This is a genomic window from Pseudanabaena sp. CCNP1317, from assembly GCF_034931345.1.
GTDB classification, from domain to species: domain Bacteria; phylum Cyanobacteriota; class Cyanobacteriia; order Pseudanabaenales; family Pseudanabaenaceae; genus Pseudanabaena; species Pseudanabaena galeata.
Genome location: NZ_JAYGIF010000102.1, coordinates 1 through 53,658 on the forward strand (window position 1 = coordinate 1; position 53,658 = coordinate 53,658).

Sequence of the window (53,658 nt, forward strand, 5' to 3'; positions counted from 1 at the left end):
CTTGGTGTCTATGGTGCGGTGGAACCACTCTGACCCATCCCGAACTCAGTTGTGAAACGCTGTCACGGTGAAGATACTTTAGGGGTAGCCCTACGGGAAAATAGCTCGATGCCAAGCTTAATCTTAAAAAGAAAGACAGGTAATTAATTTTACCTGTCTTTCTTTTAGTTTTAGTTTTACTCTTACTCTATTGCTTTCCAAGCTCAAACTTTTATACAGGGTTTACTACAGTACAAAGCACTGTAAGATAACAACTACACCTTGGAGCATTCAACTTTGCTCTATTTTTTGCTATGACGATCGCCATGACACTTAATGACGACCTAACTATCTTAGATATTGAATCAAATCCATTAAGTCCATTGGATTTGCCACCTGAAGATGAAATACCTCTTCCAGATCCTGATGAGATGTTAGTACTACTTAACTCAGTAACCGTTCTAGAAAGGATGCAAGCTGCAAGAGCTTTTTGTGAATTAGAAGATCAAAGGGCAATACCGCGTCTTATCGAATTGCTACAAGACGAATGTCCTCTAGTAAGAGTCAGCGCTGCCTATGCTCTCGGACGGAATAAGAGCGATGAAGCAATTAAGCCTTTAATTGATCAACTCAAACAAGATTGGAATGGATACGTTCGCAAAGGCATTGTTTGGGCTTTGGGAACTTGTCGCGCTACGCTAGGGTTAATGTCGCTTATTTCTGCTCTGAAGTATGATATTACGGCAGTACGTCTATGGGCAGCTAGTGCGCTTGGACAATTAGGCGATTTACAAGCAATTGAGCCTTTAACGGAAGCATTAACAAAAGATTCCATGTCTGCTGTGCGTGGGAATTGTGCATGGTCACTGGGTAAACTAATTGTGCAAATGCGTCGCGACTTTGATACTCAAAATGAAATTTATCATGATGCGGTTGATGCATTGATTTATGCATTAGATGATGATGACCTCAGTGTACAGACTGATGCTAGAAATGCATTGCGTAAACTGGGTGAACCGCGTGGCTTAAAGGTGCTAGATCGGATTGAAATGGATCAAGGTTATTGCGAATTTTAAATTGCAAATTTATTGGGAGCATTATAGTTATCTTGCTAAATTTGTGGGAAAAAGCTTTGACAATAGCGCGATCGCTGCTATAGTTAGTAACTGCATATATTAAATATGTTCTCGCGAATGTAGTTTAGTGGTAAAACCTCTGCCTTCCAAGCAGATGTTGCGGGTTCGATTCCCGCCATTCGCTTAAAATAAAAAAAGCTTCACATAGTGAAGCTTTTTTTATTTGATCAGATCGCGAATTACAATACTGGCTAGATTTAAGCCAAACAGAGCAGGTAAATAGGAAATCGTTCCGTAATACGATCGCTTAAAATTACTGCCATCGGTTAATTGTAGTGACTCCCGATTTACTAACTCTTCAGAGTAAACTGCGATAATGTTGGCATCGGCAAAACCCTTGCGACGTAAACCTTTGCGAATTTTGTAAGCAAATCTACAGCAATCAGTTTCAAAAATTGGTGCAATTCTTACCTTCTGGGGATCGACTCGACCACCAGCACCCATGCTGCTAGCCACTTTTACGCCATTGGTGGCGGCGGCACCAAGGAAATAAAGTTTGGGTTGCAGACTATCAATGCAATCTAGCACCCAGTCAAATTTAGTTGTTACTAGCTCCATCATTAAGTCTGGAGTCAGAAATTCTTTAATAACCGTTAATTGCATGTCTGGATTGATGTCATGCATTCTTGCTGCCATCACATCCGCCTTATGAATATCGATAGTGCTATTAAGCGCTACGATCTGACGGTTTTTATTGGAAGGATCAACGCGATCGCCATCGACAATAGTCATCTGTCCAATTCCAGCACGGCACAAGAACTCTGCGGCAAAACTCCCCACCCCGCCCATGCCAACGACTAAAACATTGGCACGTTTGAGCTTATTTAATCCGTCTGCACCAATTAGTAATTCTGTACGTTGTAACCAATCTGTCATGACAAAAATAAATGTGTAACTTTATCTAATAGAGTCGATACTTGGCGCTGCATCTACTCTTAATATGAGAAATAGAATACCTTTTGAGTCTTTAACTATGACTTTTCCTTCTCATGCGGCCCTAACCAAGGCTGAATTACTTGATCGTTATGCTAAAGGCGATCGCAACTTTGAGCAATCACATTTACAGGACACAGATATGCAAGGCGTATCATTGCATGGTATTGACCTCAGTGAATCAATCTTGACTCACATTAACTTTAGTGGTTCGGATTTGCGTGGGGCTGATCTTGGATGGGCAGATCTTAGTCGTGCTAATCTCGAAAAAGTAGATTTTCGGGGTGCAATTTTAACCAGAGCTGATTTAAGCTATGCTAACTTAAGAGGTGCAAACCTTCTGAAAGCTGATCTTAGCTTAGCTAAATTAGATCATACAAAATTGAGTGGAACTATCATGCCTGATGGTTCGGTTAATCAATAAAATCCGCACACTCTAAGTGATCAAAAAACTAACAACATCAGGGGATGTCAAAGTATCCCTCTGTTGTTGTCAATTGTTAACAAGGCATTTTTTACTTGAGTTTTTTCTTGATAAAGTCAACGAGTTGTTGGAATTGCTTCTGCTGAGATGCTATCTGTTGTTCTAACAGCTTTTGCTTAGTTTCTAATTCTTCGATGCGTTTAATGAGAGGGTCATCATTTCGTTCTTGCAAAAGTTCATCATTAGGTGTGCCTCGATCTAAGAGAGAGATAGGAGGACGCTTTTGTACTAAGACCATTGCTCGTTTGATCGCTGTGATCAACTCTTTCTGCTCAAAAGGTTTTTCAATAAATACTAGATATTTATCTTCAAATGGCTCTGCAATCTTACTGGTTACCTCTTCCTTTCGTCCAGACATCAAAACTAGGGGGATACGGCTAAGCTCGGCACTTTGCTGCAAAGTTTCATAAACCTCAAATCCACTCATCCGAGGCAGTAAAAAATCTAGCATGATCATCCAAGGCTTTTCTTTCTGGATCATCTCCAGCCCTTTGATGCCGTCGGCGGCCTCTAGCACCTCAAAGTTTGCTGGCGGGAGCATGTCACGCACCATGTTACGGATTACGCGACTATCATCAATTACTAGTATTTTGTGAGCTGCCACTGCTGATAACCCCTCAGTTATTTTGGTGAATAGAGATTTAGCTTGATTAGCTAGTTTTTTGGAAGATTACATCACTGTCACTGACAGAATAGTTGAAATTCTAAACGACAATGATAGCAAGCATATTTTAGTTTAATTAGACATTGTAATTAGCGATCTATTTTGGCTTGTATTAAATAGAAGCTTAGCAAGTAAATAAAAGCTTACTAGTTTTTTGTTAGATTTAGCTCTTAAACCCGCAATAATTTAGCATACAGCTACCCAAAAATTAGAGAATATCTCCTCATAATGGGATGGTAATTTTTAATAAAAAAAATCAGATTTGACGAAAGTCCAACATTGGTGAGCTTTCATCAAATCTTTAGTACAATGCTTTGCACTCAAACCCAAACCAAGAAAACTTTCAAAAGTGTTGCTTTGCAACACTTTTGAAAGTTTTCTTATGTTCGTTTTATTGGTAATTGCTGTAAAGCCCAGATTTTTTATGGTGCAGCTTTGCTGCACCATAAAAAATCTGGGCTTTATTTTGATGTGTGTCCTTTAATTTGGGTTTGCCAACAATAGCTGATGTTGATCCCTTGACTTGGTCTGTATAATCTCAAGTACAAAGATCGGGCATGGTTTAACTATGCATAGATTTTTTAGAATATTTAAGCGATCGCCCCATGCTAAAACTGCCAACTAAACCTAACCCAACCTTAATTAATCCAAGCCCCAAGAAGACTTCTGATGATAATGTACCAAATGGGCAAAAGTCAGTAATTGTTAAATTAGAAAATGTTCGCAAAACTTACACAAATGGTGCTGTCGGCTTACGCGACGTTAGTTTGGAACTCTATAAAGGTGACTTTAAATTTATTACAGGGCATTCGGGATCGGGAAAATCAACCTTACTGAAATTGTTGTATGGCGCTGAACAGGCTACAGATGGCGATGTAATTGTGAATGGGTTTAACCTAAATAATTTAAAAGGTAACAATCTTGCTATGTTACGCCGCAAGATTGGCATAGTCTTTCAGGATTACAAGCTTGTACCGCGCCGCACTGTCTCTGAAAATGTTGCTTTTGTCCTGATGGCTCAGGGGTATACCTACAAGGAAATCCAACGACGTGTGCAACCTGCGCTCAAAATGGTGGGGCTAATGCATAAGGCTGATTGTTTTCCTGAAGAGTTGTCTGGTGGGGAACAGCAACGGACAAGCATTGCAAGGGCGATCGTGAATACACCACCGTTAGTTCTGGCGGATGAACCAACGGGCAACCTTGATCCTGATAATGCTTGGCAAGTAATTAAAATCTTGAAAAAGCTGAACTCTTTTGGGGTGACGGTGCTTTTGACTACTCACGATGAGCAGTTGGTCAGAGCCGCTAACCATCCTGTCTTGAATTTGCAAAATGGTTACATCGTGTAATTATTGAGCGCAGGCTTTGCCTGCGCTCAATATAAATATTGAATACAAAAATGGTACAAAACGTCGTTCGCTTCTTTACTAAAATCGACTATCTGCTACGCGAGACTTTTTTAGGATTGCGGCGTGGCGGATGGATGAATTGGGCTGCTATTAGTACGGTGGCTGTGTTGTTGTTTTTGTTTGGCGCAAGCTTACAGATCTCTTGGCAACTGGAAAATGTATTAGGGCAACTAGGCAGTCAGTTAGAAATCTCGGTTTATTTGGATGAAAATGTGGTTGGTGAGTCGATGCAACCGCGCTTGCTGCTAGTGGATGGTGTTGCTGCTGCAAAGCTAATTCCTAAAGAAGATGCATGGGAAAATTTGATGAAGGATCTGGGTAAAAATGATCTTAATCAGGCAACACAACAACTTGGTGGCAATCCTTTAGTGGATGAGTTTAAGGTGCGGGCTGTGTCTAGCGATCGCGTGCCTGATATTGCCAAGCGGATCTCTGGCTTAAAGGGGGTCAATGAGGTTTGGTATACCAATGAAGTGGTGGAGCGCATCGGTCAACTCCGTCGCGCTTTGAGTAATAGCAGTGTGGCGATCGTGGCAATTTTTACGGTGATTGCGATCGCGGTTATTACGACGACGATTCGGCTAATTGTGTTGGCTCGACGGCGTGAAATTGAGGTAATGCAATTGGTGGGAGCTACGGCTGCATGGATTTATTTCCCATTCGTGCTGCAAGGCGTATTTTTTGGAGTTACGGGCGCTGGGACGGCTTATTTAATGTTGATGCTAAGTCTGAATCTTTTAGGTGATGCGATCATTAATCAACCTGAGTTAATTAAATCCCTAACTTTGGGTTTGACCACGGATTTGCGATCGCAACTGATTTTACCTGCAATATTAGTAGTCTTTGGTTCGGTGATAGGTGTATTAGGTAGTCTGCTAGCTGTACGTCGATTTTCTTTCAATTCATGAAGTTGGTTAGTCCTTCTGATTACTTATATCAATGTAAGTAAGTCTTACTTAGCACATAAAACCCAAAAGATGAGTGGCGGCGCTTCGCGCCGCCACTCATCTTTTGGATCAATTGCTGAGGCAATGCTTCTAGCGGACTCTACTATGCAATATGATATGATTCATCAAGTATGGGTATGTAGCTCAGTTGGATAGAGCATCAGATTCCGGTTCTGAGGGTCGGGGGTTCGAGTCCCTCCATACTCGTTGATAATCAAAGTAAATTTTGCTATGCACCGCAGGGCAAAATTTAAATGACAGCGTTTCACGCTGATGATAAAAATAAATCTTGCCGTGTAAAGCACAGCAAGATTTATTAGTAAACAAACTAAATTTTTAATCTATGGAACGTGGATTATTGTGGTTGCCGTTGCTGGTAGTGTTCTTTTGGCTGGCGTGGTCAGGATGGAATGAGTACCAAAAAATTGAGTCCTATAAACGTTGGGCTGAGCAATTTGAGCGTCATAAATATGACATCTATGCTGTATTGGGACAAAAAGGCGATCGCCTCACATGGGGACGACCAACCCGCAAAGATCCGCTAGATATTCAATCAGTTACTTTTCAAGACATTGCCCGTATTAGATTTCGGATTGACAGTAAGTTTTTTGATGCAAAAGATGCTGAATTTCCATTGAATGCTAAGAAAATTTCTCTGGAATTAGTGCTGAAAACGGGAGAAATGCCTAGCATTAGATTTACTGATATTGATATTGCAGCAGCTTGGTATCGCTTTTTGAGCGATCGCTTAGATGCTCTATAGCAACCCAAAAGATGAATGGCGGCGCGAAGCGCCGCCATTCATCTTTTGGGTTTTATATCATAAGCAAAACTTACATTGATCTAGCTCAACCTTAAGTTTTGTTAAGTCGATTTAAAGATTAATTTAACGATTTATGGTCGATCCAAGTATATTTACTTAGCTAAAGTTGATTCTTAACCTTGGTATAAACGTAACTTTAACTTCATCTCTTAGGCTTGAATCAAGTTGTGAGGGTTTACTTTGGAAGTTATTTTAGAAGTTACTTTAGAATTGGCAAAAGCGATCGCAGCTACATTGCTGTTACTTCTGCTAGGTGATTTCTTTTCAACATTTTTTTACCATGTTCCCGAACATGTTTTTGGTAAGTTTCACTCCATCGTGCATCATGGTAAAAACCGTAGCTTTCTACATTATGCAGTTTTGACCAAGAATCCTCTCGTGTTGCTAGATGGCATGTTAGGAGCAGTTCCTTACTTTATATTTACACCTTGGTTATGGCATTTATCAGCGATCGGTACGATTATTGGTCTGCTGTTGGGTGAGTTTCATGTGGTGTGGAGACATGTCTCAATCCTTGAATGGAAAACTCCAGAACCTTGGAAATCTTGGTGTGACTTGTTATTCATTACCACGCCTGAAAGACATTGGTTGCACCATCAAAATGCTTTTGCAGCCTATGGTGATATTTTCTCATTCTATGATTTTCCTGCTCAAAGGTGGTTAACTTTCTTGCGTTTTGTCCGCCGTAAATTTAAGCACTCAAATCAAATGTATGTGTAGACTCAATATTGTATCAAGCAGCTTAGTTTGATTGATGATTTTTGTAGAGTTAACTCATAAATTGCCACTATAAAAGATACTTCCTTCCTGAAAGATTAGACGTTGTGGCGCGAAGATCCACCTTAGTTAACGTGAGTTCGATATTGCCATTTGCGTCGTGCGAAGCACGACGCAAATGGCGAAAAATGGTAAGAATCGTTTAGCGATTCTTACCATTTTTCGCTTTTGTCGAACTGGCGTTAAGTTAGAAAGAGGGCTTGGAGACCAAGCCCCTACATATGTGTAAATGTAGGGGCTTGGTCTCCAAGCCCCAATCTCAGCGTTCCACTTTTGTCGAACTGACGTTTAGTTAAAACGTGAGTTCGATATTGCCATTTGTGGCGTGCGAAGCACGCCGCAAATGGCAAAAAATGGAAAGAATCGCTTAGAGATTCTTTCCATTTTTTGCTTTTGTCGAACTGACGTTAACCTACAGCAATTGCCGATCAAACGAAACACAATAAAAAATTTGAAAGCGTTGCTTTGCAACGCTTTCAAATTTTTTATTGGTTTGGGTTTGATCGCAAAGCGCTATAACTTGGTATTACGTGGGAAATACTTGCCCTAAAAGTTGCGATCGCTCTATGTATAGAGATATTTGAGAAACGATCGCCTTTAATAATTTCTCATCTAAATCTGAATAGGCAAGGGTAATTTCTTTGACATTATCTGATGTGATTGAAATATCTTGAACCTTACGATTTATTAACTGAAAAACGCCGCTTGTTCTTTTTTGCGAATCAAACATGGGAACAGCTAAAACTGAACGTGTGTGATATTCAATATCGTGATCAAAGGTCTTGTGATGTCGATATATGGCATCATCAGGGAGATCTCGCACATCAGATAAATTAAGCGTTTCACCTGTCATGGCAACATACCCGACGATACTATCTTGGTTGAGTGGCACGGCAAAGTTGACTAGTGAGCGATCGGGTTGAGAATCATTTTGAGAAACTTCAAAGCAGACTGTGTGGACTGGGGCAGAGCGATCAATTAAATAAATACTACCTGCATCACTTGCTGTCATTTTGCGAGTTGTTGCTAATACTGATTCTAAAAAAGTTCTTAGGTCATGGATGCTAGACAAAGATAAAGATACTGTCAACAGATCGTCAAGCAAGCACTTGTAATAACGCAATTGCTCTATTAATACCTGAGGATTCGAGGGGGAGATATCTTCAGATGGGTCTGGTTGCCAGCCTAAATCAGGAGTCATGGATGTCGCCAATATCTTTATAATGTCCCGCTCAGCACAAATAATACCAAATCTAAAAATGGCTCTGCCATTTTTAGATTTTAAAATCCTTACTGGTTTTGTTTTTAATTTATAAAAGTGTAACGACACTTTTATAAATTAAAAACAAATTCTTGAGATTTGAGTTTTAGCAGCACAAGCTATCCGAATAATACTAGCAAAATCACCTCAGAAAAACACTAAAAAAAGTAAATGGCAGTGCTAAGCGCTGCCATTTACTTTATTCTTCATCATCATCAAATTGCAGATCATCGATGGGATAAACATCTGGCCAAGCCGATGCACCATGCTCGTAAACATCAATGCCAATGCGGTCAGCTTCTTCACTGACTCGTAGTAGACCAACTGCTTTCAGTGGTACAAACATCAAAAATGAGAAGGCAACTGTAAAGAGAGCGATCGCCGCGATCCCACCAAGCTGTACGCCAAGCAAGTCAAAGCCGCCACCCAAGAATAATCCTGCTTTTTTGTTGATGGTCAGAGCGGGATGTCCTAACAAACCGACCGCGATCGTTCCCATCATTCCGCAAGAGCCATGTACTGCAAAAGCCCCCACAGGATCATCAATTTCAAACCACTCAATGATGTCCACGACGACGAGAACCATTACACCCGCGACTAAGCCAATCAGTGCCGCCGCCCAAGGCATAATATAGGCACAACCTGCGGTCACAGCTACTAAGCCTGCCAACGAGCCATTTAGTCCGCAGAATAAGTGCCATTGCTTAAATCGAAAGTAAATATAGAGCATGGCGGCTACTGCACCAGTCGAAGCTGCGAGGGTTGTATTTACCACAACTAAGCCCACTAGTCCTGTATTCTCTAAGGTCAGAGTTGAACCTGCATTGAATCCATACCAACCAAACCATAAAATCATTGTGCCAATTGTGGCATAACCAAGGTTATGGGCTGGAGGAATTTGTCCCCATACGCGATCGGGACGTGGACCGAGTAAGTATGCCCCAACTAGAGAAGTCCATCCGCCCACAGTATGGACAACGGCACTGCCTGCAAAATCATGGAAGTTGAGTTTGTTTAACCATCCGCCATTATTCCAAACCCAATGTACAACGATGGGATACAGCACAGCACCCATAATAAAGGCATAGATTAAATCGCCTTTAAATTCTGTCCGTTCCGCCATCGCTCCCGTGGTGATCGTACTTGCCGTTGCCGAGAAAGCGAACTGAAAAAAGAACAGCGTCAATGTGTTGATCGGGGCAGTGGAACCGCCCGAACCCATGGCATACTCGATCGCCCCATTATTTAAAGTAAAAGCATTACTTAAAAAGAAGCCATCTACTCCAAAAAATCCGTTACTAGTTGTGCCAAAGGCGATCGCAAAACCAGTAGTCCACCAAGCTAAAAGGGTAACAGCCGCATCAATAAAGTTCTCAGCAAGTGTATTTACTACCCCCGTCTGTCTGACTAGCCCAGCCTCTAGCATCGCAAATCCACATTGCATAAAAAACACTAAAAACCCCGTGATCAGCACCCAACTCGTATCAACAGATAGCTTTAGATCGCCTGTGCTTTTGGTTAAAGACTCTAGTGTGCCTGTCTCCACTGCATGGGCAATGGCGGGAGTAAATGCAGCAAATATTGCAGCCCCAATTGCGATCGCAAAAAAACGCGCAAAATAATTCTTTCTTTTTGTTGTGACTTTTGCCATGATTAGATCCATACACCGCTATTTGGATTGTTGAGCATTTATATCAACTCACAAGAGTATGACGACACTTTTGTGAGTTGCAAATCAAACCCAGCAAGGGTTTTAAAGGCATAAAATTGCTAAGCGATTTTATGCTTTGGTGTTAATCCGTCGCTTATCCCCTTGTTTACAATGCTTTGCGCTTAAACCCAAACCAAGATATTTTTTAAAAGTGATGCAAACCAACGCCTTTAAAAAATATCTTGTGATTCCGTTGGTTGATAATTGCTGTAAGTTGTCACAGATTATTTTGAGCAATAACAGGAAAGCTGTAAATTGCAAATTGGCGTAAGTTTAGCCCTGATTTCTTATACGTTTAAAGGATGATCTGTAAAAGTGTCGATTAGTACAGTCGGGCTGATGTAGGCAAAATATGGTCTGCGGTTTGGATAGGTACTTGTGATCACTGTCACAAGAGAGTTGTTACACGATCGCCTTCTTGTTGTGAGTTGAGTCACTACTTAATCCAGAAAAAAGGAGGATACTTTGGTCACTAGCGACGTATCTACATAATTTCTCCCCGCAAGAATGCCTCCTGCGGGTTTTTTATATCAAAAATTAGGAGTATAAAACCCAAGAATTGGTTGGCGGCGCTCCGCGCCGCCAACCAATTCTTGGGTTTTGATTCCAAGGATTAGCGGCGCGAAGCGCCGCTAATCCTTGGGTGAGCCTGTAGATATACTTTGCACTTCTTCTGATTTTGTTTGTAAACAATTCGTTACAATACTATTTAGAAAGCTACCACCTCTAAGAATTATGTATTTAACATGGCTAGACAGTAATTCATGGTTGATCGAGATTGCAGGTAAACGCATTTTGCTCGATCCTTGGTTGGTTGATGCGTTGATGTTTGGCAATGCTGCATGGTTTTTTAAGTCTGAGCGTCTTACTCCGAGAGAGATTCCCCAAAATATTGATTTGATTTTGCTGTCACAGGGGTTACCAGATCACGCCCATCCCCCTACTCTTAAGCAACTCGATCGCCAAATTCCTGTAGTTGGTTCGCCAAGTGCTGCCAAATTAGTCAACGAACTTGGCTATGCCCAAGTTACGGCTCTTGCCCATGGTGAAATATTTAGTATTCCTAACCTATTGGAAATCAGAGCCGTGCTAGGTTCACCCACTGGGCCAACCACTATGGAGAATGGATATATTCTCCGAGATCTTGTAGAAGGAACTTCTATTTATTACGAACCTCATGGCTACCATGCGGCGGCAATTCAAGAATTTGCGCCTGTAGATGTGGTGATTACGCCCATGATTGATTTGAAATTGCCGCTGGTTGGTACGGTAATCAAGGGGCAGCAAGGTGCTGTGCAGGTAGCAAAGTGGCTCAAGCCTCAAGTAATGTTGCCAACCGCCGCAGGTGGTGATTTGACCTATAGCGGGGTCTTGTTAAATATCTTGAAGGCGGAAGGATCGATGGATTCTCTGCGATCGCTATTCACGGAAAATAATATTTCTACGCAAGTGATTGAGCCTAAGCCTTGGGAACGTTTTGAGGTCAAGCTCCAAAAATTAGCCGTCACATAAAAAAGGGAGCGCTTAGCGCTCCCTTAAGAAAAGAAAGGAGCGCTTAGCGCTCCTTTTTTCTTAGAATTTGACTGAGGCAGTTTTCTTTTCTGGAAGTTGCGTGTATTCCGCGACGATTTTGCGGAATTCTTCACCGTCTAGGGTTTCCACGTCTAACAGAATATCCACTAGGCGATCGCACAGATCGCGATTTTCTTCGATCAAACGTTTTGCTGTGTCGTAACAAGTTTGAGCAATAAGACGGATTTGCCGATCAATGCGATCGCCTAATTTGACTGAGTAATCGCTTTGAGGCATAAAGTTACGCCCCAAAAATACTTCGCCGCTTTCGGATTCTAAAGCGCCCAATCCTAAATCTGACATCCCGAATTGAGTCACCATTAAGCGAGTTAGCCTTGCGACTTGTTGAAAATCTCCCGATGCGCCCGTAGTTATTTCGGCATCACCAAAGACCACTTCTTCAGCAGCACGACCACCAAGCATCATCGTAATTGTATCGAGAATCTGCGATCGCGACTCTAAGCCATATTCTTCATCGGGAACGCCCTTGGCAAAGCCGCCGATACCGCCAGAACGAGGCACAATCGTAATTTTGTCGAGCAAAGATGCATTTTTAAGCAAAGTCATTACTAGGGCATGACCTACTTCGTGATAGGCGACCAAACGTTTTTTGGAGCTATCGAGCATCGGCTTCATGCTTAGTCCGATGGTAATGCGATCAATTGCATCGGCAATTTCTAATTCACCGATCGCTTCTTTATAGCGTCGGGCTGCTAGGATGGCTGCTTCATTGAGCAAGTTTGCCAAATCGGCTCCTGCAAATCCGGGGGTTAAACGCGCCACCGATTCGAGAGAAACATTTTCCTCTAGTTTCTTATTGCGGGCATGGACTTTGAGGATTTCTTGACGACCTTTGTAGTCGGGATAGTCCACGGTGATTTGGCGATCAAAACGACCGGGACGTAGCAAAGCGCTATCCAATACATCTGGGCGATTGGTTGCGGCGACAACAATCACGCCTGAATTACCCTGAAACCCATCCATTTCCGTGAGCATTTGGTTGAGGGTTTGTTCGCGCTCATCGTTACCGCCACCGATACCAGCGCCCCGTTGCCGACCGACCGCATCAATTTCATCGATGAAAATGATACAAGGTGCATTATCTTTTGCCTTTTGGAATAAATCGCGGACGCGGGAAGCACCTACACCCACAAACATTTCCACAAATTCTGAGCCTGACAACGAGAAGAATGGAACCCCCGCCTCTCCTGCGATCGCCTTAGCTAATAGAGTTTTACCTGTGCCGGGAGGTCCAATCAGCAATACGCCCTTAGGGATTTTTGCCCCCACGGCTGTAAAGCGATCGGGCTGTTTAAGAAATGTAACAACTTCCTGTAGTTCTTCCTTCGCTGTATCAATGCCAGCCACATCTTCAAACATGATTCCCGTCTTTGCTTCGGGCGAGAATCTTGCTTTCGTTTTACCAAAGCTGAGAGTTTGTCCGGGTCCCCCAGGAGCATTGCTAAGGCGACGTAACACCATTAACAATATAAAAATCAACAGCATCGGTACAAAAAATGTACTGACTAGTTGCCAAATTAAGGTTGGTTGCTGAGGGGCTTTTACCGCAATATCGACATTATTTTCCCTGAGAGCTTTCATCAACTCGGTATTGCCATCACGGGCAATTAAGTCAACCCTGACTTTGCGCCCATCTTTTAAAACTGCTTCCGCCGCTAAACCGTTACTTTCGAGATCAATTTTTTGAACACGATTTTCTTTCACATTTGAAAGTAGCTCGGTATAGCCCATCGTCGCTGCATTATCTGTATCAGCACGAGCAGCCGTTGGCACTGCGATCGCTACACTTTGCAATATTGCTAAACTTACGACCGTCGTTTTGACGCGCCGCCAAAAGGTTGCCAAAAAGATTTTTTTACCAGAAGACATCACTGCCTGTCGCTCCATAACCCTGTCGATGCGGTAATCGGTTGACTCTTATTATCTACTAGTCTAGTGCATTGGCAAAAAAGCTGTCATAAAGTCAGCAGTTCTCATTGTATAGCTATGTAAGAGATAGCTCGGACAAAAATCAAAACCCAAAAGATGAGTGGCGGCACTTCGCGCCGCCACTCATCTTTTGGGTTTTATGTCCTAAGCAAAACTTACTTTGCTATAAAAATCATTTTTTTGAAAGCCCGCCAACGGCAAGCTTTCAAAAAAATGATTTCAATGTTTCCTGTTTTTCCTAGTTTTTGACGACGCGGCTTAGCCGTGCCATCAAAAACTAGGAAAAACAGGAAAAGATAGACTTACTTCACATTCTTTATGAGTGCTGTGAGACAATTACACTAAAATACACGCAAGCAACGCTACGCATATTCATATCCATGAACGCCACAACAAATATTCAGCCATTTTCTGCCGATGATTTTGCCAATGCCCTCGCCGAGCATAACTACGAATTCGCCGTTGGGCAAACCGTGAAGGGCAAGGTAGTCTCAGTCGAAAGTAGTGGCATTTATGTCGATATTGGCGCTAAATCTTTAGGTTTCCTCCCCATCGAAGAAGCCACGCTCAGTGGTTCTTCGCGCTCCAATAGTGATGCTTTCCCCATCGGTAATGAATACGAATTTCTGATTATTAGCAGTCAGAATGCTGATGGTGAAGTAAAGCTTTCGGTGCGCCGTTTATTATTTAAGCAAGCTTGGCAGACTCTCCGTGATTACCAAGCAGAGTCCAAGGTTTTTGAAACTAAGGTGATCGGCACAAATAGCGGTGGTGTGATCGTTGACTCTGTTGGTTTACGTGGGTTTGTCCCGCGATCGCATCTTTCTGATACCTCAGATCTCGCCAAATTAGTTGGCAAAACTATCCCTGTGATGGTGTTAGATGCCGATGAGACTCGCAAAAAGTTGGTGCTATCTAACCGTCAAGCCGCCAAACTCGCAGCGATGAATCAACTTGCCAAGGGGCAACTTATTAGTGGCAAAGTTACCAATATTCGTCCTTTCGGTGCGTTTGTGGAGTTTGCTGGGGTTTCAGGCTTGTTGCATGTCAAGGAAATGAGCCAAAAGCCCGTTAGTGATCCCACCCGTGTCTTTCAAATCAATGACATGATCAAAGCGGTGGTTGTGGATATTGATGAGTCACGCGATCGCATTGCCTTATCTACCAAGATTCTTGAGCTTCATGCTGGTGAAATGCTGGATAACTCAGCGCAAGTCTTTGCTGAGGCCGAAGAACGCCTTGAAAAAAATATCAGTAAGCTTTGGGAAGCCTAATCTGCCAAAAAGAAGGTGACGCAAAGCGTCACCTTCTTTTTGGTTTTTTTAATTTTTTCGTAAGACTAATCAATTTTGAACTTAGAATATTAGCAGTCATCAAAATCTTTAAAAATCAGCACTCAAACTCAAATTTATGGAAACTAATTTTCTTGGTCTTCTCGCTACTGTCTTAGCCGTATTTGTACCTACCGTCTTCTTGCTAACTTTGTATATCCAAACCTCTAGCCGCGAAGAAGGTCAAAGCAGCAAATAGAAAAATCACAGCCATAGGGCTGTGATTTTTACCCAAAAAAGAGAATGGTGGCGCGAAGCGCCACCATTCTCTTTTTTGGTTTCATTCAGTTCAGGACATCGACAAGGCGATCGCTTTCATTTGGGCGGATTTGAAGACTGTCTCATTCATTTACAGCAATTACCGATCAAACGAACCACAAGAAAAAATTTGAAAGCGTTGCAAAGCAACGCTTTCAAATTTTTTTGGTTTGGGTTTAAGCGCAAAGCGCTGTATGTTACCCTCAAGATTAATGGCGAATAAAACTTTGAGGAAAAGCTGATGACACAGGCTTACTTAGAGACACAGGATATCCACGAACCAGCGATCACTAATAATTCCCTTGATTCACTTACTGCGCTCTATGAATGTGACTTTAATCTATGGGTTGAGGCGACAGCCCAGCTATTGCGTGAGGGCAGATTAACAGAACTAGATGTGGGAAATTTAATCGAAGAAGTGGAATCGATGGGAAATAGTGATAAGCACGCTTTAAGTAGTGATTTAGTCGTGGTTTTACTACATTTGCTTAAATGGCAATATCAACCGAACAAACGCACAAGAAGCTGGGAAAAAAGTATCGCTGAGCATCGGCGGCGGATTCGGAAGATTTTCAAGAGCAGTCCTAGTTTAAGGAATTATTTTCAGGAAATTTTTGATGAATGTTATCTTGATGCGAGGAAACAAGCCAAAATCGAAACAAGATTACCTCTAGCTCATTTCCCTGAAATTTGCCCTTTTACTTCTGAGCAAGTACTTGATGAAGACTTTTTGCCTGAATAGGCGAATTGCCACAAATGTTTGGAGCGCGATGGCAAAATCTAAAGTTGTATAATGGTGTGGCAATTTGGCAGCAAAAATTATGCGATCGCCGATTCAGCCGATTCATATTTTCTCAGTTGCGGAATATTTAGAAGCAGAATCTAAGAGCGAAGTTCGCCATGAGTATTTGGGCGGTCAGGTGTTTGCGAGCGCTGGGGGGAGTAAGGCGCACAATATCATTACTTTAAATATTGCTAGTCGTTTACGTTCTCTGTTGCGGGGTAACGCTTGCGATGTTTTTATGTCGGATATGAGCGCGGTTTGTAAAGGTGGATAGCGATCGCTTTAGAGGCTTTGCTGGCGATCGCTCCAAACTGATTTTGCTGAAGCGATGACCCAGCAGTAGCATGTGTTAGCGCAGCGTAACGCATTCACAACAAACTACCCCTACAGGTGATTTGGTGATATTTTTCTGTGGCGATCGCTTTATATGCCTTTATTTTTTGTATATTGGCATTAATCATTTTCGGTAAGCCACATTTCAGAACGTAAAACTATGACTCAAACCACTCCTAAAGGCATTTGGATTATTACGGATGAAACTATAGAGGTTGAGGAGGGTAAAGGTGGTGCAGATATCGGTGCAGACTATGGTGATTCACCGAGTGACGATCGCAGTGGTCGTAAGCGATCGCATATTAAAGCTGAAGATTTAAAGCAAAATATTGGTGAATTTATCGAGGTGGTGGAAGAGTCATTTGATCGGGCTGAAAGTTCAAAGTCGAAGCTGCAACTGGAGGAAATCGAGCTATCTGTAGAAATCAGTGGTAGTGGCAAGGTAAGCTTGTTAGGATTTGGTGGCGATGCGTCGGCTAAGGGTGCGGTCAAACTCAAGTTCACACGAAAAGATGGCTAAGAATTGGGCGATTTGCATCGGCATAAATGAATATCACAATCTGCCATCTTTGAATTTTGCGGTGCGAGATGCCGAAAAGATGCGGGATTGGTTTGTGGATGAGGCAGGATTTGAGAAGGATCATGTTTATCTCTTTACCGATAATTCTCCGCCGATCGCGGATGCGAGTAAGCCCTATCCGTCCCAACCGAACTATGCGACCTTAATCCGCTTTTTGAATAATCGTTTCAAGAAACCTTTTCTGGCGGCGGGTGATAATTTGTGGTTCTTTTTTAGTGGGCATGGGTTGCGTCATGCTGAACGCGATTATTTGATGTTGTCGGATAGTAGCGCTGATGTTGAGTTAATCGAGAGAACTTCAATTCCTTTGAGTTATGTAACTGAGCGGTTGCGGCTGTGTGGAGCGGACAATGTGGTGATCGTGCAGGATGCTTGTCGCAATGAGTTAAAGGACAAAGGAGTGGGTATTGGTGAAGAACATCAGGCAGGGGTGATTACTTTTGCTTCTTGTAGTCCTGCGGAAAGATCCTATGAAATTGAGTCACTGCAACAGGGGGCGTTTACCTATGCGTTGTTGGAGGCTTTGCGTCTAGAAGGGGAGGGGAACTGCGCGACGGTCGAACGGCTGTATCAGAGGTTGCGCTATCGGGTTGCGGAAATCAATCAACTGCACAAAAGGCCTCGTCAGACTCCCTATGCGATCGTGGAGCCAGCGACGAAATATCATTTAATTCTGTTACCGAAACAGGCGACGCTTCGGGATATTGATGCGTTGAAGATGGATGCTCAGGAGGCGGAGCTAGAGAAGGATTTGCAGCTAGCCGAGCAAATCTGGACAAGGGTTTTAGCAGTTTCACCTGCGGATAATCAAGCTCTAAAGGCACTGAGAAGGATTTGGCAAGAGCCACAGGGACAACCATCAAATAAAAATAAATCAGCAGACGATAAATCTCCACCTCAACCAAGTAAATCAGCAGAGGTTAAACCGCCGCCGCAACCGCCGAGTAAATCAGTAGAAGCTAAATCTTCTCCTAAGCCAGTTGAAACAAAATCTGTTCAACCTAACCAACAAAATAATCTTAAAACTTTTGAGTTTGAGGTTGCTAAAGTTCAGATTCAGGTAGAGCGGGGGATCTTAGGTTTTGGGGCTAGTAAGAAAGTTAGTATTAGTACTTCTCGTAAGCAAGCTGAATATTTTGTTGAAGAGTTAGGTAATCGTATAACTCTAGAGATGGTGTCGATTCCTGCGGGTAGCTTTGTGATGGGTTCACCCGAAACTGAGAAGGATAGTTATGAAGATGAACGTCCACAGCATCGAGTCAATGTTCCTGCTTTTTTTATGGGTAAGTACCAAGTCACACAGGCGCAGTGGCGACAAGTGGCTGCATTACCGCAAGTAAAAATCGAACTTAATCCTGATCCTTCTGGATTTAAAGGCGATCGCCGACCTGTGGAGCAAATATCTTGGCTAGAGGCTAGAGAGTTCTGTGCGCGTCTATCTAAGCATTCAGGACGCGAATACAGGCTACCCAGCGAAGCAGAATGGGAATATGCCTGTCGTGCAGGAACAACAACGCCATTTCATTTTGGCGAGACAGTTACGCCTAAATTGGTCAACTACGATGGCAGCTATCCCTATGGGGATGCGCCCCAAAGTGAATATAGAAAGACAACGACAGATGTTGGCTGTTTTCCAGCTAATGCTTTTGGTCTATACGATATGCATGGAAATGTGTGGGAATGGTGCGCTGATGATTGGCACGACAATTATGAAGGAGCGCTAACCGATGAATCTGTTTGGATGAATGACATTAATGATTATGAGGCGCCCGAAACTTTAAAGCTGCTGCGCGGTGGTTCGTGGGTCGACCTTGCTGTGGCTTGTCGGTCTGCGGCTCGCAACATCAGCCTTGCGCGTAGTCATTACTACGTTAACGGTTTTCGGGTTGTGTGCGTTTTGCGGTGAGGAATCACTTCTCTGTTCTTTTGCCTCAGCTCTTTGCACTTCTTTGTATTTCTTTACCCTTCTTTATCCCTCCCTCGCCGTTAGGCGATCAAATTTTTTTTGAGATTGCCATCACAATCAAACTCTTATCACGTCCACCAATGCCAACTTTATTATTTCGTGCTAGCATTAAATTGAATGCAAATTTAGTGCAGCAGCCCTATGATTAATCTCAGTCAAGACATTCAACCCCTATCCACCTTCAAGCGGAATACCAACGAACTCATCACCCAGATGAGAAATACTGGACACCCTATCGTATTAACCATCAACGGCAAAGCAGAATTAGTCGTACAAGATGCAGCATCCTATCAACAATTACTTAATACAATCGAAGAACTAGAAACTATCATTGGAATTAAAAAGGGATTAGAAGACTTGGCACAGGGTCGCACTAGACCTCTGAACCAGTTTGTCGAAGAAATGCAAAAAAAACATGGAATTTCAAGTTAGGTTAACTCGTTCCTCAGAACAACAAATAGAGGCGATTTATCTATGGCTAAAGGATCGTAATCCTGAATATGCTGATCAATGGTTCAGAGGGTTAATGAATTTGATCGCCACGTTACAAGACAAACCCAGACGATGCCCCTTAGTTAAAGAAAATCATTCTACATCTGAAGAAATTAGACAAATTCTTTACGGCAAATCAAGAAATAAATATCGAGTTATTTTTGCTATTAGAGAAAACACTGTACACATTATCTATGTACGTCATAGCGCCCAATCTTCAATTACTTTTAATATCGTAGATTTTGAATAATCGCAAAAGCAAAAAAAATTAAAGCCATGACGATCGCCACAGAACAAGCTAAATCTAAAGCCAAAATTTGGACTGATGAAGAGTTCATGGCTCTGCCCGATCGCGGCGATCGCTACGAAATTATTGATGGGGAGTTGGTAACTTTGGGTAACTCTGGCATGGAGCATGGGAATATCGGCATATTCCTTGGCGGCTTAATCGAAATTTTTGTCAGACAACACCGTCTTGGTGTTACCTGCGACTCAAGTACCGCTTTTAAAATGAAAGGTGGTAACAAGCGATCGCCTGATATTTCCTTTGTAAGCAAAGAACGTCTAACTGGTCTGAAACGTTTGCCACAAGGATTTTTTGACGGTGCGCCAGATTTAGTTGTGGAAATCATTTCCCCTGGAAATACCTTTGAAGAAATTCATACCAAGGTTGAAGAATATTTTGCAAGTGGAACGCGATTGCTATGGATCATCCATCCCGATGAAAAATTTGTGCTGGTTTACCATAGTCCTCAACCCGATCGCTTACTGCGTGGTGATGACATTTTGGATGGCGAAGACGTAATTCCTAATTTCAAGGTTGCTCTCAGTGATTTATTTAGAACCCTAGATTTTTAACATCGAATTTTCGAGGTGAGTCATCATGATTGCCATTCCTAAGCCTCTTGAAATAATTACAACATCTCATACTGAGCAATCTCGACCAGTCGCCGAACAAAGGATCTGGTTAGAAAATATCAGTTGGCAAACCTTTGAGCAATTGCTAGAAGATGTAGGCGATCGCCGCAGCACTTTATTTCATTACATCAATGGAAACTTAGAAATTATGTCGCCAATGGCGCTACATGAGCGCAGCAATCGGTTTATTGATGATTTAATTCGGGTACTGTCCGATGAGCTAGAGATAGATTTATGTAAATGCGGCTCATTGTTGATGCGGATTCCTGAACTCAAGATTGGTGCAGAACCAGACTCTTGCTATTACATTCAAAATGAGCCAAAGATTCGCAATCAAAAAGTAATTACGATGGGGCAAGATCCGCCACCCGATCTAGTGTTAGAAGTTGATATTACTAACCCTAGCGATCGCCGTTTACCAATCTATGCTCAACTTCAAGTTCCAGAAATTTGGATCTACAACGGCTATAACCTAGATTTTCTAGGCTTAGAGAATGGCGAATATCGCAAAATAGAACATAGCTTGTCTTTTCCTAACTTACCTGCGGCGATCGTGGTGGAGTTTGTGCAGAAGCGATTTGAACTAGGCGATCGCCAAACCCTCAAGGAATTTCGGCAATGGGTAAGCGACAATCTTAAAAAAAGCTAGAGGCTAAGCTAGGTTGGTTAAAAAAGCCTGTTAATATATTAAGTAATAAAAATTAATATAACTTTTTAAGATACTTTGTTTTTAAATCCTGACAAGGTTGAATTAGAGGAGCGCACCTTAGCACGTTCTACATCAACAGTTCAGGCTCTACCCTTAACTGCAAATGTTCCGTCTGCGTTTCCCCAATACTTATCGCAATACTTACTTTCCCTCGCTTCCTTAGTGCAGCATTGGCGAATTTGGTTTGCGGCTCTTTTTTTAGTATCCGTACCTGTCTTTTTTGAAGCTCCCCTTGTGCGCTATGCCCCTTGGTTGAGTTTGATTTGTACCGTCGGTTGGTTAGCGATCGCCAAGCATCTCCAAGCAGACCCCAAAACTAAAATATGGGGCAGCTTAGTCTGGGGCTTTAGCCTCACTTGGCTATGTGGCTCCCTCTATTGGGGCTGGTTACGTTGGGAGCCAGCCTATCACGTACCTGTCGAAGCTTTGGCTCTACCTTGGGCGATCTGGGCAACTCGTCAAGATGCTTACCGAGTCGGCGGTTGGTTCTATATTGGCTCATTATTAGGAACTGCGATTACCGATTTCTATTTCTACATCGCAAATCTTTTTCCAAATTGGAAAGCTTTGATGCAAGTTGAAGCCAATATCAGCCTCGCTCAACCAATTCTAAAAAATGCTTTAGCTCTGGTAGAAACTCCTTGGGGAATGACTTGGGCTTGTGCTTTAGCAGCATTGCTCTTGATGACAGGTAACCGAGCCATGCGATCGCCTGATCTAGGTTATTGGGCTTTTGGTGGTGCGGTGCTAGGTACGATTTTTGTGGATTTGCTATTTTTTAGCGTTGCCATATTGGGATAAAAAAGGAGTCGCTTAGCGACTCCTTTTTTATCCCAATATTTTTTGCCAAATAAAAACCCAGCGTTGGTGCGCTGGGTGCAGTCAGTTTAAGGCTTCATTGATAAGTAGATTACTTGAGTAAGTTCTCTTTCCACCTCACGCGATCGGGTGAAAACCAAAATAGATGAAGGCAGTGCAAAGCACTGCCTTCATCTATTTTGGTTTTGATTGAAATTGTTGCAAAGCAATAACTTTAATCAATTGGTAGGGAATCCACTTTTTTAAACTCTCCATTCCAAGGTGCGAAAAATGGCAAAAACATCATCCCTGGGAGCGCTAATAGCAATGTAAACAAGAAAAATAACGCCCAACCCTTGCCGTCACTGCCAGCTAGCCAAAGGTTTTGATTAATTGCTGTCCATGAAGGCATGTTGCGTTGAATAAATTGGGCTGACTCCCCTGAAAATGGTGAAGCTAATAGATCGCGTCCAACCGCAAATAGACTCGATAGCAAGGCAAATTGAGTTGCTGAAAAACTAGGATTGCATAGCACCATCAGAAAGCCTAAAAAACCTGCGGTTCCTAAACCACTACAAAAGTTCTCGACATTAATCGCGGCCAGTAAAACATAATCATTTTTGCCTACTACAGAAATTGCGTAATAGCCGATATTACTAATTGCTTGGAGAAATCCGAAAACCCATAGCGATCGATTGACCCCAATTTTGCTCAGAATGGCTCCCCCAGCCAAAGTACCGACAATTGTAGCAACCACCCCAATTCCCTGCCGAACCGTGCCAATCGTGCCATCATCAAACAAAGTTTTTAAAAAAGGAACTGCCATTTTCCCAACCATCGCATCACTAAACCGATAGAAGATCGTGAATACGAGAATTAGCAATACTTTGGATATACCCAAACGTTGAAAGAATTCTTGAAAAGGTTTAACTACAGCTTCGTCTAAGGTCGCTGGACGCGCTTCCACTTCTGGAGGCTCAGGAGCAATGATCGTGGCAATTAGTCCAAAGCTCATGATGATTGCTAAAAGCACATATACCCATGCCCAACCTAATCTGCTTGCCAGATTAAATCCTACAAATCCTGCAAATAGCAAGGCAATGCGATAGCCTAATACCCAAATGCCAATTCCTGCGCCAACTTCTTGGGCTTCTAAAACATCGGTACGATAAGCATCGATCGCAATATCTTGGGTGGCACTAAGAAAGGCAAGAATCAACGCCGCGATCGCCAAGACTGGCAAAGCCCCCGTTCTTTCTGTAGGCAAAATATTGCCAATCGTAAACATTTGTAAGGCGATCGCTAAAATAGCAAGGATTAAACCGCCCTGAGTTATTAAAATCCAACCTCTGCGTCGTCCTAAAAATGGTGGCACAAAGCGATCAATAAACGGCGACCATAGAAATTTGAGCGAATAGGGCAGTGAAACTAAGCCCAGCCAACCAATCGTACCAAGGTCAAACTTAGCGCTGGTAAGCCATGCACGAAATGCATCATCGGTGAGCGCATAGGGTAGCCCCGACGCAAATCCTAGGGACAAAAGCGCCGCCATTTTGCGACTCTGAAAAACTCGAAAAAATTGGGCGATCGTATTCATACTTGCGGATTAGACTACAATATATATGTAAGCGGAGACGAAAGTTTCCGTTCACTCCTCACACCACATTCCGCCTGAGCTTATGAGCAGCAAGGGCGGTTTCTTATTTTTTGACTATAAGTGCTTTTTGACAATAAAAACTCCAAAATCAGTTTCGATAAATTAGGCATTCTTCTTAACAATTCTGGTTTTTAGCAAATATGTGATTCTAGCTGTTATACTACCTACACATAATTTTTGAAATTAAAAGTTTTTAGTATTTAGGGAGTTAGCAAAGCATGTCATCAGCGATCGCCGTCACAGATGCTAGCTTTGAGCAGGACGTACTTAAAAGTGACATCCCTGTTCTAGTAGATTTTTGGGCCCCTTGGTGTGGACCCTGCCGCATGGTTGCTCCTGTAGTGGAAGAAGTCGCCACACAATATGAGGGCAAAATCAAAGTTTTCAAGCTTAATACCGATGAGAATCCTAGCGTAGCTGGACAATATGGCATTCGCAGTATTCCCACGCTCATGTTATTTAAGGGTGGTCAGCGTGTGGATGTGGTTGTCGGTGCTGTCCCCAAAACAACACTATCTACTACAATCGAAAAGCATTTAGATAGCTAAAGATTTTTCCATCTCTAAAACAAAAGGGGCGCTAAGCGCCCCTTTTGTTTTAGAGAGATAATCACAAATTATAAAAATCGGTTTTTTGAAAGCCCGCCAACGGCGGGCTTTCAAAAAACCGATTTGGGTGTTTCCAGCGCCTTCAGCGCTGGAAACACCCAAATCGGTTTCATAATGAGAATTGCTGTTAGGAAACAACCCCAAGAAGTGAATGGCGGCGCTTTGCGCCGTCATTCGCCCTTGGGTTTGGATTTGTCCTAATACAAGGGTTGATAGCTATAATTACAGAGCTACCAACTAATTTACCGAAACTAGTAGTGTCACAATCCAAGATTGTCGAAATTTTATCTGAAGACGAGTTACGACGCACGATCAATCGTCTGGCTTCGCAAATTGTTGAGGCTAGCGGCGATCTATCTAATGTTGTCCTGCTCGGTGTCTATACTCGTGGTGTGCCGCTAAGTGTGGCGATCGCCAAGCAGATTCATACTCTTGAGGGTGTCTTAGTTCCTTCAGGCGCATTAGATATTACTTTTTATCGGGACGATCTCGATAAGATTGGACTGCGAACACCGAGTAAAACTGAGATTCCCTTTGACCTCAATGGCAAAACGATTGTTTTAGTCGATGATGTTATTTATAGCGGAAGAACGATTGGAGCAGCCCTGAGCGCAATCCATGATTACGGTCGCCCCAAGGTTGTGAGGTTATTGGCTCTGATTGATCGCGGTCATCGCGAGTTACCGATCCATCCTGATTATGTGGGAAGGACATTACCAACTTCCAAGGATGAGCAAGTTAAAGTATTTTTGACTGCCGCAGGGGATGATCGCGATGGAGTCGAGTTAATTAAACCTATCGACTAGAGTTCAGATATTTTTAGAGTCCATAGAAGAATTAACTTATACCAAAACACAAAATGGCATAGCCATTTTGCGTTTTGGTATTACTTCGCAGTCAATGAGCAAGATTGTGTTGAGACGCACCCCAAAAGATATAATCGCTTAAGACTTATTTACATAATCATAGACACAATCACAGATTTATATGGCAGAGGTTACTTTTTTCAACGCCCTCCGAGCAGCGATCGATGAGGAAATGGAGCGCGATCCAGCCGTTTATGTTTTAGGCGAAGACGTGGGGCATTATGGCGGCTCCTACAAAGTAACCAAAGACCTTTACAAAAAATACGGTGACTTGCGCCTGCTGGACACCCCGATCGCTGAAAACAGCTTCACAGGTATGGCGATCGGCTCCGCGATGACAGGTTTGCGCCCAATCATCGAAGGCATGAACATGGGCTTTTTGCTGCTAGCCTTTAACCAAATCTCCAATAATGCAGGGATGTTGCGCTATACCTCTGGCGGTAATTTCAAAATCCCCATCGTCATTCGTGGCCCTGGTGGCGTGGGACGCAACCTCGGTGCAGAACATTCACAGCGTCTCGAAACCTACTTTCAAGCTGTTCCGGGCATTAAAATGGTGGCTTGTTCCACCCCTTACAATGCTAAAGGCTTGCTGAAATCGGCAATTCGTAACGATAATCCGATCCTCTTCTTTGAGCATGTGTTGCTATACAATCTCAAGGAAGATATTCCTGACGAAGAATATTTGTTGCCTCTCGACAAAGCCGAGATCGTGCGTGAAGGTAGCGATGTCACCATTCTCACCTACTCAAGAATGCGCTATCACGTTCTCAAAGCGGTCGAGACCCTAGTTGACAAAGGTTACGATCCTGAAGTGATTGACTTGATTTCCCTGAAGCCTTTGGACATGGAAACCATTGTTACTTCGTTGCGTAAAACCCATCGGATTGTGATTGTTGAAGAAGGAATGCGCTGTGCCAGTATTGGTTCAGAGATTATTGCTTCGATCAATGACAATTACTTTGACGAGCTTGATGCACCGATTATCCGTCTTGCAGCGCTTGATGTACCAACTCCCTATAACGGTGGCTTGGAAAATCTGACCATTCCTCAACCTGAAGATGTGATTGACGCAGTTGAAAAATTACTTGCTTAAGTCATAGCGCAAAGCGCTATAACTTAACACTGATGTTACGTGGAACTTAGATGGTAGACCTCTTGCTGCTAGCGAAGCAGGGCAAGCACGGGGGCATTGCCCCTACCTCAAAATTTAGAGGCTACTGTAGGGGCTGTGCCCCCGTGCCAGCCCTAGACCTTTGCTATAACAGGAATTCCTTCCACGTAACATCAGTTAACAAAAGAAAAGAGGATTTGGAGACCAAATCCCTACATGTTTGTAAAAGTACGGGCTTGGTCTCCAAGCCCCAATCTCAGCGTTTCAGGTAACATCAGTTCATAAAAGAAAGGAGGCGCGTAGCGCCTCCTTTCTTTTATAAGACTTCAAGTAGATCTTGCCAACAGGTTGTGTATTTTGGCGATCGCTGTTCAGATTTAGATTTCCAAACTTGAATCACTCCAGTAGTCGCAAATCGCAAAGTATCTCTGCCATATATTTCATTGATCGTATCCATCACGCTCATCAGATTACGCGATCGCTGCTTTTGCTCATCATTACTAACATCAAAAAGATTTCCTTGAATTTGTTGCTCAGACACAAGCCCTGTCATAATCACACCAGCTTTTTTAAAATTTTGTCCTTGACGATAAACACTTTCGGTTAAATGGGACGCAACACGGGATAGTTCGAGCGTGTAGTTGGTTGATAAATCTAATTCTGCGGTAGCGCTATTAGAGTAGAAATTATCGCGAAAAGGGCTAGTTCTCGCAAAGACGGTGATCACACTGGCAGCTTGTTTCTGCCGTCGCAGTTTTTCGGCGGCTCGATGGGTAAAAGAGGCGATCGCTTCCTTTAGTTCAGACAGCTTATTGATCGACTGCGGAAAAGAGCGCGAGACACAGGTTCCTTTTTTAGGATTGTCTACCAATTCCATTGATAGGCAAGATTCTCCCCTTAACTCTCTTTGTAGTTTCACACCGACAATACCCATCTTGCTCCGAATCAAGCCTTCATGGGCTTCCTTCAAATCCAAAGCTGTAGTTATTCTTCTTTCTTTCAACCAATTCGCATATTTGGAGCCAACACCCCAAAGGTCGCCCACATCCACTTGAGATAGAATCTTATCTATAGATGGATAGACACTGAGATCAAAAACTCCTGAACTAGATTGCTTTGCCATGAGATTAGCTAGCTTTGCCAAGGTTTTGGTGGGGGCAATTCCTACGGACACGGGAATTCCTACCCATTGCTGCACTTTTTGACGAATTTCACTGCCATAGGTCGTTAAGTCGCGATATCGAAATCCCGACAAATCGATAAATGCCTCATCAATTGAGTAGATTTCCACATCAGGTGCAAAATAAGCCAGTGTGGACATGACTCGACCCGATAGATCGCCGTAGAGACTGTAATTTGAGGAATAGACTTGAATATTATGGCGCTTGATCAGTTCATAAATTCGGAATACAGGTACACCCATTTTAATTCCAAGATTCTTGACTTCCTGCGATCGCGCTACTACACAGCCATCATTATTGGAGAGAACTACTACGGGTTTACCAATGATCGCAGGATTAAACAAACGTTCGCAGGAAACGTAAAAGTTATTGCAATCGACTAGGGCGAATCTTTTTTCGACTTTTTGGTCTAACACAGTGGATGGCATTGGTGACAACTCCCCAAATATGTAGGTCGGAATGTTCGTTAATGAAAATGGTTTGATAGCTTTCGTTTTCAGGAACTAGGGCAATTTCTCCTCTCAGGTAATGCAAGCGTTTGACGGTGATTTCTCCTAGCACGACAGCGATGACAATGTCATTGTGGGCGGCTTCAATCGAGCGATCGACGATCAACAAATCACCATCATGGATATTTGCTCCTGTCATGGAATTCCCTGAAGCTCTCACAAAAAAAGTCGCCGCAGGATGAGTTACTAAATAACTATTGAGATCGAGCCTATGTTCCACATAGTCTTCCGCAGGAGAAGGGAATCCCGCAGGAACAGAACAATTCTGTAATGGCAATTCTAGTTTAGTACTCATATCAGGAAGATGAATATCTCTAACACTTTCGGCAAGCCCACTAACCTGTTCTTTTGTCCATGATCCAATATTGACGACGTTCTTATTGGTTAGCAACTGAATATTGAGAGCAGATGGATCATGTCTACTGCTTTTTAGTTGCCTAAATTTACTTTGATGCGGATCGTCACTTTCCATAGGCTTATTTTTGATTAAAGTACGATATTCAAAACTTTAACACGATCGCTTATGTATAGCAAGATCAAATTAGGACACAAACCCAGAAGAGGAGTTGCGGCGCTTCGCGCCGCAACTCCTCTTCTGGGTTTAATACAAATGGCGATAGCTATACAAAAAAAGCAGAGACTGATTTTTTTGATCTTGACTAAGCAGCTTGAAAAATCATTTGATTAGGTACTGACACCCAGACCCGAAACTTTTCTGCGTCAGGGGTGATCAATACGGCTAAACCCAAATCTAAGTCTTGTCTACAAGCAGCGATCGCCTCATCTAAGCTCTTGTAAGACTTGTCAGCAACAAAAGTTTTGCCTAAAAAGACAATCCCGCGCTCTCTGCCAGCAAGGGTGATAACTTCAATTGAGCGAGTTTCATTTAGCGAGTTGAGAATCATGGCTTTTGGACGGTTACTTGCGATCTGTGAAAGAATTTCTCTATAGCTATGAGTATCGCTTTCTATCAGTTTTGGGACTGCGATCGCTAATTCTTGTTTCGGTGATGTTATGTGCGGTAATTTGTGATCGATATCACAAATCCAGAGATTTAGAATTGAGAACTTGCTGTAATAACGTCAGTTCGACGAAAGCGAAAAATGGTAAGAATCGCTTAGCGATTCTTACCATTTTTCGCCATTTGCGGCGTGCGAAGCACGCCGCAAATGGCTATATCGAACTCACGTTAATTCACTAAAATTGTTGATCGGACGAACCACAAGCAAAAAAATAGAAAGTGTTGCAAAGCAACACTTTCTATTTTTTTGCTTGGATTGAGCTTAAGCGCAAAGCGCTGTATGTTGATTGCTTGGAATGAATAGGGAGTATATGAGCTTAACAAGCCTTAGCAACAAGGCGATCGCGTGAATTTGCGTAATTTACCGTAGCAGGATAGTCGTGCTTCCATGTACGTGAATGTAGAAATGTAGGCAGTTCAATTTTACTAGTTGGAACTATATCTATGGTTTGAGATTGATGTTGACATTCTAGAGAGGTTATGACATCTTGAGAATTATTTTCGATTTCATCTAAAACCTGTAAAGCTAGATGGAGATGAGCTTCTAAACATTTAATCCGATTTTGTAAGGCTTCGATGGTCGCTTCTTGTGTATTCATGACATGATCTCCACCAGTTAGCTGATAATAATTTTTTATCCAAATCTTTGTGACAGATTTTAGTCCTGATATCTCCATATCATCATCCTACCAAAGCATGATACTCATACAGTAAGTAGCTCACTCACCATAACTAAAACCTAAAACCAGAAGCTGTGCCACTCACGTAGCAGGTGGTACAGCTTCTGGTTTACTTATACCTAGCTAATTACTGTGCACTCAAACCCCAACAAAGGGATACTCTTTGGGCAAAAGCTATTAGAGCAAAGTCATGGCAATCTTTCGCCAATTTGGGTGAGATTAACTGCATAGCCTCCTGTGACTAGATAAACAGCATCAGCGATCGCACCAATTCTGCGACTCAGACCACCAAGGCGATCTCGAAATATCCTCCCTAATTTATATTCAGGAACCAGCCCCCAGCCTACCTCTTCAGACACAAACGTAATATCGACTGCACATACTTGAATCGCTTCTAATAATTCATTCTCAATCTTTACCCAAGATTCTTCACTCTCTTCTAAAAGATTCGCTAGCCAAGTACCAAGGGAATCCACCAGAATATAAGCAGAATCACTCTTAATCTCTAAAATACTTTTGGCTAGTTCAATGGGAACTTCCAGCGTTTGCCAATTTTCAGGACGGCGATCGCTATGTTTCTGTAAACGCGCTTCCCATTCCGCATCATCGGGATAACGAGTTGCTGTGGCGATATAAATTACATTTTTTTGCGATCGTATTGCTAGATGCTCAGCCCATTCACTTTTGCCTGAGCGAGTTGCGCCCGTTACTAAACTAATCATGATCACGGATTATATGGATTGAAGGATTTCGCAGATTTTACAGCGCTATGTGCTACGGATGAGTCTATGAATTACAAAAAATTAAAATCTGTGCAATCCAATAATCCGTCTAATCTGTGATTCTGACAAGTTGCTATACTATTACGATATCGCTCATCGTAGGAATCCATCATGACTCAAGCGATCATTGCTACACCTGAAACTGCTAATAATGCCCTTGCTACTGAAGCATCGTCAGAAGAAAAACTTTTATGGACTAGTGCTGACTTAGAACTAATGCCCGACAACGACAGCCGTTATGAAATTATTAATGGAGAACTTTACGTGACCAGAGCGCCTCATAATAAGCATCAAGATACTTGTGGTAATTTTCATTATGAGCTTAAAGCTTGGTCAAAAGTATCGAAGTTAGGATACTCGGTATTTGGAGCAGGGTTAATCTTTGGTGACAGTGATGATGTCATTCCTGATGTGATCTGGATGAGTAAAGAGAAATATGCAGATTTAATCGATGATACGGGACATTTTCGGGGTGCGCCTGAATTGGTAATTGAGGTACTATCAGCAGGAACTGATAATGAAAAGCGCGATCGCCAAGTTAAGTTAAAGCTTTATTCAAATCATGGCGTATTGGAATATTGGATTGCTGATTGGCGAGCCAAGCAAATTCAAGTTTATCGGCGCGAAAATGGTGTCCTCAAACTAGCGATGACTTTATTTGAAACTGATACGCTCACATCGCCACTTTTGCCAGAGTTTTCCTGTCTAATATCCCAGATTTTTACATAGTATAGGCGGCGCTTCGCGCCGCTTGTAGATCCTTAAAGATTTTTGAATAGCGCTCTAGATAAAAAATATGAAAAAAGTTTTGTACGGCATAGCCGCGATCGCCATTAGTTTTAGCTCTAACTTTATTGCAGTTAACTCCGCCCAAGCTCTCGAAGAAGGCATTTATTGGGGAGGTGGTTCCCGCTATATCAGTATTTTTAAACAGGCTAATCCTAAACCTAATCTCACACCTAATCCCCAGCCTAGTCTTACAACTGAAAGCGATCGCTATTGTTATAGTGGCTTTTCTGCCAATGGCACAATAATTGCTTCTCTCAATCTCAAGATCCCTCGCTATCAAACAGGGCTTGATTATGAAGTTTACACATTGCAAGGCGTAAATAATCTTGCCATTCAGCAATATGCTTTCAAAAGAGATCAGATTACCTTTGGTAAATTAGTTGGACGCTTTGTGCGTGAGGGATCTGTCTATAAGCGTGACGGTGATGTAAACACAGAGCGATCGCCTGAATTGCAAAAATGTCTCACATCTACTAAGCCATATTTTAAACAAATTTCAGCAGGACGCGATCGCAGGTAAAACATTATGGTTACTCAACTTGCCAAGAAAACTTACACCGTTGACGAATACCTAGAGCTAGAAATAGCGTCAGAAACTCGCAACGAATATCGTAATGGAGAAATTATTCCAATGACTGGTGGAACACCAAACCATACTGAAATCGCCGTAAATTTGTTGTCAATTGTCAAAATTGCCCTGCGTGGCAAACCTTTCCGTCTATTTTCAGCCGATCAGCGGCTTTGGATTCCTGCTGTTAAGATCCATACCTATCCTGATGTAATGGTTGCATCAAAACCTTTGGAAATGCAAGATGGTCGTAAAGATACAATTACCAATCCTTGCTTTATTGCGGAAGTGTTATCTAGATCCACCCAGAACTATGATCGCAGCGAAAAATTTGCTGCTTACCGAACTATTAATACTTTTCAGGAATATGTATTAATCGATCAGTATCGTATCCATGTAGAGCATCATGTGAAAACTGCGGTCAATCAATGGCTATTTTCGGAATATGATGACCCTTCAGTAACAATTTCTCTGCAATTTGCAGATTTACAAATTCAAATAGCCGATCTTTACGACAATATTGATTTCACTTAAACCCATAGATAGCAAGTGCGGCAAAGCCACGCTTGCTATCTATGGGTTTAAGTCAGCGCAAAGCACTGTAATTAACTTTTGTACGCCACCTTATTTCTAAGTCTAATACCAAAACACAAAATGGCGTAGCCATTTTGTGTTTTTAAAACCCTTACAGGGTTTGGTTTTTAATTCACAGAAGTGTTGCCACACTTCTGTGAATTGGTATAAGCACTAGCTTTACAATGCTATGATCTCAAGATGCTAGGAGTGTCTGTGAAAACCAGACTGAGAGCAAATCCTTAGAACCTGAACCGATTGACATCGGCGTAGGAAAGCACATTATTTGAGGAAATTTACATGACAGTTGGACTAAAGCTTAACTCTGCACCCACAAGGCGCGGAGAATATCGCGGTACGCAAATGCACTGCGCTCGTCAAGGCATCATCACTGAAGAGATGCAGTATGTGGCGTGGCGCGAAAATCTGCCTGTGGAATTGGTACGTGCCGAGGTTGCTAGAGGTCGGGCGATTATTCCCGCTAACAAGAATCACACTAATCTTGAGCCTATGGGCATCGGTATTGCCTTCCGATGCAAAGTTAATGCCAATATCGGTGCATCACCTAACTCTTCTAACATTGACGAAGAAGTTGCCAAGCTGCATCTATCGGTCAAGTATGGCGCAGATACCGTGATGGACTTGTCCACAGGTGGCGGTGATTTAGATGTGATCCGTACTGCGATTATTAATGCTTCACCAGTTCCCATCGGTACTGTTCCCATTTACCAAGCGCTCGAAAGTGTGCATGGCAGAATGGAGAATCTGACTCCAGATGATTTTCTACATATCATTGAGAAGCACGCTGAACAAGGCGTTGATTATCAAACTATTCACGCAGGGATCTTGATCGAGCATCTTCCTCTAGTCAAGAACCGTCTTACGGGAATTGTTTCTCGTGGTGGTGGTATTTTGGCTCGATGGATGTTGCACCATCACAAGCAAAACCCTCTCTATACCCACTTCAATGACATCATCGAAATCTTCAAGAAGCATGATGTATCGTTCAGCTTAGGCGATTCTCTTCGCCCTGGATGTTTGCATGATGCCTCTGATGCAGCACAACTTGCAGAATTGAAAACCCTCGGACAGCTAACCCGTCGTGCTTGGGAACATGATATTCAAGTCATGGTCGAAGGTCCTGGACATGTGCCGATGGATCAAATCGAGTTCAATGTGCGTAAGCAAATGGAAGAATGCTCAGAAGCTCCTTTCTATGTGCTGGGTCCCTTGGTTACTGACATTGCCCCTGGATATGACCACATCACTTCCGCGATCGGTGCAGCGATGGCTGGTTGGTATGGTACTGCCATGCTTTGCTATGTCACACCGAAGGAACATCTCGGTTTACCCAATGCAGAAGATGTGCGTAATGGCTTGATTGCTTATAAGATCGCCGCTCATGCTGCCGATATTGCGCGTCATCGTCCTAACGCCCGCGATCGCGATGATGAGCTATCAACTGCACGTTACAACTTCGATTGGAACAAACAGTTTGAGTTATCCCTCGATCCAGAACGTGCTAAGGAATATCACGATGAGACTTTGCCTGCGGATATCTATAAGACCGCAGAATTCTGCTCAATGTGTGGGCCTAAGTTCTGTCCGATGCAAGAGAAAGTTGATGCTGAAGCAATTTCCGAGCTTGAGAAGTTTCTCGCCAAAGCGCCTGTAACTTCGGCTTAATCAAAGATCTAAAAAAGGAGGTGCATCGCACCTCCTTTTTTTTATATGAAACAAAAGCAACTTCCTGCTAGTCTAGTTAGACATGTTTGCTAGATATCTTGTTGGTGTCCGAATATGAATAAGTTTCCCTGTCCTAGTCTTATTAATATAGTTTTTCTTGCCTCACTCGCCACACCCTCGATTGCTTGGGCGCAACCTGCTCAACAAAAGATTGTTTATGTATCTCCACAAGGTACTGATGCACAGGCTTATCGAACGATCACGGCTGCGATCGCAGCCAATCCCCAAGAAGGAACAATCTTTCAATTAAGTAATGGTACATATAGCGCCGCCAGTGGCGAAAGTTTTCCGATTCGTCTTCCTAAAGGTGCAATTCTACGCGGTAATCCTAGTGCAAATGGAAGTAATGTAATCATTAGCGGTGGTGGTCGCTTTGTTAGTCCTACCTTTGCCAGTCAAAATATTGCGATCGTCGCCGCAACTAACTCCCGCATCGAAGGCGTTACAGTCACCAATAGCAATCCACGGGGGTACGGACTATGGTTAGAGTCCAGTCGCAATGTGGTTATTGCCAACAACAGCTTTGTGCGTAGTACCCACGACGGCATTTTCCTCACAGGCAGTGCTAACGCTTACATCGGCAATAATCTATTTACGAACAACAAAGGCAGTGGTATTTCGGCTCTTGGTACAAGCACAGGGGAAATCCGTGATAACAGGTTTGAGAATACAGGCTTTGGACTGTCGATTGGACAACAATCTCAGGTGGTGTTAGCAAATAATAATATCTCTCGCAATGTCGATGGAATTATTATTTCTAACACGGCTCAGCCAACGCTGCGCGGCAATGCGATCGCTGATAATCAGCGTAACGGTTTAGTAGTTCTCAGTAGTTCCAATGGCTCTCCTCGTCCTGACCTTGGCACGACGATTTCGCTAGGAAATAATACCTTCCGAAACAACCGTGAATTTGATATTAACAATGCTACAACTATTCCTTTAACAGCCGTAGGCAATCAAATTACTCAATCGAAAGTTAAGGGATTATTGGATTTAAGAGCATCGAGTTCTCCAATTACCAATGCTAGCCCCATCGCTTCTATCCGTCCTGCCCCACTTCCTGCAATTCCCGCATCGCCTACAAATACAGGAAATGCTATTCCGATTCAATCCAATCCTAATCCTTCTCCTACTACAGTATTTGTACCAGCCAAGCCACCTAGCGCTAGTCAAGCGTTGCCAAGTGCGGTGATTTCCACTAACCCTAGTGCTGCTAACAATGCGCCAACGTCGATCATCATTGAGCGTGACTATAGCACTCCAGCTAGCCCCCCTAGAGTTACCGCTTTACCACCTGTGTCTGTCGATCCTTCTACAGGCAAGCCTTTTCAATATCGGGTAGTTGTTCCTGCGACTTCCACTGCTATGACCCAAAGGATAAGAAAGATTGTGCCTGATGCATTTAGGTTATCGCGTAGTGGTCGCACTGTGATGCAAGTAGGAGCCTACAGTGAGAGTGCCACGGCAAATCAACTAGTGCAGAAACTCGCCCAATCTGGTTTAAGAGCAGAAATCATTCCCTTTCGCTAGAAGGATAAGGGACTTACAGCAAGTTTTGCATAACATCGATTTTTGGGCAGTTCGCCAACGGCGAACTGCCCAAAAATCGATGTTTATAATCAGAGTTGCTGCCTCATAACAACTCTCCTGTTTCCTGTAACGAATGCAATCGATGATAAATACCACCTTGAGATAAAAGCTGCTGATGGGAACCAATTTCCACAATTTGACCTTGATCTAAAACCACAATTTTATCAGCTTCCCGCACAGTGCTAAGACGGTGAGCAATCACAATTGTGGTGCGAGTTCCCTGAATTCGACGCATCGCTAATTGAATCGATCGCTCGGATTCATAATCAAGACTAGAAGTCGCTTCATCAAATACCAAAATGTCAGGATTAACTAGCAATGCTCGCGCAATCCCTAATCGCTGACGCTGACCTCCCGAAAGCCGCACACCCCGCTCACCCACAATCGTGTTATAGCCTCGTGGTAATAAATGGAGAAATTCATCAACACTAGCGATCGCACAGGCTTCTTGGACTTCGGCAAAGGTCGCCGTAGGATTTCCATACATGAGATTATCCATCAGGGTTCCATTGAAAATATCTACCTCCTGATGTACGATCGCTAAACGTTTGCGATAGCCAGTGATATCTAGTTCCGTAATCCCTTGACCATCGATCAAAATCCCGCCATTCGTTGGCTCAAAGTAACGGAACAGCAGTTTTACCAAAGTAGATTTGCCTGAGCCAGACCGACCGACTAGGGCAACAGTCTCATACGGCTCAATCGTAAATTGGATGTTTTCTAAAACATGACGATCGCGATCGTAGCCAAAGGTAAGATTGTGAAATTCGATTTTGCCATCAAAGCGATATTGGGGATATTTGGTGTTGGGATGGAGAGCGATCGCCGCATCCTGTCCATTCGCTTGTTTCATGAACTCATGGAAGCGCAACATCGAAGAATAGCGCCTTGCAAAGACTTCTGCTAGCAAGCAAATAGGTCTAATTTCCGAATAAGCCATACTTGCCAAAGTGGAAATAGTAATGAAATGCCCGATGGACATCTTGCCACCAAAAGTTGCAAAGAGAGCGGCTCCAAACACCACAAATTGACAGGCTTCTAAAACCGTATCGCGCACCATGCCCAGTTTCACATAGCCAATATGGATGCCCCAGAGGGATACTTTTGCTTCACGCACAAGGCGATCGCTTTGGCGTTTGTATTCCTTGGCTTCGTTGGCAAAAGCCTTCACAGTTTTGATATTGGTAATAATTTCTGAAGTACGGCTTTCTGTGTTTTCTTGATAAATATCAAGGGTTTCTTCCAGCTTCGTGAGATCCTTCAGCTTTCCTAAACTGCCCCATAGCACCAAAATAAATGACACTAAAAAGAAGACCGAAATCCACCATGCGATCGCGTAGATAATCACAAAAATACCAATGATTCGCACCACTTTTGGAATCAATTGCCCTGCGATTTCAGGATATGACCACATGTGATTAGCTAAGCCTCGCGCCACTCTCCCCGCAATCCGTCCCGCGTTGTTCTCATCGTAAAACTCAATCGGCAAAGTCAAGATTTTGGCGATCGCCTTTTGGGTTTGGTCACGACGAGTTTTGAGTGCAATTTCCCAATGGAAGTTATTGGCACACCATACCTGTATCGGCGCACGGATAACTGTAACTACAAAGATCAAACCCGATAGCGTGATTAAGGAATTCGTCTGATTTATCGACTGTCCAAACAGTGACACCATTGTCATGACGAAGTTGTTGATTTCATAATCAAGCGATCGCCCCGATAGCACATTCAGGATTTGCCCAACTGCATAGGGAACAGTGAGATCAATAATTTCAAATAAACTAGAAGCAGTGATGCTCCAGATCGCCTTTGTCCGATAGCGTTTAAAGTAACGTGCGATGTCCCAAAAATTAGCTGTCATGCTCGTCAAAATCCAAAATTAGAAAACCTAGACATAGCAGTTTTAATTTTGCCTACGGCAAAACTAAAACTTAAAACCCTTACTGAGATTGGTTTTTCGTTTTAATAAAGAACCAGATTTTTGATGGCGCGGCTTCGCCGCGCCATCAAAAATCTGGTTCTTTATTTTACGGCGAAGCCCTTACTCATTGGAAAACCGCTATAAACTAGGACTTACGCAAAAATGTCTCAAGAACCATATTGTAGCCTAGGGACAATTGATGAATTGCCTCTAGGGTGATCATCCACCAACTCCATCTTAAAGCAAAAAACATGTCGGCAAATCAAGGTCAACAACTAGAAACGTATAGTAATCAACATCCTCAAGAAGTTCTACTGGTCAAGCTACAAATTGATGGCGAACTTGACGAAGTGATGATTTTTAAGGGGTTTTCTAGCTCGTTGATGCGAGCTACGGCTTTTGATCCTGATGTACCCGTAATTAGCGATCGCGCGGAAATTTTAAATATTGATCGCCTTGCAGCACCCTATAAACCAAATCAGCCTAACTATCTCCAACAAGGGATAAAATGGGAACAGTTCCAAAATTATTTGTGAGGTATCCTCACAAGTCTAACTTAGGTTAAGAAGATATTTGATAGCGCGGCGGAGCCGCGCTATCAAATATCTTCTTTCAGAGTTGCACCCCTGTGGGGCGCAACTCTGCGGGTTTGAGTCTAATTACAGATTAGTAAACATGCTTGACGAAACGCGGCAATCAATTTATGACAGACAAGTGAGAATTGCTTCACTACATCTGTATCAAAATGTATTAAAGCAAGAAGCATGGGCTGCCTATGGGTCGCTATTGCGTAGCCTTGCTAACTATGCCTTAGACGGGCATGAAAATAGTTCGCGGCGACTTTCCTATTTATTTGCCTATGGCAGATGGTTTAGAGCGATCGCTGCGACGGGTTTCAACTGGCGAGATTATGTCATCTCGCAAATTTTGACCTCCGATAATCCCTTTAGTCAGCAAGCCCAAACCACTGACCTTAATAGTTTACCTGTGTCATTGGTTGTAGCCGCCAAGCATGACCTGCAGGTTTTAGAAGAAATTAGTCTTTGGGGTGGAAACAAATTAGTTGATTGCATTGAGGCTTTTGGCGATCTCCCTGTGGCTTGGCAATTGACAGAAAGTGACATGTCGCAAATATCCGAAGCGAAGCGATCGCTGATTCTCAAGTTTCAAGCAACCGATGACTGGACGCAACTTTTACCCGAACTAGCTGATTATTACAAACATTCAGGTACGGGCATATTTACCGATTACGGCGCATTCCGTTGGCACAAAGGACATCTGGAGGGAATTGCCTATCCTGATCTGGTGCAACTATCCGATCTGATCGGCTATGAGTCACAGCGCCAAACTTTGTATAAGAATACAGAAGCTTTTTTGGCTGGCTATCATGGATTGCACACTTTGCTCTATGGCAGTCGTGGCACGGGCAAATCTTCGATGGTCAAGTCATTGATGTATGCCTATGGCGATCGCGGTTTACGTTTGATCGAAGTTGCCAAAAATGATCTTAAAGACTTGCCAATCATTGCCGATATGTTGCGCCAAGTTCCGCAAAAATTTATCATTTTTGTCGATGACTTGTCCTTTGAGGAAGAAAGCGAAGACTATAAAGCGCTCAAGGTAGTTCTGGAAGGAAATCTGTCGGCACAGCCTGATAATCTCTTGGTTTATGCCACTTCCAATCGTCGTCATCTATTGCGCGAATACTTTAGCGATCGCCCCACCTTAAGTGATCTCAGTAATAGCAAAGAGGTCAATCCTTGGGACACAATGCAGGAAAAGTTATCCCTAAGCGATCGCTTTGGTTTGACTCTCACCTTTCTGCAAGCCGATCAAGAAATCTATCTCAAAATCGTGCATCACCTTGCTAAACGTGCAGGTATTAAATTACTGGATGACGATCTCAATTTTCGAGCTTTGCAATGGGCTACTCGCCATAATGGACAATCGGGGCGGACTGCTCAGCAATTTGTCAATTTTTTGCAAGCAGATTTAGAGCTTAATAAGTAGCGAGGCTCAATTCCAAAACCTGTAGCGCACGCGCAGCCTGCGCTACAGGTTTTGGCTCTGGTTTTTAATTATGCCCAGATACTCATAGCTGTTGTCATTTGTATTAGAGCAAATCAAAACCTAAGAAGCGAGGGGCGGCACTTTGCGCCGCCCCTCGTCTTCACATTATAAATTTTTAAGCGATGCTTCCTATGTGCCTCTATTGCAGCAGGATGCAAGTTTGTGGTCGCAGATTGCGAGCTGAGAAGGAACTAGCACAATCAGCAACCTTTAAACAGTTGGGAAGGTTTCAACTGGAAGTGGCGACTCAATCGATTCATGCTCACAGAGCGATCGCTCAGAAAGTCAATTGGCAAGCATTAGCATTACTGTACGCAGGTTTGATTCGGATTTCGCCTACTTTGGGGGCTTTAGTCAGTCATGCAGCAGCGATCGCCGAAGCGCAGGGAATAGAACAGGGTTTAATACATCTCAATGCAATCCCTTTGGATTCTGTGAAAAATTATCAACATTAGAAAAGTTAACAGTCATATGTTTGTGCGGATGTTTAGTGAGATTATAGAAAAATAGTTGCAAGGAAACCTGAGACTAGAAACTAGCTAAGTTTAAGGAAGTTTGTTGAGTCGGGAATTCATGAAAAAGGGTGCTGTCATCGATAAAACGGGACTCTACCGTTATTCGCTATGGCGAGAATGGGATATAGACAAGTCAAAAATTGTGTTTATTATGCTTAATCCGAGTAAGGCGGATGCAAGTATTGATGACCCTACACTGCGGCGATGTATTAGTTTTGCGAAGTTTTGGGACTATGGTTCGCTAATTGTCGTTAATCTATTTGCTTTTAGATCGGCAAGTCCTTTGGAGCTTAAAAAGGTGGATGATCCTGTTGGGAAGCAGAATGATCGCTATTTAAAAAAGGCGATTAAGTCAGCCGATAGGGTTGTTGTTGCTTGGGGAAATAACGGAAAGTTAATGCAACGCGATCGCTTTGTTTTAGAGTTGCTATCTAAACACAATACTCAGCCTCACTGTTTAGGAATTACAAAAGCTGGTTATCCACGTCATCCGCTATATGTGATGTGTAGTAAGGAACCTATCATTTATTAACGTATTTTTTTTGCGGGAGCTTTTTGGAGCAAAGTATCTAGAATTAGTTTAAGTGCGATTGCGCTTATCGCAAAAGAGAAGAAACTATTCTTGATTCAGTTGAAATACATCTACAATACGATCACAGCCTAATTATTCAGATCATTGGTAATTTGTAGAAATATACGCTAATAGTTATGTATATGTATTCAATCTAAAAACAAAATTTGATACACTAAAAACTAAATGGTATAGAGGTTTACTCTTGAATATTCTCATCGACACTATCAGAATCGCAGGTTTTCGAGGCATCAAAAATCTTGAGATGTCTTTGCCTCGCGTTACTTTGCTGATTGGGATGAATAATTCAGGAAAAACGTCTGTACTAAAAGCACTTCAATTAGCTTTGGGTGATTACTCACGCTATTTATCTGAAGAGGATTTTTATATAGGTAGTGATGATAAGCGTGCAGATGAGATAGTTGTAGATGTTAAGATTGTGCCTGTAGACGAACAAGGCGATCGTATAGATACATTTGATGATGATTGGCAGCGTGAATTTGAAGATAGGATTCAATCTGATGCTAATTCTCGCCAATATGTAGCACTTCGGACTCGTAGTAAACTAGATAAAGGTGGCTTTGATACATCCTACTCAGTGCTTAGAGTATGGACAGATGGCAACAATTGGCTTAATGCTCAAGTTGAGATTCCCAACAAAAAATTTCTTCGTCTTAATGGCATCCAATTTATTCCGATTGATGCTCAAAGAGATATCCATCAAGAAATTGGAGAAAAATCTTCGTTAGTTAGGAAGGTTTTGTCGAACATTAAATATAGCAAAACTGAAGTTGATGCATTAGAAGCAATGATCAATGAGTTGAACGATCAGGCGATCTCCAAAAGTAATGAACTTGCAACCCTTAAGACAAATTTAGAAAATCTTAATCAGTCATTTGAAAGTTCTGGCAAAGCAGAAATCACTCCTTTTCCACGGAAGATCCGAGATCTTTCCAAGTACTTCTCGGCACACTTTGGCGAAGATGCAAGCAGCACCTTTTCCATGGAATATCACGGTATGGGGACAAGAAGCTGGGCATCTATGTTGATCGTAAATGCTTTTGCCGAGTTAAAAAAGAAAGAATATGAGGAGGAAGAAAATCTTTTCTTTCCTATTCTCGCCGCCGAAGAACCAGAAGCACACTTGCATCCAAATGCTCAGAAAACTTTATATCAACAACTTGAGAAGTTTGAGGGGCAAGTAATTATCAGTACTCACTCGCCTTATGTAGCGGCAATGGCTAAACAAACAGAGTTGAGATATTTAAAGAGAACTCCTGATGGTATTACCGTTAGACATCTAAATCCCGACCTTGATCAAGAGGAACGGCGTAGACTACAGCGAGAGGTTATTCATTCTAGGGGTGAAATTCTTTTTTCTAAGGCTCTTGTTCTATCTGAAGGTGAAACTGAAGAACAAGCACTCCCTTTACTCTTTAAAGAGTATTGTGGCAGTGAAGCATTTGTTAAAGGAGTAAGTTTTATTGGTGTGGGCGGAAAAGGAATAAAATATCTTCCTTTTTTGAAATTTGCCAAGGATTTTGATATACCTGTGTTTATTTTTAGTGATGGAGAAACGGAAGCAGTCGATCAGCTAAAGAAAACCTACGATAAAGTGCATGGTGAGACAGATATTTTAGTAGCCTCAAATATTACGATCCTTGATAGTGAAGACTTTGAGGGATATCTTGTATCATGTGGATGCACTGAAATTATTAAATATGTAATATGCCAACAAGAAGGTGATGATGCTATTGAAGTCTGGATTAGAAAGAATCAAGGGCAGAATGACAAAAAGAATAAACCACCGAAAGACTATACAGGAATTGATGGTCATGAGAAAGCTCTCAAAGAAATTCTTGATAAGGGGAAAGTAAAATATGCACCATTAATTGCAGAAAAGCTTTGCAAACTTGAGAAAGAGAAGTTGCCTCCAAAGATTCTTGAGTTTTTCCAGAAACTTGAAAATGGAGGAATAATATGAACGGTTTATCGCCAGAGCAATCAAGCATAGTATACTCGCCAATTGGTCAAGCAATGCAGGTACTAGCTTCGGCTGGTTCAGGAAAGACTCGTGTTTTGACAGAGCGCGTAAGGCATATCATCAACAACACTAAAAAAGATGGAGTTATAGCATTAACTTTCACAAATAAGGCTGCGGAAGAAATGCTCAATCGACTACAAGACCTTGAAGGTGTTAATGAACGATGCTGGATAGCGACAATTCATTCTGTAGCTCAACGCATACTTGAACAGTATGGACATACCCTTAAAGATGTTGCTTTGCCTTCTGAGTTACATATTTACGATCGTGATGAAGATCGCAAAACTATTTTTATTCAATCTCTGCGAAATGAGGGCATAGATATTGATAAATTTCTTGATGTGTCTGATAGTAAAACAAAAAGAGAGCGAGAAGCTAAAATTCAAACTCGATTAGGACAGTTTGCTACTGTAAAAAGAGAGTTATTGGATGAGCAAGAAATTATTAATAAATATTCTGAAAACATCAAATTTTTGTCAATCTATCGTTCTTACCAAAAAGCTCTATTTGAAAGTGGAGGTATTGATTTTGATGACATTCTTGTTTACGCACATAAAATACTTCTTGATAACTCATGGTGCGGTGATATCTATCGTGCAAAATATAAGCATATTTGCGTTGATGAAGCCCAAGATCTGAACAAATCTCAATATGAGTTTATAAAAGTTTTATGTGGAGAAAAAATACAGAGCGTTATGATGGTTGGCGATCCCAATCAGATGATTTATGGTTTCAATGGCTCATCAAACAGATATCTCCTTCAAAATTTTCTTGAAGACTTTAGTCCGACTCAGTATGTTCTTAGTAAGAACTTTCGTAGCTCAAAAGCTGTTGTTAATCTGGCTAATAAAATCAAACAAGGTTCTCAATCAGAATATGATTTTGCTCTTGAGGGGCGTAGTGAAATTAAAATGCTAGATGATGAAAATTCTGAAGCAATTTGGATTTGCAATAAAATTGATGAATTAATCCAAGAAAAATCGAATCATGAGATTGAAGGTGATATTTCACTGGACAAAATGGTAGTTATTGCTAGAAATCGTTTTGTCTTTAAGACTCTTGAAAAACATCTTAAATCAAGAGGAATTAATCCTTTATTTAATAGGGGGGAACGACAAGTAGAACCATCTTCAACTTTTGGCAAGGTCTTAGATCTTGCGATTCGTGTACGATTGAATAAAAAAGATTGGGTAGATGGCAAAAAACTGTGTACAGTTTTGAAGATTGACAGTCCTGATGTATGGGATGACGAATGTATATTGAGTAAATTTGCTAAAAACGTTCTAAACACAGATATTCCCATCCCTGATATTCAGTCCAAACTTTTACTTGAGATTCAAAATTTAGATATAAATGATCCAAATATACCTAAACTTTGTAAATGTTTTGCTCAACTAATCGAGGAAAGAAAAAATGAAACATTAAATGAATTTGAAGAAAATGAACTGGAACGCTCTTTGATAGAGCTTCAGGAATTTAAAGAATGTTGGCAAAAATCTAAGATTTTAGGATTAGGTTCTCTTTCTTCTTTTCGTAATGCAATGGCGTTAGGACAGTTAAATGGAAATAATGGTAGATCTGGACTAACTTTAAGTACAGTGCATACTATGAAAGGATTAGAGAAAGACATTGTTTTTTTGATGGGAATGTGTGAAGGCGTTTTCCCAGACTACCGCGCTCGTAGTGAACAAGAACTTGAAGAAGAAAAAAATAATGCTTTTGTTGCTGTTACTAGAGCTAAAAGATGGATTTACATAACATTTCCTCGGTTGCGAAAAATGCCTTGGGGTGATAGTAAAGTGCAGCACCCATCTAGGTTTATTCGGGATATGCAGGGATAGACATCATTTAGCGAAGGTTTTATAGCCAAGAAAAATATCCCGACTAAGCACAAATGAGATCGCATTCTAAACACAAAAAACTAAAAATTACGCACTCTCCCATGAGTCCCCATGAATCTCTCTCATACAGATCTGCACACAACCCTCCAAAGCCAAAAGCGCATCATCCATCGACTCATATTCATCTTCACCTTCCCAAAATATTCCACCTTTCTCAAAAGCACGAACAAACCCACTAGAATAACCATCATCTCTCCAGCCAATCTCAATTATTCCATTCTCTTGATTAACCCAACAAGAAATATTCGGATATTTGCTTTCAAAAGATTTCTTAGACATAGATTTATACAGGCGATTGTCCCATTGTCTTAGACACTAAGGCGATCGCGCTACATCCTCGACCTCGTTAAGTGCGATCGTGCGCGTAAGTGTCGAATCAGTTGCGATCGTCAATAGCTTGCCACCATTGCATGAGAGACAGAAAAATTTGCTATGATCCACCATAAGGGCAATGCACGAATTGTCCCTACCATTACTAAAAGAATTAATTCACCATGAAAGCCTCTTTAATCAAGATCAAAAAACCTAGTAAAGAAGACCTCCTTGCTTTCCGCCGTTCTTCTCAAAAAATGGCTGAATTATTAAAAGCTCATGGCATTAGCGAAGATGAAATCATTGCCGAATTTAACGCTATGCGTAAACAAGCAAGGAAAGACGCAACCAAATAATGTCAAAGACACTTGCCTTAGATACAAACATCTTGGTACGGGCTGTACTAGGTGACAAAGTTTCCAACCTCTTAGAAAAATACAATAACAATTGCCAATTTCTCACACCAAATAATTGCTATCAGGAACTAGAGCGTCACTTACCCCAAATTTTACAAAAACGTAAATTTCAATCAGACATATCATCACAGGCGATTGCTGATTTAGCCAAAATCGTAATCCCAATAACAGAAGAAGATTACCTACAATATAAAAACGAAGCTCAAAGACGCATTAAAGCAAGAGATCCTAACGATTGGGAAGTGGTTGCCTTAGCCATGCACTTTGATTGTCCAATTTGGACAGAAGACAAAGACTTTTTTGGAATTGGCATCGCCACATGGAACAGCCAAAACGTAGAAATTTATCTTATGCAATGATTAGTAATCGATACCAATCACTGAGATTAGCGATCGCTATTACAAAAACAACTAATCTTCAGGCAAAAAATCCTCATCTAGCGTTTGCTCAGAAGTAAAAGGAGACTCCATTGGAAAAGTAGCGATCGCTAATCCTGTCTCGACACTGGCTAACTTCCTTATATAATCCATGCCGCAGTTTTCTAAATTACGCATAGCTTTACTTACTTACTCTACAAAACCTAGAGGGAGCGTGATCCATACTCTAGAACTTGCGGAAGCATTGCAAGCATTGGGACATCAAGTATGTATCTACGCATTAGACAAAGATGGTTTAGGATTTGATCGCCATTTGTCCTGTGAAGTTCAACCAATTCTTGCCCAACCTGCACCACAGGAAATCGATCAGCTAATCCAGCAACGTATTCAGGAATTTGTGGATTACTTGCAGAATTCAAACCCTGATTATGATATTTATCACGCTCAAGACTGCATCAGTGCCAATGCTCTAGCAATTTTGCGATCGCAAGGACGCATTCCCCACTTTATCCGCACCATTCACCACATCGAGGACTATAACAGTCACTATTTACAGGCTTGTCAGGATCGTTCTATTCGAGAAGCTGAGCTTTGCCTATGCGTAAGTGCAGGCTGGCAAACCCAAATTTATGAACATTATCAAATCCATGCGCCGCGAGTAATTAATGGTGTGAATCTGCAAAGATTTTCCCGCGATCGCAATTGTACAGAATTACAAATCAAACAAAAATTTGGTTTAACTGGTTCACCAATTTATTTAACTGTGGGCGGGATTGAACCACGCAAGAACTCAATTAAGTTAATTCAAGCCTTTGCTCAAGTTTTAGTGGACTTCCCCGAAGCGCAGTTAGTAATCGCAGGAGGTGCAACCTTATTTGACTATCAAGACTATCGCGATCAATTTATGGCGATCGCACAGGAGCTAGATATCGCGAAATCCCTCATTATTACAGGCGTTCTCACGGATGTGGAATTGCCTGTACTTTATCGCTGTGCTGATGCTTTTGTCTTTCCCTCGGCAAAGGAAGGTTGGGGCTTGGTAATCATGGAGGCGATCGCTTCGGGTTTACCAGTGATCACTTCTAACTGTACGCCTTTTACGGAATTTTTATCTGAACAACAGGCTGTGCTGATTGATCCTGATGATGTGGAGGCGATCGCCCAAGCCATGCGATTAGTTCCTAAACCCGATTTTAGTCAGTTTCTAGTCCAAGCTAGCCAAGAAATTTTGACAAAATACACTTGGGAAAATTCGGCTCAAATGCATACAACACATTATGCAAAAATGGTATTAAGTAGCTAAGAAAAACTAAAAACCGTAAAGTTGCACCCCTGCGGGGCGCAACTTTACGGTTTTTGGTAATTGGCACTTAGGCGGCGCAAAGCGCCGTTTACCATCATTTAGAGGAGATTTTATGCCTGAAGTCCGTTTTCAAATCACTTGGCCAGACAACTCTCAAGACTCTTGCTATTCACCATCTTTAATCGTCAAGGAATATTTTGCGCCCGATACTGAGTATGACCTAGTGGATTTTGTAGAGCGATCGCGGACTGCGCTGAATATTGCTAGCGATCGGGTTAAGGCAAAATATGGGTTTCCCTGTGGCTTAGCTTTAGGTCAATTACAGGAAATCGAGGCAAAAGCGGCGAAATTCTGTGAGATCAAGCAACCCAAAGTGAAAGTTATTAAATTTAACAATTAGGTTGCATTATGCACGCTATCTGATAAGATATAATTCCTTATAAATTTGGAGAGATGGCTGAGTGGACGAAAGCGGCAGATTGCTAATCTGTTGTACGGCAGGTAACTCCGTACCGAGGGTTCGAATCCCTCTCTCTCCGTTCACGAGACTGTCATAGAGCGATATGGTTGATAACCCTTCCAAGGATGTAGTAGGCGAAGCTCCAGAAGTTGATCCTAGTAAATTTACTGCGTCAGATGTCGCAGCGATTGCAGATCGTTTAGAGCGCGATGACTACGCCAGTGCTTTTGAGAGTTTGAACGATTGGCATATTTTGCGATCGCTAGCTTTTAAAGGCTCCGAATTAGCCGAGCCTTACCGTCATTTATTAGATCTTGAAGCATTTGATGAATGCTAAATTCCCAAATAAAAAGCGCCGCTAAGCGGCGCTTTTTATTTGGGATCGTAGAAAATTGCGCTAAGCGCACTCTTTTATGGCTGGGGACTAGGACTAGGTGCGGCGGGCAAACCGTTCGTAAACTTTTCCGTAGCATCTTTGCTTTCGTAAATACAATCAACTACGGGAGCCTTGTCTAGATCACCTGTAAAGCCAAAGGTATTCATTCTGTCTTTGCATTGACGAATATCCGCTTCTTTAATTACATTTTTTTGTAATAGCACGTTCCAGTTATTGGGCAAAACTACGCACCCCGGCTCAGGTTCAGCTTGACTGATGAACACGTTAAAGGGATTGAGGGTGACATAGACACGGCTACTCATCACCATAGCTGATGCACCATAGTTATTGCAAAAATCACGGCTAGGCGCAAGGTTATCTAAACGAATCGCATCAACTGTACGCGGCGTAGGATTGAGCGTAGACAAAGCAATGCCAACACCAATACCGACCGCAAAAATTGCGCCTGCGATCGCGAGTTTAGTGGTTGTACCGTTTGACTTTGGTTCAGTGGGAGGTTGGTTCAGAGTTGAAGAATATCTACGTCTTGCCATAGATGTGAGTTAGGGTTATTCCCTAGGGTAACCGAAAATGCTGAAGATTTAAGCAATTTGCTTAGCAAATCGCTCGAAAGTTAGAGAACTGCCACACCTGCACGATCAAGAATTTCAGGAATCAAGTGTTCGGCTTTGATCGCCATAATATGTACACCTTGGCAGATTTGCCGCGCAGTTTGGATTTGTTCGGCAGCGATCGCCATGCCTTCCTGTAACGGAGATTTTGCTTTGGCGAGGCGATCGATAATATGCTCAGGAATCTGTACTCCTGGGACAAATTTATTCAGAAACAAGGCATTTTTAGCGGATTTAATCAAAAATATGCCCGCCAAAATCGGTTTGTCTGATTGATTAGCAATTTGATTCACAAATTTGTCAAGACGCTCAAAGTCAGTAATCAATTGGCTCTGGAAAAATTGTGCCCCTGCATTAACCTTACGCTCAAAGCGTTTTTGTAAACCTGACCAGCTTGGCGACTGCGGATCAACGGCGGCTCCTGCTAAAAAGTCAGTACCTTGATGGGGCAGAGCTTTCCCATTAGCATCCAGCCCCTGATTCAGTTTTTGGATTAATTGCAGTAGGCGCACCGATTCATAGTCAAACACCGATCGCGCATCGGGAGAGTCACCTGCTTTGACAGGATCGCCTGTCAAAGCCAAAATATTGGTGATACCCAAGGCTGCTGCCCCAAATAAATCTCCTTGTAGCGCAATCCGATTGCGATCGCGGCAAGCGATTTGACAAATAGTTTCAAGCCCAATTTGTTGCTGAATCAATACTGATGCAGCGACAGGACTCATACTCATCACCGCCCGACTGGAATCGGTAATATTCACCCCATGAACGCGCCCTTTGAGCGATCGCGTTTGTTCGAGCATATGGGTGGGGTCACTGCCCTTGGGTGGCGACACCTCCGCCGTGATTAGAAATTCCTTGTTGGCGATCGCCTTACGAAACTTGGTAAAGGGTGGCTCTGACTGCTCAAATACTGACTGGGGCGGCTCGATCATGCGAAACAAAACTGTTAAAGAAATTTTAAGATTGTCTGCATTTTAAACTATTGCGATTACAGGTAGTGATTAAGGGAAAATACCCAGCAATTCTCAATATGGCAATTTTAGTGTTTCCAGCGCCGAAGGCAATGGAAACACTAAAATTGCTTTTTTTATAGCAATAAGAGCTTTGCTTAGGACATTAAACCCAAATAAATAAAGGCGGCGCTTCGCGCCGCCTTTATTTAACGTCAGTTCGACGAAAGCGAAAAATGGTAAGCATCGCTTAGCGATGCTTACCATTTTTCGCCATTTGCGGCGTGCGAAGCACGCCGCAAATGGCTATATAACGTGAGTTCAATATAGCCATAGCCACCTGTATCAGGACAAATCAAAACTCAAGTAGTGTGAAGCACCGCCTCACACTACTTGGGTTTTATGTCCTAATAAGAATGGCGACAACTATAGTGAGAGTTGCTGATTTTTTTAAATTTAAATTGAGATTTTGATTGTTTTTGTGTAACAATTGTAGATCGCACTTTTAAGTAATCTTACAACTAAAAAAATGGCTAAAAACAAAGGTGTCCGTCTCGTTATTACACTAGAGTGCACCGAATGTCGCTCCAATGCCAATAAGCGATCGCCTGGTGTATCTCGTTATACGACCATGAAAAATCGTCGTAATACCACCGCAAGGTTAGAACTCAAAAAGTTCTGTCCCCATTGCAACTCCCACACTGTTCACAAAGAAATCAAATAGTCCCTTAACCCAATCACCAAAACCGCGTAATCCCAATCATGGCAATGAACTCCTCTTTTTATCGTAAGCGCCTCTCTCCGATCGCGCCTGCTGCCAAAATCGACTATAAAGATGTCGAATTACTGCGTAAGTACATCACCGAACGAGGCAAAATCTTGCCTCGTCGTATTACAGGTTTAACTGCAAAGCAGCAACGCGCATTGACCACAGCGATTAAGCAAGCTCGTGTAGTTGCTTTGTTGCCTTTCATCAACAAAGAAGGCTAAAAATTATCAAGACGCTTTGCGTCTTCTATATTTAACGTGAGTTCTATATCGGCATTTTCGTCTTGCTTCGCATGATGCAAATGGCGAAAAATGGGAAGAATCGCTTAGCGATTCTTCCCATTTTTCGCTTTCGTCGAACTGACGTTAATTCCGTTGTTCGAGAAGTTCGGCAAAAGCTTGCTCAAAATCTTCACTGGTAATCTTGAGATTTTCAAGCAGATTAGAAGCATCACGCTGATGACGACGGATTGCAAAAATAGCGGCGCGATTACTTAGAAAAGCGAGATCGGCTCCATTCCAATTTTCGGTACGGTCAGCCCAAACATCTAAATTAAGATGATCATCAAGGGGGCGATCGCGATTATGTACTTCTAAAATCGAACTGCGGCTGTCGCGATCTGGTAAATCGACCATCATATGCAATTCGATGCGACCCGATCGCAATAGTGCAGGATCGATAAAATCACGGCGATTGGTTGCGCCAATTACCAATAGTCCTTCAGCCGATTGCAAGCCATCCAGCTCAGTTAGTAACTGACCAATCACGCGATCGCTCACACCACTGTCACCTTGATAGCTCCCCCTTGCAGGTGCAAGCGTATCGATCTCATCAATAAATATGACGCAGGGAGCCGCCTGACGTGCTTGAGCAAATAACTGTCTAATCGATTGTTCGGAAGCTCCCACCCATTTCGTTAGCAGTTCCGAACCCGCAACCGCAATAAAATTTGCTTGGGCTTGAGTGGCGATCGCTTTAGCCAGTAAAGTCTTGCCTGTCCCTGGGGGGCCATAGAGTAATACTCCACGGGTTGCCTTAGCACGGGTATGGGCATAGAGTGCAGGATCAACTAATGCGCCTGCTACCGCTTCTTGAAGGGTTTGCTTAACTTTCGCCAGTCCACCGATTTCAGCCCATTGCACAGTAGGAACTTGAATTTGCAGCGATCGCAATACGGCGGGGTGAACCTGCTTTAACGCAAATTCAAAATCGGCACGATTCACATCAAGGTTTTCAGGAATATCCGCCACACTGGTTACTTGTCGCCGCAAAGCATTAGTCGCCGCCACTTGGCAAAGTCCCTTAATATCTGCTCCCACATAACCATAGGCGCGATCAGCAATCTCATCTAAATCCACATCATCAGTCAAAGGCATCGATCGCGTATGGATTTCCAGAATTTCACGCCGTGCATGGCGGTCGGGTATGGGGAAAATAATCTCGCGATCAAATCGGCCGGGACGACGGAGGGCAGGATCGATCGCATCGGGGCGATTGGTAGCGGCTAACACGATTACGCCTTTAGTCTCGGCAAATCCATCCATTAAGCCTAGTAATTGTGCTACGAGACGCTTTTCCACTTCTCCTTCGACATTGGCGCGATTGGGAACGAGAGCATCAATTTCATCGATAAAAATCAAACAGGGTGAAGATTTTGCTGCTTTCTCGAAAACCTGTCGCAACCGAGTTTCGGCTTCCCCATAGTATTTACTAATGATTTCTGGCCCCACGATCGCAATGTAATTTACGCCCAACAGAGTTGCCAGCGATCGCGCCGTTAGAGTTTTGCCAGTACCGGGGGGACCAACGAGCAGAACGCCTTTAGGTGGTTCTAGCCCTAATTTAACTAAAATATCAGGACGTTTTAGGGGAATTTCAACTAAATCACGTAACTGCGCTAAGGTATCACCTAATCCGCCCACGAGTTCAGAAATCGCCTGTGGTTTCTCGGTTGGAGAATTATCTTTTTCGGGTTTGACCACATCAGGGGAAGTGACTTCACTGCTCCCCCCTGTTGCCGTCGCAGCACGAGGCGATCGGGGAATATTACCGCGTCGGGGAATGCTGGACAATGGACGGGAAGTAACATTTACCTCAGTATGAATTTCACCAGATTTCTGCTTCTCATCCAGTTTTTGAGCAAGATCGATGAGTTGATCAAGATTTAGTAATTGCTTAACATCATCCACTAGAGATTCAAAGCCTTCCACTTTGAAAGCAAATTTGTCCTTAAAACTATCTTTGTCATTACTCATCGATGCTAGTTCCTATTAATCATCTAGAGAGTTGCGGCGCGAAGCGCTGCCACTCTCTAGACGCAGCTATATGCTGATTCTAACTCTGATTTAGGAGCGATCGCATCAGCATAAAGTAGAGGGAGATGCTAATCGTCTCTCTACTTGTACCAAGTTAAGAAATGGCGTAGCCATTTCTTAACTTGAAAACCCTTAAGCGGTTTGGTTTTTAATTCACAAAAGTGTGATCACACTTTTGTGAATTGGCATTACACAAATATTGTGATCTCAAATATGAAAAATGTGTCTCTATGTAATGTTTTTGTCTATGGCACGCTCAAGCCCAATGAAGCCAATTATGCAGAATATTGTGCGGGTAAAGCGATCACTCAGCAACAGGCGATCGCCTATGGTGAATTATTTGCGCTGCCCATGGGTTATCCTGCGATGACTATTGGCAACGCTCAAGTGCATGGATATTTGCTCTCTTTTCCTGATGCAAGTATTTTAGAGTCATTGGATCAGCTAGAGGATTATCAAGGCGATCGCGCATCTCATGAGAATTTATATGATCGGCGACTGATAGAAGTTTTTGATTTGCAAGGTGTTTCTTTGGGGATAGCGTGGGCTTATTTTATGGAATTAACACAAGTCACCAAATTGGGAGGGATTGCTCAACATGATGGCTTGTGGACTCAGAATCAATAAATATTTTGAAAGCTTCGCGAACCTTTCAAAATATTTATTGTGGCTCAATTGATCGGTAATACCAAAATACAAAATGGTTACGCCATTTTGTATTTTGAAAACCACTACTAGGTCTAGCTTTTAATTCACAAAAGTTTGGTAACACTTTCGTGTTTTGGCATAATTGCTGTAAATGATTGCTCACAACCAAATCACGAAAGCTATGGCAACACTTTCGTGATTTGATATTAAATAAAGTTCATTAAATTTAAAAACGTGTTGCTCATATAGCAATCCTATAATAGGTTGTGAGAGAACGCCCCTTCGGGGCGCACTCTCACAACCCTCAAAATCTTACAACTCATTTAGGAGTGCTATATGATTAGTAACACGTTTTTAACTAACGCGAACGAGAAGTCCCGCACTCTATCCGTTTACAAGGATGAGTGACGGGATGAAAGTGAGCCAGAAACAAATTGAGCGACAGCAGAAGTTATCTATGCTATAATTAGCTTATCAGTATTCTACAATCTTGATAAATGTATAAGGCGTACAAGTACAGAATCTATCCCACAAGTGAGCAAGAAACCTTGCTTGCAAAGTCTTTTGGCTGTG

60 protein-coding genes, 3 tRNA genes, 1 rRNA gene, 1 pseudogene and 1 riboswitch are annotated in these 53,658 nt (G+C 42.4%); of the genes and pseudogenes, 46 read left to right on the forward strand and 19 right to left on the reverse strand.

Annotated elements, in window-relative coordinates; all coding sequences use genetic code 11:
- The 3 genes from rrf (at position 1) to VB775_RS18255 (ending at position 1,239) form a co-directional block, all read left to right on the forward strand.
- Positions 1–117, forward strand: a 5S ribosomal RNA gene (gene rrf / locus VB775_RS18245).
- Between the two features lie 176 nt (positions 118–293).
- Entirely contained in the window at positions 294–1,055 is a 762-nt protein-coding gene (locus VB775_RS18250) for a HEAT repeat domain-containing protein (protein ID WP_407072935.1), read from the forward strand.
- Positions 1,056–1,168: 113 nt separating this feature from the next.
- Positions 1,169–1,239: transfer RNA gene (locus VB775_RS18255), tRNA-Gly, on the forward strand.
- 35 nt (positions 1,240–1,274) lie between these two features.
- Here VB775_RS18255 and VB775_RS18260 read toward each other — a convergent pair.
- Positions 1,275–1,991: a tRNA threonylcarbamoyladenosine dehydratase gene (locus VB775_RS18260; protein ID WP_281006266.1), complete on the reverse strand. Its 717-nt coding sequence runs from the start codon at positions 1,989–1,991 to the stop codon at positions 1,275–1,277.
- 97 nt (positions 1,992–2,088) lie between these two features.
- Between VB775_RS18260 and VB775_RS18265 the strand changes: the two genes are divergently transcribed.
- Positions 2,089–2,472, forward strand: a complete 384-nt coding sequence (locus VB775_RS18265) for a pentapeptide repeat-containing protein (RefSeq protein WP_094531921.1) — start codon at positions 2,089–2,091, stop codon at positions 2,470–2,472.
- A 91-nt stretch (positions 2,473–2,563) separates the two neighbouring features.
- On the opposite strand, the gene VB775_RS18270 is transcribed toward VB775_RS18265, so the two are convergent.
- Positions 2,564–3,136: a response regulator gene (locus VB775_RS18270; protein ID WP_281006265.1), complete on the reverse strand. Its 573-nt coding sequence runs from the start codon at positions 3,134–3,136 to the stop codon at positions 2,564–2,566.
- A gap of 665 nt (positions 3,137–3,801) precedes the next feature.
- Here VB775_RS18270 and ftsE point away from each other — a divergent pair.
- The 5 genes from ftsE (at position 3,802) to VB775_RS18295 (ending at position 7,098) form a co-directional block, all read left to right on the forward strand.
- Positions 3,802–4,548 (forward strand): cell division ATP-binding protein FtsE, encoded by a 747-nt coding sequence (ftsE, locus tag VB775_RS18275; RefSeq protein ID WP_281006264.1) that lies wholly within the window; start codon positions 3,802–3,804, stop codon positions 4,546–4,548.
- 50 nt (positions 4,549–4,598) lie between these two features.
- Positions 4,599–5,516: a cell division protein FtsX gene (locus VB775_RS18280; protein WP_281006263.1), complete on the forward strand. Its 918-nt coding sequence runs from the start codon at positions 4,599–4,601 to the stop codon at positions 5,514–5,516.
- Positions 5,517–5,688: 172 nt separating this feature from the next.
- Positions 5,689–5,762: transfer RNA gene (locus tag VB775_RS18285), tRNA-Arg, on the forward strand.
- Positions 5,763–5,898: 136 nt separating this feature from the next.
- Positions 5,899–6,318, forward strand: coding sequence for a hypothetical protein (locus VB775_RS18290; RefSeq protein ID WP_281006262.1), 420 nt, complete (start codon positions 5,899–5,901; stop codon positions 6,316–6,318).
- Positions 6,319–6,558: 240 nt separating this feature from the next.
- Positions 6,559–7,098: a sterol desaturase gene (locus VB775_RS18295; RefSeq protein WP_281006261.1), complete on the forward strand. Its 540-nt coding sequence runs from the start codon at positions 6,559–6,561 to the stop codon at positions 7,096–7,098.
- Between the two features lie 583 nt (positions 7,099–7,681).
- Here the strand turns inward: VB775_RS18295 and VB775_RS18300 are convergent.
- Positions 7,682–8,356 (reverse strand): GAF domain-containing protein, encoded by a 675-nt coding sequence (locus VB775_RS18300; protein WP_281006260.1) that lies wholly within the window; start codon positions 8,354–8,356, stop codon positions 7,682–7,684.
- 259 nt (positions 8,357–8,615) lie between these two features.
- The gene (locus tag VB775_RS18305; protein ID WP_281006259.1) at positions 8,616–10,067 is read right to left on the reverse strand and encodes an ammonium transporter; all 1,452 of its coding nucleotides are present in this window, start codon (positions 10,065–10,067) and stop codon (positions 8,616–8,618) included.
- A 795-nt stretch (positions 10,068–10,862) separates the two neighbouring features.
- Between VB775_RS18305 and VB775_RS18310 the strand changes: the two genes are divergently transcribed.
- Positions 10,863–11,639, forward strand: a complete 777-nt coding sequence (locus VB775_RS18310) for an MBL fold metallo-hydrolase (protein ID WP_281006258.1) — start codon at positions 10,863–10,865, stop codon at positions 11,637–11,639.
- Between the two features lie 60 nt (positions 11,640–11,699).
- On the opposite strand, the gene ftsH is transcribed toward VB775_RS18310, so the two are convergent.
- Positions 11,700–13,589: an ATP-dependent zinc metalloprotease FtsH gene (gene ftsH / locus VB775_RS18315; RefSeq protein WP_281006257.1), complete on the reverse strand. Its 1,890-nt coding sequence runs from the start codon at positions 13,587–13,589 to the stop codon at positions 11,700–11,702.
- Positions 13,590–14,029: 440 nt separating this feature from the next.
- Here ftsH and VB775_RS18320 point away from each other — a divergent pair, with 440 nt between their 5' ends.
- The 11 genes and pseudogenes from VB775_RS18320 to VB775_RS18370 all read left to right on the forward strand — a co-directional run bounded on the left by VB775_RS18320 (position 14,030) and on the right by VB775_RS18370 (position 21,821).
- On the forward strand, positions 14,030–14,923 hold the full coding sequence (locus tag VB775_RS18320; protein ID WP_281006256.1) for a S1 RNA-binding domain-containing protein: 894 nt from the start codon (positions 14,030–14,032) through the stop codon (positions 14,921–14,923).
- A 136-nt stretch (positions 14,924–15,059) separates the two neighbouring features.
- Positions 15,060–15,179 carry a photosystem II reaction center protein PsbM gene (gene psbM / locus VB775_RS18325; protein WP_009625880.1) on the forward strand — a complete coding sequence of 40 codons (120 nt, stop codon included), beginning with the start codon at positions 15,060–15,062 and terminating at the stop codon, positions 15,177–15,179.
- A 300-nt stretch (positions 15,180–15,479) separates the two neighbouring features.
- Positions 15,480–15,980, forward strand: coding sequence for a DUF29 domain-containing protein (locus VB775_RS18330; RefSeq protein WP_281006254.1), 501 nt, complete (start codon positions 15,480–15,482; stop codon positions 15,978–15,980).
- Positions 15,981–16,059: 79 nt separating this feature from the next.
- A pseudogene (locus VB775_RS18335) lies at positions 16,060–16,272 on the forward strand (Uma2 family endonuclease); the annotation flags it as partial.
- Between the two features lie 243 nt (positions 16,273–16,515).
- Positions 16,516–16,875: a hypothetical protein gene (locus tag VB775_RS18340; RefSeq protein WP_281006252.1), complete on the forward strand. Its 360-nt coding sequence runs from the start codon at positions 16,516–16,518 to the stop codon at positions 16,873–16,875.
- On the forward strand, positions 16,868–18,841 hold the full coding sequence (locus VB775_RS18345; protein ID WP_281006251.1) for an SUMF1/EgtB/PvdO family nonheme iron enzyme: 1,974 nt from the start codon (positions 16,868–16,870) through the stop codon (positions 18,839–18,841). Before VB775_RS18340 ends, VB775_RS18345 begins: the two co-directional genes overlap by 8 nt.
- Before the next feature lie 201 nt (positions 18,842–19,042).
- Positions 19,043–19,333 carry a type II toxin-antitoxin system Phd/YefM family antitoxin gene (locus VB775_RS18350; RefSeq protein WP_281006250.1) on the forward strand — a complete coding sequence of 97 codons (291 nt, stop codon included), beginning with the start codon at positions 19,043–19,045 and terminating at the stop codon, positions 19,331–19,333.
- Positions 19,317–19,643: a type II toxin-antitoxin system RelE/ParE family toxin gene (locus tag VB775_RS18355; RefSeq protein WP_281006249.1), complete on the forward strand. Its 327-nt coding sequence runs from the start codon at positions 19,317–19,319 to the stop codon at positions 19,641–19,643. Before VB775_RS18350 ends, VB775_RS18355 begins: the two co-directional genes overlap by 17 nt.
- Positions 19,644–19,669: 26 nt before the next feature.
- Entirely contained in the window at positions 19,670–20,251 is a 582-nt protein-coding gene (locus VB775_RS18360; protein WP_094534194.1) for a Uma2 family endonuclease, read from the forward strand.
- A gap of 25 nt (positions 20,252–20,276) precedes the next feature.
- Positions 20,277–20,960 (forward strand): Uma2 family endonuclease, encoded by a 684-nt coding sequence (locus VB775_RS18365; protein WP_281006248.1) that lies wholly within the window; start codon positions 20,277–20,279, stop codon positions 20,958–20,960.
- Between the two features lie 75 nt (positions 20,961–21,035).
- A complete protein-coding gene (locus tag VB775_RS18370; protein ID WP_281006247.1) occupies positions 21,036–21,821 on the forward strand; it encodes a DUF3120 domain-containing protein in 786 nt (261 codons plus the stop codon).
- A gap of 232 nt (positions 21,822–22,053) precedes the next feature.
- Here VB775_RS18370 and VB775_RS18375 read toward each other — a convergent pair whose 3' ends face one another.
- On the reverse strand, positions 22,054–23,415 hold the full coding sequence (locus tag VB775_RS18375) for an AmpG family muropeptide MFS transporter (protein ID WP_281006246.1): 1,362 nt from the start codon (positions 23,413–23,415) through the stop codon (positions 22,054–22,056).
- A gap of 278 nt (positions 23,416–23,693) precedes the next feature.
- Between VB775_RS18375 and trxA the strand changes: the two genes are divergently transcribed.
- Positions 23,694–24,023, forward strand: coding sequence for a thioredoxin (trxA, locus tag VB775_RS18380; RefSeq protein WP_094534188.1), 330 nt, complete (start codon positions 23,694–23,696; stop codon positions 24,021–24,023).
- On the opposite strand, the gene VB775_RS18385 is transcribed toward trxA, so the two are convergent.
- Positions 24,012–24,257, reverse strand: a complete 246-nt coding sequence (locus VB775_RS18385; protein WP_281006245.1) for a hypothetical protein — start codon at positions 24,255–24,257, stop codon at positions 24,012–24,014. The genes trxA and VB775_RS18385 overlap by 12 nt on opposite strands.
- An 83-nt stretch (positions 24,258–24,340) precedes the next feature.
- Between VB775_RS18385 and pyrR the strand changes: the two genes are divergently transcribed.
- Together pyrR and VB775_RS18395 are read left to right on the forward strand one after the other, a co-directional pair.
- Positions 24,341–24,889 (forward strand): bifunctional pyr operon transcriptional regulator/uracil phosphoribosyltransferase PyrR, encoded by a 549-nt coding sequence (gene pyrR, locus VB775_RS18390; RefSeq protein WP_281006244.1) that lies wholly within the window; start codon positions 24,341–24,343, stop codon positions 24,887–24,889.
- 181 nt (positions 24,890–25,070) lie between these two features.
- Entirely contained in the window at positions 25,071–26,045 is a 975-nt protein-coding gene (locus VB775_RS18395; protein WP_281006243.1) for an alpha-ketoacid dehydrogenase subunit beta, read from the forward strand.
- Positions 26,046–26,379: 334 nt separating this feature from the next.
- Here the strand turns inward: VB775_RS18395 and VB775_RS18400 are convergent, their stop codons facing one another.
- The 3 genes from VB775_RS18400 to VB775_RS18410 form a co-directional block, all read right to left on the reverse strand.
- Positions 26,380–27,672, reverse strand: coding sequence for a Y-family DNA polymerase (locus tag VB775_RS18400; RefSeq protein WP_281006242.1), 1,293 nt, complete (start codon positions 27,670–27,672; stop codon positions 26,380–26,382).
- On the reverse strand, positions 27,611–28,225 hold the full coding sequence (locus VB775_RS18405; protein ID WP_281006241.1) for a LexA family protein: 615 nt from the start codon (positions 28,223–28,225) through the stop codon (positions 27,611–27,613). The genes VB775_RS18400 and VB775_RS18405 overlap by 62 nt, the downstream gene beginning before the upstream one ends.
- Before the next feature lie 187 nt (positions 28,226–28,412).
- Entirely contained in the window at positions 28,413–28,658 is a 246-nt protein-coding gene (locus tag VB775_RS18410; RefSeq protein ID WP_281006240.1) for a hypothetical protein, read from the reverse strand.
- A 26-nt stretch (positions 28,659–28,684) separates the two neighbouring features.
- On the opposite strand from VB775_RS18410, the gene VB775_RS18415 reads away from it, so the two are divergent.
- Positions 28,685–28,954: a hypothetical protein gene (locus VB775_RS18415; protein WP_281006239.1), complete on the forward strand. Its 270-nt coding sequence runs from the start codon at positions 28,685–28,687 to the stop codon at positions 28,952–28,954.
- 137 nt (positions 28,955–29,091) lie between these two features.
- Here the strand turns inward: VB775_RS18415 and VB775_RS18420 are convergent, their stop codons facing one another.
- On the reverse strand, positions 29,092–29,373 hold the full coding sequence (locus tag VB775_RS18420) for a hypothetical protein (RefSeq protein ID WP_281006238.1): 282 nt from the start codon (positions 29,371–29,373) through the stop codon (positions 29,092–29,094).
- A gap of 269 nt (positions 29,374–29,642) precedes the next feature.
- Positions 29,643–30,176: a bifunctional adenosylcobinamide kinase/adenosylcobinamide-phosphate guanylyltransferase gene (gene cobU, locus VB775_RS18425; protein ID WP_281006237.1), complete on the reverse strand. Its 534-nt coding sequence runs from the start codon at positions 30,174–30,176 to the stop codon at positions 29,643–29,645.
- A gap of 171 nt (positions 30,177–30,347) precedes the next feature.
- Here cobU and VB775_RS18430 point away from each other — a divergent pair, with 171 nt between their 5' ends.
- The 5 genes from VB775_RS18430 (at position 30,348) to VB775_RS18450 (ending at position 35,442) form a co-directional block, all read left to right on the forward strand.
- Complete coding sequence (locus VB775_RS18430; protein ID WP_281006236.1) at positions 30,348–30,965, forward strand: Uma2 family endonuclease; 618 nt, start codon at positions 30,348–30,350, stop codon at positions 30,963–30,965.
- A gap of 67 nt (positions 30,966–31,032) precedes the next feature.
- Complete coding sequence (locus tag VB775_RS18435) at positions 31,033–31,545, forward strand: hypothetical protein (RefSeq protein WP_281006235.1); 513 nt, start codon at positions 31,033–31,035, stop codon at positions 31,543–31,545.
- 6 nt (positions 31,546–31,551) lie between these two features.
- Positions 31,552–32,127, forward strand: coding sequence for a Uma2 family endonuclease (locus VB775_RS18440; protein WP_281006234.1), 576 nt, complete (start codon positions 31,552–31,554; stop codon positions 32,125–32,127).
- A 235-nt stretch (positions 32,128–32,362) separates the two neighbouring features.
- A riboswitch (TPP riboswitch) is annotated at positions 32,363–32,459 on the forward strand.
- Between the two features lie 7 nt (positions 32,460–32,466).
- Positions 32,467–33,852 carry a phosphomethylpyrimidine synthase ThiC gene (gene thiC / locus VB775_RS18445; protein ID WP_281006233.1) on the forward strand — a complete coding sequence of 462 codons (1,386 nt, stop codon included), beginning with the start codon at positions 32,467–32,469 and terminating at the stop codon, positions 33,850–33,852.
- A gap of 114 nt (positions 33,853–33,966) precedes the next feature.
- Positions 33,967–35,442, forward strand: coding sequence for a DUF1565 domain-containing protein (locus VB775_RS18450; RefSeq protein WP_281006232.1), 1,476 nt, complete (start codon positions 33,967–33,969; stop codon positions 35,440–35,442).
- A 103-nt stretch (positions 35,443–35,545) separates the two neighbouring features.
- Here the strand turns inward: VB775_RS18450 and VB775_RS18455 are convergent, their stop codons facing one another.
- A complete protein-coding gene (locus VB775_RS18455) occupies positions 35,546–37,363 on the reverse strand; it encodes an ABC transporter ATP-binding protein (protein ID WP_281006231.1) in 1,818 nt (605 codons plus the stop codon).
- A 311-nt stretch (positions 37,364–37,674) separates the two neighbouring features.
- Here VB775_RS18455 and VB775_RS18460 point away from each other — a divergent pair, with 311 nt between their 5' ends.
- From VB775_RS18460 to VB775_RS18485, 6 genes are all read left to right on the forward strand, one after another.
- Positions 37,675–37,959, forward strand: a complete 285-nt coding sequence (locus VB775_RS18460) for a hypothetical protein (protein WP_281006230.1) — start codon at positions 37,675–37,677, stop codon at positions 37,957–37,959.
- Positions 37,960–38,098: 139 nt separating this feature from the next.
- Positions 38,099–39,433: an ATP-binding protein gene (locus tag VB775_RS18465; RefSeq protein WP_281006229.1), complete on the forward strand. Its 1,335-nt coding sequence runs from the start codon at positions 38,099–38,101 to the stop codon at positions 39,431–39,433.
- A 212-nt stretch (positions 39,434–39,645) separates the two neighbouring features.
- Positions 39,646–39,948, forward strand: coding sequence for a hypothetical protein (locus VB775_RS18470; protein ID WP_281006228.1), 303 nt, complete (start codon positions 39,646–39,648; stop codon positions 39,946–39,948).
- Between the two features lie 118 nt (positions 39,949–40,066).
- Positions 40,067–40,540, forward strand: coding sequence for a DUF1643 domain-containing protein (locus VB775_RS18475; RefSeq protein WP_281006227.1), 474 nt, complete (start codon positions 40,067–40,069; stop codon positions 40,538–40,540).
- A gap of 244 nt (positions 40,541–40,784) precedes the next feature.
- The gene (locus tag VB775_RS18480) at positions 40,785–42,563 is read left to right on the forward strand and encodes an ATP-dependent nuclease (protein WP_281006226.1); all 1,779 of its coding nucleotides are present in this window, start codon (positions 40,785–40,787) and stop codon (positions 42,561–42,563) included.
- The gene (locus VB775_RS18485; RefSeq protein WP_281006225.1) at positions 42,560–44,464 is read left to right on the forward strand and encodes an ATP-dependent helicase; all 1,905 of its coding nucleotides are present in this window, start codon (positions 42,560–42,562) and stop codon (positions 44,462–44,464) included. Before VB775_RS18480 ends, VB775_RS18485 begins: the two co-directional genes overlap by 4 nt.
- A gap of 87 nt (positions 44,465–44,551) precedes the next feature.
- Here VB775_RS18485 and VB775_RS18490 read toward each other — a convergent pair whose 3' ends face one another.
- On the reverse strand, positions 44,552–44,803 hold the full coding sequence (locus VB775_RS18490; RefSeq protein ID WP_281006224.1) for a hypothetical protein: 252 nt from the start codon (positions 44,801–44,803) through the stop codon (positions 44,552–44,554).
- Between the two features lie 36 nt (positions 44,804–44,839).
- On the reverse strand, positions 44,840–44,968 hold the full coding sequence (locus VB775_RS18495; protein WP_281006223.1) for a hypothetical protein: 129 nt from the start codon (positions 44,966–44,968) through the stop codon (positions 44,840–44,842).
- A gap of 50 nt (positions 44,969–45,018) precedes the next feature.
- Between VB775_RS18495 and VB775_RS18500 the strand changes: the two genes are divergently transcribed.
- Together VB775_RS18500 and VB775_RS18505 are read left to right on the forward strand one after the other, a co-directional pair.
- Positions 45,019–45,192 (forward strand): hypothetical protein, encoded by a 174-nt coding sequence (locus tag VB775_RS18500; protein WP_281006222.1) that lies wholly within the window; start codon positions 45,019–45,021, stop codon positions 45,190–45,192.
- Positions 45,192–45,611 (forward strand): PIN domain-containing protein, encoded by a 420-nt coding sequence (locus VB775_RS18505; protein WP_281006221.1) that lies wholly within the window; start codon positions 45,192–45,194, stop codon positions 45,609–45,611. The genes VB775_RS18500 and VB775_RS18505 overlap by 1 nt, the downstream gene beginning before the upstream one ends.
- 51 nt (positions 45,612–45,662) lie before the next feature.
- On the opposite strand, the gene VB775_RS18510 is transcribed toward VB775_RS18505, so the two are convergent.
- Positions 45,663–45,806, reverse strand: a complete 144-nt coding sequence (locus VB775_RS18510) for a DUF29 family protein (protein ID WP_281006220.1) — start codon at positions 45,804–45,806, stop codon at positions 45,663–45,665.
- On the opposite strand from VB775_RS18510, the gene VB775_RS18515 reads away from it, so the two are divergent.
- The 4 genes from VB775_RS18515 (at position 45,781) to VB775_RS18530 (ending at position 47,729) form a co-directional block, all read left to right on the forward strand.
- Entirely contained in the window at positions 45,781–46,932 is a 1,152-nt protein-coding gene (locus VB775_RS18515; RefSeq protein WP_407072934.1) for an MSMEG_0565 family glycosyltransferase, read from the forward strand. The two genes, VB775_RS18510 and VB775_RS18515, sit on opposite strands and share 26 nt — an antisense overlap.
- A gap of 112 nt (positions 46,933–47,044) precedes the next feature.
- Positions 47,045–47,332, forward strand: a complete 288-nt coding sequence (locus VB775_RS18520; protein ID WP_281006218.1) for an MSMEG_0570 family nitrogen starvation response protein — start codon at positions 47,045–47,047, stop codon at positions 47,330–47,332.
- 47 nt (positions 47,333–47,379) lie between these two features.
- Positions 47,380–47,471: transfer RNA gene (locus VB775_RS18525), tRNA-Ser, on the forward strand.
- 24 nt (positions 47,472–47,495) lie between these two features.
- The gene (locus tag VB775_RS18530) at positions 47,496–47,729 is read left to right on the forward strand and encodes a DUF2555 domain-containing protein (RefSeq protein WP_281006217.1); all 234 of its coding nucleotides are present in this window, start codon (positions 47,496–47,498) and stop codon (positions 47,727–47,729) included.
- A gap of 74 nt (positions 47,730–47,803) precedes the next feature.
- Here the strand turns inward: VB775_RS18530 and VB775_RS18535 are convergent, their stop codons facing one another.
- Together VB775_RS18535 and VB775_RS18540 are read right to left on the reverse strand one after the other, a co-directional pair.
- Positions 47,804–48,322: a DUF3172 domain-containing protein gene (locus VB775_RS18535; RefSeq protein ID WP_281006216.1), complete on the reverse strand. Its 519-nt coding sequence runs from the start codon at positions 48,320–48,322 to the stop codon at positions 47,804–47,806.
- An 80-nt stretch (positions 48,323–48,402) separates the two neighbouring features.
- Complete coding sequence (locus VB775_RS18540; protein ID WP_281006215.1) at positions 48,403–49,335, reverse strand: methylenetetrahydrofolate reductase; 933 nt, start codon at positions 49,333–49,335, stop codon at positions 48,403–48,405.
- A gap of 547 nt (positions 49,336–49,882) precedes the next feature.
- Here VB775_RS18540 and rpmG point away from each other — a divergent pair.
- On the forward strand, positions 49,883–50,077 hold the full coding sequence (rpmG, locus tag VB775_RS18545; RefSeq protein ID WP_281006214.1) for a 50S ribosomal protein L33: 195 nt from the start codon (positions 49,883–49,885) through the stop codon (positions 50,075–50,077).
- Between the two features lie 44 nt (positions 50,078–50,121).
- A complete protein-coding gene (gene rpsR, locus VB775_RS18550) occupies positions 50,122–50,343 on the forward strand; it encodes a 30S ribosomal protein S18 (RefSeq protein WP_055074037.1) in 222 nt (73 codons plus the stop codon).
- Positions 50,344–50,487: 144 nt separating this feature from the next.
- On the opposite strand, the gene VB775_RS18555 is transcribed toward rpsR, so the two are convergent.
- Entirely contained in the window at positions 50,488–52,377 is a 1,890-nt protein-coding gene (locus VB775_RS18555) for an AAA family ATPase (protein WP_281006213.1), read from the reverse strand.
- Between the two features lie 273 nt (positions 52,378–52,650).
- Between VB775_RS18555 and VB775_RS18560 the strand changes: the two genes are divergently transcribed.
- The gene (locus VB775_RS18560; RefSeq protein WP_281006212.1) at positions 52,651–53,064 is read left to right on the forward strand and encodes a gamma-glutamylcyclotransferase family protein; all 414 of its coding nucleotides are present in this window, start codon (positions 52,651–52,653) and stop codon (positions 53,062–53,064) included.
- A 518-nt stretch (positions 53,065–53,582) separates the two neighbouring features.
- The coding region (locus tag VB775_RS26555; protein ID WP_416235808.1) for a helix-turn-helix domain-containing protein at positions 53,583–53,658 on the forward strand (76 nt) is incomplete at its 3' end.

Coding starts and splice junctions, on each gene's coding strand:
- VB775_RS18495 (WP_281006223.1), bottom strand. CDS start 44,968: ATGGTGGATCATAGCAAATTTTTCTGTCTCTCATGCAATGGTGGCAAG.
- VB775_RS18340 (WP_281006252.1), top strand. CDS start 16,516: ATGACTCAAACCACTCCTAAAGGCATTTGGATTATTACGGATGAAACT.
- VB775_RS18560 (WP_281006212.1), top strand. CDS start 52,651: ATGAAAAATGTGTCTCTATGTAATGTTTTTGTCTATGGCACGCTCAAG.
- VB775_RS18300 (WP_281006260.1), bottom strand. CDS start 8,356: ATGACTCCTGATTTAGGCTGGCAACCAGACCCATCTGAAGATATCTCC.
- VB775_RS18485 (WP_281006225.1), top strand. CDS start 42,560: ATGAACGGTTTATCGCCAGAGCAATCAAGCATAGTATACTCGCCAATT.
- VB775_RS18435 (WP_281006235.1), top strand. CDS start 31,033: ATGAAAAAAGTTTTGTACGGCATAGCCGCGATCGCCATTAGTTTTAGC.
- VB775_RS18530 (WP_281006217.1), top strand. CDS start 47,496: ATGGTTGATAACCCTTCCAAGGATGTAGTAGGCGAAGCTCCAGAAGTT.
- VB775_RS18470 (WP_281006228.1), top strand. CDS start 39,646: ATGCAAGTTTGTGGTCGCAGATTGCGAGCTGAGAAGGAACTAGCACAA.
- VB775_RS18555 (WP_281006213.1), bottom strand. CDS start 52,377: ATGAGTAATGACAAAGATAGTTTTAAGGACAAATTTGCTTTCAAAGTG.
- VB775_RS18510 (WP_281006220.1), bottom strand. CDS start 45,806: ATGCGTAATTTAGAAAACTGCGGCATGGATTATATAAGGAAGTTAGCC.
- VB775_RS18465 (WP_281006229.1), top strand. CDS start 38,099: ATGCTTGACGAAACGCGGCAATCAATTTATGACAGACAAGTGAGAATT.
- VB775_RS18490 (WP_281006224.1), bottom strand. CDS start 44,803: ATGTCTAAGAAATCTTTTGAAAGCAAATATCCGAATATTTCTTGTTGG.
- VB775_RS18405 (WP_281006241.1), bottom strand. CDS start 28,225: ATGGAAAGTGACGATCCGCATCAAAGTAAATTTAGGCAACTAAAAAGC.
- VB775_RS18430 (WP_281006236.1), top strand. CDS start 30,348: ATGACTCAAGCGATCATTGCTACACCTGAAACTGCTAATAATGCCCTT.
- psbM (WP_009625880.1), top strand. CDS start 15,060: ATGGAAACTAATTTTCTTGGTCTTCTCGCTACTGTCTTAGCCGTATTT.
- VB775_RS18420 (WP_281006238.1), bottom strand. CDS start 29,373: ATGAATACACAAGAAGCGACCATCGAAGCCTTACAAAATCGGATTAAA.
- VB775_RS18330 (WP_281006254.1), top strand. CDS start 15,480: ATGACACAGGCTTACTTAGAGACACAGGATATCCACGAACCAGCGATC.
- VB775_RS18460 (WP_281006230.1), top strand. CDS start 37,675: ATGTCGGCAAATCAAGGTCAACAACTAGAAACGTATAGTAATCAACAT.
- VB775_RS18355 (WP_281006249.1), top strand. CDS start 19,317: ATGGAATTTCAAGTTAGGTTAACTCGTTCCTCAGAACAACAAATAGAG.
- thiC (WP_281006233.1), top strand. CDS start 32,467: ATGACAGTTGGACTAAAGCTTAACTCTGCACCCACAAGGCGCGGAGAA.
- VB775_RS18450 (WP_281006232.1), top strand. CDS start 33,967: ATGAATAAGTTTCCCTGTCCTAGTCTTATTAATATAGTTTTTCTTGCC.
- VB775_RS18265 (WP_094531921.1), top strand. CDS start 2,089: ATGACTTTTCCTTCTCATGCGGCCCTAACCAAGGCTGAATTACTTGAT.
- VB775_RS18305 (WP_281006259.1), bottom strand. CDS start 10,067: ATGGCAAAAGTCACAACAAAAAGAAAGAATTATTTTGCGCGTTTTTTT.
- VB775_RS18395 (WP_281006243.1), top strand. CDS start 25,071: ATGGCAGAGGTTACTTTTTTCAACGCCCTCCGAGCAGCGATCGATGAG.
- VB775_RS18385 (WP_281006245.1), bottom strand. CDS start 24,257: ATGACGGCGCAAAGCGCCGCCATTCACTTCTTGGGGTTGTTTCCTAAC.
- ftsE (WP_281006264.1), top strand. CDS start 3,802: ATGCTAAAACTGCCAACTAAACCTAACCCAACCTTAATTAATCCAAGC.
- rpsR (WP_055074037.1), top strand. CDS start 50,122: ATGAACTCCTCTTTTTATCGTAAGCGCCTCTCTCCGATCGCGCCTGCT.
- VB775_RS18250 (WP_407072935.1), top strand. CDS start 294: ATGACGATCGCCATGACACTTAATGACGACCTAACTATCTTAGATATT.
- VB775_RS18365 (WP_281006248.1), top strand. CDS start 20,277: ATGATTGCCATTCCTAAGCCTCTTGAAATAATTACAACATCTCATACT.
- VB775_RS18540 (WP_281006215.1), bottom strand. CDS start 49,335: ATGATCGAGCCGCCCCAGTCAGTATTTGAGCAGTCAGAGCCACCCTTT.
- VB775_RS18360 (WP_094534194.1), top strand. CDS start 19,670: ATGACGATCGCCACAGAACAAGCTAAATCTAAAGCCAAAATTTGGACT.
- VB775_RS18535 (WP_281006216.1), bottom strand. CDS start 48,322: ATGGCAAGACGTAGATATTCTTCAACTCTGAACCAACCTCCCACTGAA.
- VB775_RS18280 (WP_281006263.1), top strand. CDS start 4,599: ATGGTACAAAACGTCGTTCGCTTCTTTACTAAAATCGACTATCTGCTA.
- VB775_RS18345 (WP_281006251.1), top strand. CDS start 16,868: ATGGCTAAGAATTGGGCGATTTGCATCGGCATAAATGAATATCACAAT.
- VB775_RS18440 (WP_281006234.1), top strand. CDS start 31,552: ATGGTTACTCAACTTGCCAAGAAAACTTACACCGTTGACGAATACCTA.
- VB775_RS18515 (WP_407072934.1), top strand. CDS start 45,781: ATGCCGCAGTTTTCTAAATTACGCATAGCTTTACTTACTTACTCTACA.
- VB775_RS18290 (WP_281006262.1), top strand. CDS start 5,899: ATGGAACGTGGATTATTGTGGTTGCCGTTGCTGGTAGTGTTCTTTTGG.
- VB775_RS18400 (WP_281006242.1), bottom strand. CDS start 27,672: ATGCCATCCACTGTGTTAGACCAAAAAGTCGAAAAAAGATTCGCCCTA.
- cobU (WP_281006237.1), bottom strand. CDS start 30,176: ATGATTAGTTTAGTAACGGGCGCAACTCGCTCAGGCAAAAGTGAATGG.
- VB775_RS18260 (WP_281006266.1), bottom strand. CDS start 1,991: ATGACAGATTGGTTACAACGTACAGAATTACTAATTGGTGCAGACGGA.
- VB775_RS18505 (WP_281006221.1), top strand. CDS start 45,192: ATGTCAAAGACACTTGCCTTAGATACAAACATCTTGGTACGGGCTGTA.
- VB775_RS18350 (WP_281006250.1), top strand. CDS start 19,043: ATGATTAATCTCAGTCAAGACATTCAACCCCTATCCACCTTCAAGCGG.
- VB775_RS18320 (WP_281006256.1), top strand. CDS start 14,030: ATGAACGCCACAACAAATATTCAGCCATTTTCTGCCGATGATTTTGCC.
- VB775_RS18410 (WP_281006240.1), bottom strand. CDS start 28,658: ATGATTCTCAACTCGCTAAATGAAACTCGCTCAATTGAAGTTATCACC.
- ftsH (WP_281006257.1), bottom strand. CDS start 13,589: ATGTCTTCTGGTAAAAAAATCTTTTTGGCAACCTTTTGGCGGCGCGTC.
- rpmG (WP_281006214.1), top strand. CDS start 49,883: ATGGCTAAAAACAAAGGTGTCCGTCTCGTTATTACACTAGAGTGCACC.
- trxA (WP_094534188.1), top strand. CDS start 23,694: ATGTCATCAGCGATCGCCGTCACAGATGCTAGCTTTGAGCAGGACGTA.
- VB775_RS18375 (WP_281006246.1), bottom strand. CDS start 23,415: ATGAATACGATCGCCCAATTTTTTCGAGTTTTTCAGAGTCGCAAAATG.
- VB775_RS18520 (WP_281006218.1), top strand. CDS start 47,045: ATGCCTGAAGTCCGTTTTCAAATCACTTGGCCAGACAACTCTCAAGAC.
- VB775_RS18310 (WP_281006258.1), top strand. CDS start 10,863: ATGTATTTAACATGGCTAGACAGTAATTCATGGTTGATCGAGATTGCA.
- VB775_RS18455 (WP_281006231.1), bottom strand. CDS start 37,363: ATGACAGCTAATTTTTGGGACATCGCACGTTACTTTAAACGCTATCGG.
- VB775_RS18500 (WP_281006222.1), top strand. CDS start 45,019: ATGAAAGCCTCTTTAATCAAGATCAAAAAACCTAGTAAAGAAGACCTC.
- VB775_RS18475 (WP_281006227.1), top strand. CDS start 40,067: ATGAAAAAGGGTGCTGTCATCGATAAAACGGGACTCTACCGTTATTCG.